This window comes from uncultured Devosia sp. (assembly GCF_964244875.1).
Taxonomy (GTDB): domain Bacteria; phylum Pseudomonadota; class Alphaproteobacteria; order Rhizobiales; family Devosiaceae; genus Devosia.
This window is the reverse complement of sequence record NZ_CAXTKA010000009.1, coordinates 55,668-112,007: the sequence shown is the minus strand read 5'-3', so window position 1 is coordinate 112,007 and position 56,340 is coordinate 55,668. Positions and strand designations below refer to the sequence as shown.

Here is a 56,340-nt window from a genome sequence, read left to right as displayed (position 1 = left end):
TCGCTACATAAGCTTCGTCGAAATATGCAGGACGGACAACGCCATTCTCATCGGTTTCGCCGTCGTCGTCATTGTAGACTTCGTTGCGGTAGCGAGGAATGGTCTTGTACTTGAGGGTGATGGTGGCCTTGGCAGGACCAAAGTCGCTATCGGAAGTCGCAACAGCGGTGATCCAGGCCTCGACCTTGCTCTGCCAATCCAGATCGCCGTCGCCGAAGTCGCCAGCGACGCCCGGGGTGCCGGTGCCGGATTCGATGAAGTCAGGGGTTTCGCCGAAAGGAACGCGGGTGATGACCTGCAGGCCGCCGGCGTTGTTGCGGTAGTCGCCCCAAGCAAATTCGTAGTTCACGCCGCCAGAGATCTGCAGGCAGTTGGTGTCGGACGAGATCGTCAGGCCGGAAAGGCCAAGCGCGTCGCAAACGTCGAGCGACGTCAGCACGCCCAGATCAGCAGCGAAGCCAGCGGTCGAAAGACCGGCAGCAGCAATAGAACCGAGGATAAGGCTCTTGAGTTTCATTATTTGACCTCCAAAGTCAGGCATTCTTGGTGCCGGTTGCCCGGCGGTTTGTCGTAACGCGACCACACTATCGTGGTGCAGTGTGTTGCCGTCGCGTTGCGACCGACAAACGATCCCATGCATGGATTCGCAAGACCTACTCTACGCATGCCCGCTAAGGACGCAATCATGCAAAAGCCCTTTTGGCGCCGCCACAATATGGTTGCAGGATGGTTGTTGCAGATTCAGCACAGGTTTGGAAACGCCTTGTTAACGAGCCTCAATGAAGCGTTAAATTTCGTGTCCACGGAAGGCTTTAGGGGCTAAATGCAGCGGATAGACGCGGGTTTTCGACACGCTGCGCGGGAATTATCCAGTTACCAAATGTGCCTTTCGTCGCCACAATTGCGTCCGGAACGTGGACAGATCGCGGCGGACGAGACATGGCAAGGCGATGAAAAGGAATGGCAATGACGAAGGTTGCAGTGGTTACCGGGGGCAGTTCGGGCATTGGAAAAGCGGCGGCGCTGGGACTGGCTGCCGCGGGATACAGGGTCGCGATCTGCGGACGGCGGAGCGAGGCGCTGGAGGCCGTCGCGGGCGAGATCGATGGTTATTGGGCCAAGTGCGATGTGAGCGATCCGGCTGATGTGGCGCGGTTTTTTGCCGGCGTGAAAGGCAAATTCGACCGGTTGGACGTGGTGTTCAACAATGCCGGACGCTCGACACCGGCGGTTTCCTTCGGCGACCTTGATGTCCAGGCCTGGCGGGAGATGATCGACACCAATCTCAATGGCGCGTTCTATGTGGCGCGCGAAGCATTCCGGGCGATGCGGGACCAGACGCCGCAAGGCGGGCGCATCATCAACAATGGCTCGATCTCGGCGGATGTGCCGCGGCCGGGAGCGGCGGCCTATACCGCTTCCAAGCACGCGATCACCGGCCTGACGCGGTCGATTTCGCTGGATGGACGGGCGTTCAATATCGCCTGCGGGCAGATCGATATCGGCAATGCCGCCACGGACATGACCGACCGGATGACCGGTGGCGTGCTGCAAGCCAATGGCACCATGATGCCCGAGCCGCGGATGGACGTGGCGCATGTGGTGGAGGGACTGGTGTATATGGCGGGGCTGCCGCTGGAAGCCAATGTGCAGTTCATGACGGTGATGGCGACGAAGATGCCGTATATCGGGCGGGGGTAAGGGGCGGTTCGACACGGTGGAACCGTGTCGGTTGGCTCGATGAGTGGACGGTTCCCGCATATGTGAGAATGTCGCCAGGTTTTTAGCTAGCGGCAAAGACCTGGGTGCCGGCGATCCAGGTCGACAGGACGGCGTGATCCGGTGAGAGATGGACGAAGTCGGCAACGGCGCCGGCTCGCAGATGGCCGTGGGTGGCGTCGATGCGCATGGCCTGGGCGGGGTACAGGCTAGCCATGCGAATGGCTTCGTCGAAATCCAAGCCGATAGCACGGTGCATATAGCCAATGGCGTCGATCATGGTGAGATCGGCGCCGGCAAGGGTGCCGTCGGCAAGACGCAGGGCACCGTCGGCGCGGATGATCTGGCGGCCGTTCAGGGTCAGGCTCGTTGCGTCGGTGCCGGTCAGCGACATGGCGTCAGTCACGAGGAAGATGCGGCCGGGGCCGGTTTTGGCGCGAAGCGCAATGGCGATGGCGGCGGGATCGACATGGATGCCGTCGGCGATCAGGCCGGCAAACAGGGCGCCATTGTCCAGCACAGCGCCGACGACGCCGGGCTCGCGATTGCCGAGTTGGCTCATGGCATTGAACAGATGCGTGGCCATGGTGGCGCCGGCAGCGACGGCGGCAGCAAAGGTTTTCATCGTGGCGTCGGAATGGCCGATGCTGACAATCGTCCCGGTGCGCACGATTTCGGCAATCTGGGCGGGCGGCACGGTTTCGGCGGCGACGGTCAGCACAAGATTGGGCAACGCGGCGCGGGCGGCCGCGAGGCGGGCGATATCGGATGGCTCGACGGGGCGGATCAGCGCAGGATCGTGGGCGCCCTTGCGGGCCAGCGACAGGTGCGGGCCTTCCAGATGCAGGCCCAGAAAGCCTGGAACGCGGGCGTCAACGGCGGCTATGCCGGCCGCGATCGCCCGGCCGGTGACGGCGGGGGTATCGGTAATCAGCGTGGGCAGCAGCGCCGTCGTGCCGAAGCGGGCATGGGCGGCGCAGATGGTGCGGATGCCATCAAGGGTGGGACGCTCGTTGAGCAAGGCGCCGCCGCCGCCGTTGACCTGCAGATCGATGAAGCCGGGCACGAGAAAACCGCCGTCGAAATGGACGGTTTGTGCCTCCGGGGGAATGTCGGGCGCGCGGGTGATGGCGGTGACCTGGCCGAATTCGAACAGCAGCGCCGCATCTTCAAACCAATCCTGACCGTCGAAGATGCGGGCGCCGGTGATGGCCGTCAGCGCGCTCATAGGGTTTCGGTGATCTTGTTGAGCATGGGTGGCGCATCGGGATTGAGCCCGCGATGGCGCGCCAGGGCCTCGACGAACCCGTAAAAAGAGACGATCAGCGAGAGCGGATCGGTGAGCGGGTGGCCGGTGGCGGCGAATGGCAGGCGGTGGGCTGGCCCCGGACGGTCCGAGGTGAGGAAAGCCAAGGCGCCCAGCCCGGCCAGCCTGTGGGCCATGTCAGCCACCGAAGGTTCGGCGGCGTCACGGGCGGCAAGGCCAAGGACCGGATAGCCCGGCGTGACGATGGAGACCGGTCCATGCATGACTTCGGCGGCGCTAAAGGATTCTCCCTGAATGCCGCAGGTTTCCTTGAACTTGAGTGCCGCCTCGTTGGCAATGGCCCAGCCGGGGCCGCGCCCGAGCACGTAAAGCGCATTGTGCCCATCGAGGGCGGTGAGCAGTTCGGACCAGTCGCAGGCGACGGCGCGGGCCAGCGAGTCAGGCAGCGCCGCGACCGCGTTGCCGAGCGCCACATCGTCGCTCCATTGGGCGAGCAGCGCCAGGCCGGCGACGATGGAGGTGGCGAATGTCTTGGTGGCGGCAACGCTTTTTTCGAGCCCCGCATGCAGGTCGATGGTGAAATCGGACGCCTCGGCCAGGGGTGAGGCGGCGGTGTTGGTGATGCCGATCAGGGTGGCGCCACTGCGCCGGGCGGATTGCGCCATGCCGACAATGTCGGGGCTCTTGCCCGATTGAGAGATGGCGATAGCGGCGCAGCGATCGAGCTTGAGGTCACGGCCATAGATCGAGGCAATCGAGGGGCCGATGGAAGCGACCGGCAGGCCAAGGGTAAGCTCGATGGCGTATTTGAGATAGGCGCAGGCATGATCGGAGGAGCCGCGGGCGATGGTGAGCACCATTGCAGGATCGCCCTGGCGCAGGCGTGCGGCCGTAGCGGCGATGGTTTCGGCGCTCGCGGTGAGGAAATTGGCGACGACTCCGGGGATCTGCTCGATTTCGTCGCGCATATAAGTTTGGTTGGTCATGGCTGTGGTCATGGCCTGGGGCCTCCGGACATCGAGGGATCGCCGAGGCGCAGTTCGGCGACGAAATCGTAAGTATCGCCGCGATAGATCGAGCGCGTGAACTCGATGGCGCGGCCGGAGGCCAGATAGGACGTGCGCTCGATGTTGAGGCCGGCGGAGCCTTCGGGCACTTCGAGCAGGCGGGCATCATCCTCACCCAGATTGGCGGCGCGAATGCGCTGGATGGCGCGGACGGGCCGGTTGCCGCTTTTGTCGAGATGGCGATAGAGCGAGTCGCGAATGGACAGGGGATCGGGCAGGATTTCGCTGGACAGGCTGGCGCGCTCGATGGCGAGCGGGGTATCGCCGGTAAGGCGCAGGCGGGCGATGCGCGCCACCTGCCCAGACGAGGGGAGCCCCAGAATAAGCATTTCGTCAGGCGACGGCATGTAGAGCCCGCGATCGAGCCAATGGGCGCGCACTTCCATGCCGCGCCGCGCCATGTCCTCGGTAAACGAGGTCAGTTGCGACAGCGATTGCTCGACGCGCTGGGTGCGCGGGGCAACGAAAGTGCCCGAGCCGTGGCGCTGCACCAGAACGCCATCCCGCACCAGTTGCAGCACGGCCTTGCGCACGGTGACGCGCGAGACATCGACCTTGAGGGCCAGGTCGCGCTCGGAGGGCAGCGCATCGCCCGGATTGATCGATCCGGAATGAATGGCATCCTCGATCCAGCGCTTGAGCTGCAGATAAAGCGGGCCGCCCGAGGGCAGGACAACCGCCGAGTCGGCAAGGAAAAGCTCGGACAGATCAGCCAAAATTACCTCCGGCCACGCACCCGCCGTTTGCTGGATTGTTCACGATGGACAACCAAATCTCGTTGAAACCGGTTCGACGGTTAATACCAATAAAATACCATTCGGCAAGGGTAAAGCCGAATTTTGAAGCTTGTGCCATAAGGCAAAGGGTTGGCGCGACGAGCACAGGTTAATTGGCGAAATTGGCGCTACTGGCTCGTCAGATAGGGGCAGAAACGGCCCACTGCTGGACAAGTGGTATTTTTTTGGCATTATCCCGGCAAGGAGACTGCAATGGCCACGACGCAGACTGAAATGACGCATGGCAGCGCCATGGGGTTGGATGAAAAACCCCCGCACGACGCCCTGCGCATTCTGGCCAGGGCGCAGGCCGAAGCGGCCCAAGCAGTGGAAATCGCGGTGCCGGAGATCGCCGCAGCGGCGCAACTGGCGGCGGACAGTATCGCGGGTGGCGGGCGGCTGATTTACGTGGCGGCCGGCAGTTCGGGACTGATGGCGCTGGCGGACGCGCTGGAATTGCCGGGTACCTATGGCATCGGCAAGGAGTGCATCGTGGTGCTGTTCGCGGGAGGCTTGGCGGCGCTGACCGCTATGGAGGGTGCACCGGAAGATGACGAGGACGAGGCGCGCAAGGCTATTGCCGGCGCGGGCGTGGCGCGCGGGGATTGCGTGATCGCGCTGAGCGCAAGCGGGCATACCCCGTTCGCGCTGGCGGCGGTTCAGGCTGCGCATCTGGCTGGGGCCAAGACGATCGGGTTGGCGAACAATCGCGGCGCCGCGCTGCTCGGCATGGTCGACGTGGCGATCTGCTTGCCGACGCCGCCCGAGGTCGTTGCCGGATCGACGCGGATGGGGGCAGGAACGGCACAGAAGATCGCGCTCAATATGCTTTCGACCATGATGGCGATCCATCTGGGCCATGTGCACGATGGCTATATGGTCAATGTGCTGGCGGACAATATCAAGCTGAGGGGACGCGCCCTGCGGATCGTCATGGCGGTCGGCGGCGTGGGCGACGAAGCGGCGGCGCGGGCGCTGGAGGTCGCGGGCGGGCGGGTGAAGGTGGCGATTTTGCTGGCGGCGGGGGCAGAGGATGTCGCGGGCGCAGAGCGGCTGTTGGCTGGGAGCGGCGGGAAGGTGCGGGGGGCGCTGGCGGCACTTGGCAGGCGGTGAGAATCCCCCTCATCCGGCCCGGTGGGCCACCTTCTCGCCGATGGGGAGCAGAACGGAGGCACCGCGTTTTCAGGATTGCTCCCCCGATCGGGGAGAGGGTAGCCGAGCGAAGCGGAGGCCGGGTGAGGGAAATCCTTGTCAGTCCACCCTGCCCCGGGCGGCTACCGACACGCGTTCGACCAGTTGATCGCCGGAAATCAAATTTACTGTGTCGAACAGATTGCTGACCACGCAGGCATGGTTGGGGATGATGCGAAGCTTGTCGCCGATGGCGGGTTTGGTGGAGCAATTGGTGAGATCGATGGTGCCGTGCTCTTCGCTGAGGCTGGTGATGACGGCCTCGGGATAGGTTGGGATGAAGCCGAAACCGACAAGGCCGAGGGTGTCGCTGGTGAGCGATTTGGACCCAGCATCAATGATGGCGCGATTTTCGGTGGGGCGGCTGACCACGGTGGCAAGTACCGTCAGGGCGCAATCGGCGACGCTGCCGACATTTTTGGAGACCTGGAAGCGGTCCAGGTAGATGTAGGTGCCCGGGCGGTGTTCGGTAGCAGCGGTGACCTCGTGGGCGCGCCACAGATCGGGCGTTCCGCCGTTGGAAATGATGCGTGGTGGCAGGCCGGCAGCAATCAGGGCGTCCCGGACGGCGGTGAGCCAGGCGGCGTTGGCCTCGACCCCGCCGGCGGCTGGATAGGTCATGACGCCGTCAAAGACGAGGCCGGGAGCAGTGGCGATCTGTTCGGCAAGGGTAACGGCTTGGGCGGGGGACTGGACACCGCAGCGGCCCATGCCGGTATCGCATTCCACGAGGACCCGCAGCGGCTTTTCGGCCGTAGCGAAGGTGGCCGAAAGGCCAGCCACTATGGTGGCGCTGTCGGCGGTGACGGCAAGGGTCGCGGTGTCATTGAGCACGCGCAGGCGGGCGAGCTTTTCGTCCCCGACGATATTGTAGGGCAAAAAGATATCGGTGATGCCCGCTTGCACCATGATTTCGGCTTCGCCCAGCTTTTGCACGGTGATGCCGACGGCGCCCAGGGCAATGGCGCGATGGGCGAAAATCGGCAGCTTGTGGGTCTTGATATGGGGCCGCAGCGCCAGGCCGTGCTGATCGGCATAGGCCTGGACGCGGGCTAAATTGGTTTCGACGCGATCGATATCGATCAGCACGGCGGGGGTATCGATGGCAGCAAGATCAGTCATTGAGGAGCCCTGAGGACGTCGTTGATAAAGCGAAGATTGCCGGCGGACAGGCCGGCATCGACGGGAAGCACTATGCCGGTAATGCCGGAAGCGGCAGGAGACGACAAGAATACGGCGGCATTAGCAACTTCCAGCGGCAGGACCATGCGTCCGAGAGGATAATGGGGCAAGACATTGTCGAGCAGGTGCGGATTGTCCGCCAGGCGGTGGTCCCAGGCCGGGGTACGGACCGAGCCGGGCGCGATGACGTTGGCCCGCACCCCCTGCCCGCCCCGCTCCACCGCGATAGCCTTGGCATAGGCGATGAGGCCGGCCTTGGCGGCGGAATAAGCTGGATTGCCATAGTGGCTCAGTCCGTTGATCGAGGAAATGAACACGAAATTGCCCGAACCGCGCGCGGCCATGGCGGCCAGGATCGGCGCGGTCATGGCGTAGGCGCCGTTCAGATTGATGGCGACTTCGGAGGCCCAGATGTCGGTATCGAGGTGATCGAGGGTCTCGGCGCGCGTGTAGCCGGCGTTGGCAACGACGATGTCGGGCGCGCCTGTTTGCGCAAGATATGCGGTGATGGCGGCCTGGGTCGCTGTGGCGTCCGCCAGATTGAACAGGAGGCGATGATCGAGATCGAGATCGGCGAGCAATGCCGGGTCGCGGTCGGCGCCGCAAATGGTGGCGCCGGCAGCGCGAAAGGCGGCGACCAGGGCGTGGCCGATGCCCCCGCCGGCACCGCTGATCAGCACGGATTGACCATCGAGGCGAAAGGGCGATGGGCTCATTGCGAGGCCTTGTAGGCGGTGCATTCGATCTCGACCTTGCAGTCGACCATCATGTGGGACTGGATGGCAGCGCGGGCGGGCGGATTGGCGCCGAAATAGGATTTGTAGACGGCGTTGAAGCTCCAGAAATCGCGCGGGTCGTCGAGCCAGACGCCGCAGCGGACGACGTGTTCCAGCCCATAACCGGCCTCTTCGAGAATGGCGACGAGATTGGCGATGGTCTTGTGCGTCTGCTCGACGATGCCGCCGTTGATGATCTCGCCGTTTTCCATCGCGACCTGGCCGGAGACGAACAGAAAACCGCCGGCCTCGACGGCACGGGCGAACGGCAGGTTCTGGCCGCCGGCACCAGATTTTTCAGCGCCGTAACGTTTGATCGACATCGGGCCTCCAGGGCATTCATGAAAGGAAATTTCGTGCCATCGGGTTATATCGCGGTCGGCGCCGCGTTTCTTGTCCAAAATCAAGCTATTTATGTAAATTCCTTACGTGATCGGCCTGGTTTGCCTGTGCTAGCGTGCGATCGCCGAGCCTTCCCTTCCTTTGATTTGCGAGTTGTCCGTTGCGCATTTTTACCGCCGCCCTGGCCACGGAAACCAATACGTTTTCTCCTATCAGTATCGACAAGCGGGCGTTCGAAGCCTCGCTTTATGCGCGGCCGGGGGAGCATCCGGCGACGCCGACCTTGTGCACGGCGCCGATCACGGTGGGGCGGGAGGTTTGCGCGGCGCAGGGGTGGGAGCTGATCGAGGGGACGGCGTGCTGGGCCGATCCGGCCGGGCTGATCAATCGGCAGACCTATGAGGACTTGCGGGACGAAATCCTGGGGCAATTGCGGGCGGCCATGCCGGTGAATGGCGTCGTGCTGGGGCTGCACGGGGCGATGGTGGCGCAGGGCTATGACGATCCGGAGGGTGATTTTCTTACTCTTATCAGGGGGATAGTGGGCCCGGATGTGTTGGTGTGCGCCGAGCTTGACCCGCATTCTCATCTGACGGAGAAGCGGGTAGCGGCGGCGGATTTCTTTGTGGTGTTCAAGGAATTTCCGCATACCGATTTCGTTGACCGGGCGCGCGATTTGTGGGCAATCGCGGTGCGCGCGCTGCGGGGCGAGATCAAACCGGTGATGAGCGTCTTCGACTGCCGGATGATCGACGTGTTTCCCACAAGCAAGCAGCCGATGCGCGGATTCGTTGACAGATTGCTAACGTTGGAAGCCGCAAATCCGCAGATATTGTCCCTTTCGGTCATTCACGGGTTCATGGCGGCAGATGTGCCGGAACTGGGCACGCGGATGCTGGTGGTGACCAATGATCGCGCCGATCTTGGCGACGCGCTGGCCGAACAGCTCGGGCGCGAATTGTTCGCGATGCGCGGCACGTTCATGGTCAAGCAGATCGACGAGGTCGCGGCGGTGGAGCAGGCGATGGTGGCACCGGCCGGACCGGTGGTGATCGCCGATGTGTGGGACAATCCAGGCGGGGGCACGGCGGGGGACGCGACGGTGATCCTGGCGGCGTTGATCGCGCGGGGCGCGCGTGATGTGGCGGTGGGGACCATCTGGGACCCGATCGCGGTGCAGATCTGTTTTGCAGCCGGGGAAGGCGCGGAAATTGCGCTGCGGTTCGGGGCAAAATCGGCGCCGGAGACGGGTGATCCGATCGACAGGCGGGTGGCGGTGCGCAAGCTGGTGGCTGATGCGCAGATGCGGTTTGGGGAAAGCCTTGCCCCGTTCGGGGACGCGGCGTGGGTGAGTTTTGACGGGATCGATGTGATCCTCAATTCAACGCGGGCGCAGAGTTTTGATCCCAGCCTGTTTTCGGCGATGGGGATCGATCCAGAGTCGCGGAAAATCCTGCTGATCAAGTCGACGAACCATTTTTATGACTCGTTCTCAAAGATCGCGAGCGAGATCGTGTATTGCTCGGCGGGGCGGCCGTATCCCAATACGCCGGCGACGACGGATTATCGCAAGGCGCGGCGAACGATCTGGCCGATGGTGGAGGATCCGTGGGGGTAACTTGTGCCACGCCCTCGTGGTTCGAGGCTCGCGAAGGGCTCGCACCTCACCATGAGGGCTACTGAAAAGGCGGGGCGCTCCTACCCATTGTCAAGAACAGGAGCGCCGCGCATTTTATGAGACCTCATGGTGAGGTGCGAGCCTTGAACCACGAGGTCGGTGAGCGCTGGCCCCCTACTCCGCTGCCCAATGGCCATACATGATCGGCATCATGCCCGCAAAAGCCGAGAACCGCGTCCAGGATTTGCGCTCGGGTGCCGTCCAGCCGGCTTCGGCGATGGCGGAGATGCGGGGGAAGACGAGGCGGTCGAAGATGGCGCGGTCGGTCATGGGTTCGGACCAGATGCAGGACTGGACGCCAAGCAGGTGCTTGAGGGCGTCGGGCGTCATGCCGTCGCGGGCTTCGAAAGTGTAGGTTTCCTCGGGGCCCGACCAGCCGGCCCAGCCGGCGCCGGGCTCGGACCAGGATAGACCGTTGGCCATGTCGAGATAGTAGCGCTGGCCGGGGGAGACGACGATGTCATAGCCCTGGGCGGCGAGGGCGGCGTTGATTTCGACGTTGCGCCAGCCGACGAGGTAGCTGTTCGATTTGTCCACGGCCTCGCCATGGGCGGCTTCTTCCCAGCCGCCGGTGATGGCGCCCCTGGATGCGATGATGGCGTGGACGCGCCTGATGAAGTGGGCCTGCAGGATCGCGGTGGGGGAATCCTCGATTTCGTCGGCGCCGCCGTGATTGCCGAGCTGGTTGAGCTGGGCCTCGTGCTTGCTGCGCATTTCGGGGCCGGCGAGCTGTTCCAGGAGGTCGAGCGCCAGGGGCGAGCCTGACCAGGCCGCGAGCGGCACCTCATCGGCGCCGAGGTGGAAGATGTTGCCGGGGAACAGCTCGAGAACCTCGTCGATGACGGTTTCGAGGAAGGTATAGGTCTCCTCCATCGCGGGGTTGAGGCAGTTGTTGGGGAAGCCCTGGACGGACTGGTATTCGCCGACCTCCTTGGGATCGCGCAGGTGCGGCAGCGATTGCAGCAGGGCGTAGCAGTGGCCGGGGATGTCGATTTCGGGGACGACCTGGATGCCGAGGGTTTCGGCCAAAGCGACGATTTCGCGGATCACCGGCTTGGAATAATAGCCGCCGGTTGGGTGGGGGCCGCTGCCGAGCATGGGCGGCAGGGCCTTGCCGTGGCCGCGCCAGGCGCCGATTTCGGTGAGCTGCGGATAGGCGTCGATCTCGAGGCGCCAGCCCTCGTCCTCGCTGAGATGCCAGTGGAAGCGGTTCATCTTGTTCCAGGCGATCAGCTTGAGCAGGCGACTGACTTCGGCGCCGGTATAGAACTGGCGGGCGACATCGAGATGGGTGCCGCGCCAGACCAGGCCCGGCTCGTCGGTGATGGTGCCGCCGGAGGGGAAGACCAGCGTGTGAGGATGTTGCCTGGCGCCGCGCAGGATCTGGCCGGTGGTGATGAGGCCGTAGAGGAAGCCGACGCGGGTGGTGGCGGAGATGGTGACGGCGTCCTCGGCGAAGGCGATGTCGTAGGCCTCGGCGCCGAGACCGGGTTTGGGTTGCAGGACAACCGGCATGCCGCCTTCGGACGCGGGACGAACCAGGGCTTCGACAGGAAACAGGTCATCGACCAGCTTGGCAAATGCGGCGGCGGCCTTGGTGGCGTCATCGCCTTGCGGACGCAGCTCGAGGCCCTGGGGCACGGCGCGGGCACCGGTGACGGAGACGTTTTTCGGCCAGGGAATGATCGAGACCGAGACCGGCGTCTGGGCCGGGACCGGGAAGCGCGCGGCACCCTTGAGCAGGGGGGCGTTGCCGGCGGTGGACCGGGTGGGCGCGGTGATGACGGGCAGGATCGTGCCATCGGCCAGGGTGACATAGGACGCATTGGCGCCGTCGCTCCAGTGGCGCAGGCCATAGGACAGGCCGCGGGCGGTGACGCTCCAGGTTTGGCCGGGCGCCAGGACGTAGCCGGCGGGCGGGGCGAACAGGGCGTGATTGGAGAGGCGTTTTTCGAGCGTGCCGCCCTCGACCTGCGCATGCGGATCGATGCGCGCGGGGCCGCTCAGGCCGAGCTTGAAATTGGCGATCGGGGCGGCGCCGTTATTGGTCAGCTCGATGACATAGGAAAGCGGCTGGGTGTCCGTGGCCGGGGTCCAGATGGTGGCGAGAGAGAGGGTGGGGGTGGTCATGAATGATACTCTTTGTGAACCTGTTGGCACGCCCTCGTGGTTCGAGGCTCGTGAAGAACTCGCACCTCACCATGAGGGCTACTGTACAGGCGGTGCTCCAGTAGGCCTCATGGTGAGGCGGGAGCGTAGCGAGCCTCGAACCACGAGGGCGTGACTGGGTTTCGCATCAGTCCCCCAGCGGCTGGCTGTCGTCGCCATCGCGGTTGACGACGAGTTGGTGCTTGATGCGGCGCATGCTGGCGACGGCGGTGGGGCCGAGGCGGGTGGCAATGGTTTGGGACAGGATGTCGAGCATGGACAAGAAGGCATAGCGGCCGGTGGTGGGCTGGAAGATGTCGGCATTTTCGGCGCGATCGATGGGGAGCAGGATATCGGCCTGGGCGGAGAGGGGAGAACTGGAGCGGGTCATGACGATGCGCGGCAGGCCGTATTCGCCGGCGACGGCCAGGGCCTTGACCAAGGGCAGATTGTTGCCGCTGAGGGAAAAGGCGATGATGGCGGTGCCGGAAGGGGCGCTGGCGGCGCGCATCATCTGGGCCTGATGATCGATGCACGACGCGATCTTGAGCCCGAGGCGGAACAGCCGCGTTTCCATTTCGGTGGCGACCATCGAGGACGAGCCGCCCGAGCCGAAGGAGACGACGAAGCTGGACTTGATGATGGTTTCGGCGGCGCGTTCGATGGCATCGAAATCGAGGTGATCGAAGGTGTCATAGAGCGTGGACTGGATGGTGTTGACGACGCCCTGGGCGATTTCACGCACGCTTTGCGGGCCGCTGGCGGGCACGACATAACGCTGCCCGACAAAGCGGCTTTGGGCCAGGCGGACCTTGAAATCGGCATAGCTGTCGCAGCCGAGCCGGCGGCAGAAGCGGGTCACCGTGGGCGGGGACACCTCGGCCTGGGCAGCGAGATCGACAATGGACATTTTGAGCACGGATTCAATATCTAGCAGGATGATGTCGGTCAGGACGCGCTCGGAGCGCGTGAACTCGCTTTTTTCGGACTGGAGGACACCGACGATGTCGAGCATTTTTGTGATCTCCGCTGGTACATCGTGTTCGGGAGCGGTTGGCGGAGTGGTCACCCGGATCACCTCGCCCCTCAGAGGACGATAGAGCCACAGCACCGTGCCGATACGCACGGACGCTGTGTTCCACTTGGGGCAATCCAATCAGTAGACCGCCAGGCCTTGGCCATCGAACAGGTGTGCGGAGGAGAGCTTGAAGCCGATGTCGACGGGTTTGCCTTCCTCGATCTTGGGATCGCCCTCGAACAGGGCGACGAAGATTTCGCCGCTCGGCAGGTCGGCATAGAGCACAGTATGAATGCCGAGATGCTCGACGATCTTGGGGGTGATGGTGAGGGTGAAGTCGCTCTGGCCCAGCACGAGATGTTCGGGACGAATGCCCAGAGTCAGGGTTTCGCCGGCAATGCGCTTGGTGGCGCGTGGCAGGGTGACGGTGCCCAGCGGGCCAAGGTCGATGGTGGCGTTGGTGCCATCGGAGGCGGTGCAGGTGCCGGCGATGAAGTTCATCTTGGGGCTGCCGATGAAGCCGGCGACGAACTTGTTGTCGGGCTTGTGGTAGAGCTCGAGCGGGGAGCCGATCTGCTCGATCAGGCCGGCATTCATCACCACGATCTTGTCGGCCATGGTCATGGCCTCGACCTGGTCGTGGGTGACGTAGATCATGGTGGAGCCGAGCTTTTTGTGCAGCTCCATCAGCTCGATGCGCATTTCGGAGCGGAGCGCGGCGTCGAGGTTGGACAGGGGTTCGTCGAACAGGAATATCTCGGGCTGGCGGACGATGGCGCGGCCGATAGCGACGCGCTGGCGCTGACCGCCGCTGAGGGTGCCGGGGCGCTGTTCGAGGCGGGCATCGAGCTGCAGCACCTTGGCGGCGCGGGCGACGCGCTCCTTGACCTGGTCGTTGGGCAGCTTTTCGACACGCAGCGGGAAGGCGATGTTCTCGAATACGGTCATATGCGGATAGAGGGCGTAACTCTGGAACACCATGGCGATGCCGCGCTTGACGGGGGGCAGGTCGTTGACGGTCTTGCCGGCGATGACGATCTCGCCGCTGGAAACGTCCTCGAGCCCGGCAATCATGCGCAGCAAAGTCGACTTGCCGCAGCCGGAAGGGCCGACAAAGACCACGAATTCGCCGTGGAGCACTTCAAGATCGATGCCCTTGATGATCTGGGTATCGCCGAAGGATTTTTCGAGGTGCCTGAGGCTGAGTTCGGACATGGTGTCTCCGTAAACTTGAGAATTCTGCTCCGCCCTTTCCAGGCGGGGCGGTCGTCCCCTCGCCCTGAGGGGACAGGTTTAGGGTGAGGGGTTTGCTCTCGCGGCAAGGACCGCAGCGCTGGACCCCTCACCCGACCCTACGGGTCGACCTCTCCCCTCAGGGGCGAGGTGAACAGGAGGCTTACTTGTACTGCTCGAGATCGGCGGCGGCCTTGGTGAGGGCGGCCTGAGGCTCGGCGGCGCCGGTGACGACGGACTGCACCATTTCGATCATGACGTTCTGCAGGCCGAGATAGTCGGTCAGCAGCGGCTCGGGGCCACCATAGGCGATACCGTCGAAGAACGGCTTCCAGTTGGGATCGGCGGCGACGATGGCATCGGCGGCGGCACCCGGACGTAGCGGGGTCAGGCCCTGCTCGGCTTCATAGGCGGTCTGGTTATCGGCGTTGGTCAGGAAAATGGCCAAATCCTTGGCCTGATCCTCGACGCCGGTGCCCTTGAACACGGCCATGGAGTCAGTGATCAGCAGCGTGCCGGGACCCTTGGCAGACGGGCCCTGGGGCAGCGTGGTGACGCCCCACTTGAAGGGCGAGTCCTTGAGCAGGTTCAGGGCGCCCGAGGCCGCCTGGATCATGCCCAGCTTGCCATCGAGGAAGATGGCGCGCACTTCGTTTTGTTCGTAGGCGGTCGGCCCTTCTTCGGAAAAGGGAACAATGTCCTTGATCGCGGTGAGGGCTTCCAGGTTCTGCGGGCTGTCGAGCACGATGTTGTCGTCGGCATCGATGACCAGGCCGTCATTGGAATAAACCCAGTGGAGGAACTGGTGCATGGTGTTGTCGAAGGTCTTGGCGACAAGGCCGTAGCCGGCGGCATCGGTCTTTTCGGAGATGGTCTTGGCGTATTCGATCTCTTCGGCAAAGGTGGTCGGCGGCTTTTCGGGATCGAGGCCCGCGGCGGTGAACAGGTCCTTGTTCCAATAGAGCGCCTTGGTCGAGAACGCGACTGGACGACCCCATTGGGTGCCATCGAACGTCACGGTATCGGCGACGTAGGGGTAATAGGACGCCTTTTCTTCCTCGGTCATCGGCATTTCGACGATGAGGTCGTTGGACGCGAGCTGCTTGAGCGCGCGCGAACCGATATAGGCGAGACCCACGGGCGTGCCGGCGACGGCGAGCGTGGTCACCTTATCCTGGCACTGACCCCAGCCGACCACTTCGGGCTGAACGTCGAAACCGGGATTGGCGGCTTCCCACGCTTCGATGGTGGACACATGGATGGGGCTGAGCGTGTCGCCGCATTCCACGAAGGCAATCGTCTTGTCCTGCGCGGCGGCATAGGCCGTCGATGCCAGCAGTGCGAGTATCGCGCCGCCAAGAATCCTAGTGTTTTTCATGTTTGTACCTTCCCTTGCTTACTGGCCCCCGAAGGGCGAGTCCCTGTGCAGAGCGGCCTTGACCGCCCGTCATGTCTTGACGGCACCGGCGGTGAGGCCGGCGACGAGATAACGCTGTAAAAAGACGATCAGAATGAGCACCGGGCTGATGCCAACGAAGCTGGCGGCCATGAGCTCGTTCCACACTACTTCCTGGCGGCCGAAATAGGCAAACAGGCCAATGGGAAGCGGCATGAACTCGGTCTTGGAGTTGAAGGTCAGCGCGAAGATGAACTGCTGCGCATAGGCTCCAATAAAAGTGGTGATGGCGACCACCGAAATGCCGGGCATGGCGATCGGCAGGATGACGCGGCGCAGGGTATAGAGGCGGCTGGCGCCATCGACCCAGGCGGCTTCGTCCAGTTCGCGCGGAATGCGCATCATATAGGTGCGCAAAAGCCAGATGGCCGAGGGGATGAGGAATGCCACCCCCGGCACGATCATGGCGAAGTAGGTGTTGAGCACGCCCAGCGAGCGCATCAGGCGATAGAGCGGGATGAGCAGCACGGCGCCCGAGAACATGTTGACCGCGAGGAACCCGGCCAGCATGACGCCGCGGCCTCTGAACGGGAAACGGGCGAAGGCATAGGCGGCGGGCACGACCATCAGCAGCACGACGATGGTGATGACGGTGGACAGGAACAGCGAATTGACGATGTAGCGCCAGAAACCGGGCACGCTCTCCCACATGGTGAAATAGGCGGTGAGCGAGCCGTCCTGCGGCCAGAAACTGTAGGGCGAGGAAAACAGGCGCGACAGAGGCTTGAGGGAAACCATGAAGCCTTCGATGAAGGGCGCCAGCACGAAGAACAGGAAGAGCGCGATGCCGGCGTAAATCGCCAGGTATTCGTACCAATGGTAGCGATCGATCATGGCCCGGACGGCCTTGGCGGGCCTGGCTTTGACGAGCACGGGGACGACGGGCAGATCATCGGCGGGATGAGCGATTTTTTGCGCGGCGATGTTGAGGGGCTGGTCAGTCATGCCTTTTCTCCCGTGTTGATCTTTCCGACGACGCGGAAGTAAGCCAGGCAGAACAGGGACAGGAAGATGCAGATCATCACCGCGCGGGCGGCGCCTTCGCCATATTTGTAGGAGCCGATGGCGGTCTTGTAGGTGTCGATGATCATAGTGGTGGTGGAGCCAGAGGGGCCGCCGCGCGTCAGGATCCAGATGATGTCGAAGGAGTTGAAGGTCGCGATCAGCGACAGCAGCGACATGGTCACCAGCGCGGGAATGATCATGGGCAGCGTGATGCGGCGGAAGCGGTAGAAGCGCCCTGCCCCGTCGGTCCAGGCGGCTTCGTAGAGGTCGCGCGGAATGGATTGCATCGAGGCCAGCAGGTAGATGGTGACCAGCGGTACGCCGATCCAGACGTCGGTCACAATCGTGGCCCAGAAGGCGGTATTGCCATAGGCGAGCCAGGCGATGGGGCCATCGGTGATGCCGAAATTCTGCAACAGGCCGGAGATCATGCCGAACTGGCCGTTGTACATCCACCCCCACATGAAGATGCCGATGGCCATGGGCACGACCCAGGGCGGCATGGTGAGAATGCGGAACAGGGCGCGGCCGGGCACGGCGGCATTGAGCAACACGGCGCCGAAGGTGCCGATGATCATCTTGATGGAGACAGAAAAGAAGGTCCAGACGAAGGTGCGGATGATGACTTCGCTGAAATTGTTCTTGAAGATCTTTTCGTAATTGGCCCAGCCGACGAAGTTGTAGGTGGGGCGCAAAGCCGCATTGGTGAAGCTGAGATTGACCGTATCGACGAGCGGATAGGCGACGATGCCGATAATGTAGAGGAGGGCCGGAGCCAGCAGAGCGAGGGCGAAAAGGGAGGCGTTGCGGGTGCTGGTCAAATGCGGGTCCTCCTCTAGCTGGCTCGGCCCAGGGCAGCGTCGAACTGCTGCCAGAGCGGGGCCATGTCGATCACCGATCGGGTGCGCATGGCCTGGTCCATGGTGAGGGCCAGAAGGCCCGCCTCGAGCGCGTCGACCACCGAAACCGGCAGCGGCGCGCCTTCGAGCAGGTGCTTGAGGATATCCTCGGCCATTTGTTCGTCCGCGCCGTAGTGCTGGCTGAGGCCGGTGCTGCGATAGGTCTTGTCGACCAGGCGATCGGACGTCCGGCTATCGGTGACGCGCAGGAAATTGCGGATGAAATCGCCTTCGGCCATGCCCTTGGCGCCCATAACCGCGAAGCGGCGGAAATCGTCGGGGACGTTGAGATTGGTGTGGAAGGTCAGCGCGGCGCCGTTTTCGTATTGCACCATGGCGGTCTGGAAATCGATGATGTCGCCGTCATTATCGAAGACCTTGTCGCTGCCCATCCAGCCGCTTGGCTTACGGTGGTAGACTTCCATGTCATTGATGCCGGTGGCGGCGGGCGCGTTCTTGGGAATGAAGGTGCGGCGGCCGCCAAAGCTGGACACGTAGCGGGGGCGGCAGCCCATGACGCCGTTGTAAAGATCGAGATCGTGGCAGCACTTCTCGAGCATGAAGCTGCCCGAATATTTTTCATAGCGCCGCCAGTCACGCATGAAGAAGGCGCCGTGATAGGGCGGAATGTGCTCGGACGCCTCGATGGAGGTAATATCGCCCAGATGGCCTTCGGCCTGGGCCTGGCGCAAATCGACATAGAGCGGCGCATAGCGCAAAACCAGGCCGACCATCAGATTATCGGAGCCGTGGCGAGCGATCAATTCGGCCAGCGCCATGGTGTCGTCGGCGGTGGTGACCACCGGCTTTTCGGTGAAAATCCTGAGGCCGCGTTCGAGGCCGAGGCGGATATGCTCCAGATGCAGGTGATTGGGCGAGCCGACCATCAGCAGGTCGAGCTGCTCGGCATCGAGCATAGCCTCCAGCGTGTCGTAGCGCTGGCCTACCGCAACGCCATGTTCCCTGGCGTAGTCGAGGCCGGCGGGCGCGTCATCGACATAGGCAACGACGGCGAAGTCTTGCCGGGCGACGGAAAAGACCCGCGCCAGATAACCCAGACGATAGCCGAGGCCGATAATGCCAACCCGCATGAATGCCCGAACCCTGTTGACCCGCCATTTTCTTAACCGAAATGGTCAGGAATTTTGTAAACAATTTTCAAGATTAGGATCGTCGAGACAGTCATGTCAACACGAAAACACGGCGACTTCAATACCAATTTAAGCCACCCCGGAAAACGCCGCGATTTTGCGCAAAGCGCCGAAAAACTGGGCGGTTTTTGGCGGTCATCTGCACATTTGGATGTGGACAACCGGCGGGTAGCCGTGGATCATGCTCGAATTGGTATCCATGTGGATTGTCGACTGGTGTTCAACGATAGCGTCAATGATGAAAATTTTGAACATGAAACGCGACGGGTATACGATAGCTAACATCAGGTGTGCGTTGGTTGTGCCTTGGCGGCATTGAACGCCAGGCGGCGGTCAATGGCGAGATAGTCAGGTGTTGAGGTCCGGCGACCACCCCGTTACGAGACGAGTTTGAAGGCCTGAACGATGTCGTTTTTTTCGGTGCAACGCCTGACGATGCTGGTGTTCTTCCTGCAGCCGATCGCCTTTGGCAGCTGGCTGCCGCGGATACCGGACGTGCAGGAGGGGCTGGGATTGGGACCGGCGGGGCTGGCCTGGGCCTTGCTCGGATTGCCCTGCGGCACCTTGCTGACGCTGCCGTTCGCCGGGCCGATCGCCGGCAGGATCGGGCCGCGGCGGACGATTTTCATCGGCTTTCTGCTGTACACGCTGGCGGTCAGCCTGCCCGCATTGGCGACGGTGCCATGGGTGCTGTTCGTTGGCCTGATGCTGGCGGGCGGATCGATCTCCTTTGTGGAACTGGGGTTGAACGTGCAGGCCGATGCGGTGGAAAAATCCACCGGCACGCTGATCATGAGCACATCGCATGGGTGCTGGTCGCTGGGGATCATGACCGGCAGCCTGATCGGCTCGGCACTGGCGGCGCTTGGGCTGGAGGCCCATTGGGCCATTGCGCTGGTGGCGTTCATCGTGCTGCCGATCGCGCTGGTGGCGGCGGGACTGCTGCCTGCTGTGGCGACGGAGATGCCCCATCGCGCAGCGGGCAAGCGCTCGGCTTGGAGCCTGCCGAGCTGGGCGCTGCTGGGGATCTGCTTTTTCGTGTTCGGCATTACCATGACCGAAGGGGCGATGGCGGACTGGTCGGCTGTGTTCCTGCGCGACGTGTTCGGCGCCGATGGCGGGGCCGCGGGGCTGGGCTATTCGGTGTTTGCGATGATGGTGGCGGCGGGACGATTCGGGGGCGACCGGCTCAAGGCCAGGTTCGGCGCCGTAGCGCTGGCGCGGGGCGCGGGGCTATTGGGATTGGCTGGGGTGACGATGCTGTTGTTTGCCGCCAATAGCCGGATCGCCCTTTTAGGGTTTGCCACGATCGGGCTGGGCGTCTCGGTGGGATTTCCCCTGGCGGTGACGGCGGCGGCAAGCCTAACCGACCGGTCGAGTTCGGCCAATGTGGCCATCCTGTCGTTCATGGCGCTGCTGGGTTTTCTGGTCGGGCCGCCGATCATCGGTTTTATCGCCGAGCATGTGCAGATGCGGGTCGGGCTGGCGGCGCTGCTGCCGGTGCTGGCGATCAGCCTCGTGCTGACCGGGCAATTGCGGACACGCAACGCCGCCCGGAGCGTGGGCGACGGCGAAGCGGATATTGCGGGAGTGTATTGAATGCGTATTGCGGTGGCGGGCCTGCATACCGAATGCAGCACCTATAATCCGGTGCTGGCACGGGAAGCCGATTTTCGCGTGTTGCGCGGGCCGGGCCTGCTGAAGGACGGGTATTTCGACTTCCTGACGCATTTTCCGGCCGAGTTCATCGGCGTGCTGCATGCCAAGGCGATAGCCGGAGGGCCGGTGGAGCGTGCGATCTATGAGCGCTGGAAGAGCGAAATCCTCGATGGCCTGCTGGCGGCGGGGCCGCTGGACGGGGTGTACCTCGCCATGCATGGGGCGATGTTTGTCGAGGGGTTGTTCGATGCCGAGGGCGACTTCATTGCGGCGGTGCGCGGCGCGGTCGGGCCGGATGTGGTGATTGCGGCGAGCTATGATTTGCATGGCAATATCAGCCAGAGCATCGTGGACAGCATCGACATCTTCTCCACCTATCGGACGGCGCCGCATATAGATGTGGCCGACACGATGCGCCGGGCGGTGAGCATGCTGGTGCGGGCGCTGCGGACCGGCGAGCGGCCGGTGCTGATGTGGGCGCCGGTGCCGGTGCTGCTGCCGGGGGAGCGGACCAGTACGCAAGACGAACCGGCGCGCACCTTTTATAGCGGCATGCACCAGATCGAAGAGCCAAGCGGCATCTGGGATGTGTCATTCCAGGTGGGCTATGTGTGGGCCGACGAGCCGCGCGCCACCGCCTGCGCGGTGGTGACGGGCACGGATCGCGTGGCGATGGAGGCGGCGGCCACAGCGCTGGCGCAGGGATATTGGGACATTCGAAGACAATTTGTGTTCGGGGCCAAGACCGGCAGCATCGCTGAATGCGTGGATTGGGCCATGGCTGCCGAGACGGGCCCTGCGGTGATCGCGGAATCGGGAGACAATCCCACCGGCGGCGGCGTGGGCGACCGGGCCGAGGTATTGGGCGTGCTGCTCGCCAAGGGCGCGCAAGGCGTGGTGTTTGCGGGGATTGCCGATGCGGCGGCGACCGAAGCGGCTTACGCGGCCGGCGTGGGCGGCACGATTACGACCGGTATCGGGGGCAGCCTCGATCCATCGAGCGCGCCGGTGCTGGTGACAGCCGAGGTCATGGTGCTGCTCGATGTGCCGGAGCCCAGATGGCGCGAGGCGGTGCTGCGCATCGGGGGCGTGGACCTGGTGGTGACGGCAAGACGGCGGCCCTTTCACAACATTGCGGATTTTACCCGGCTCGGGCTTGATCCGAAGGGGGCGAAGATCCTCGTGGTCAAATCGGGTTATCTGTCGCCGGAGCTGGGGCCGCTGGCCAATCCGAGCCTCATGGCGCTGTCGGAGGGCGTGGTGGACCAGTTCGTCGAGCGGCTGGAACGCAAGCACAAAACCGGGCCCACCTACCCGTTCGACAAGGATTTCAGTTGGTCGCCGAGGGTGATCGCATCGGCGAAGGCGCGGGACTGAAGGGCTTGCCCAAAGCGGCTGGGGGCTGGAGGCCTCGCCCTGGACTTGAACCAAGGGTATGAGGAGTTGCAATCCCCCGCGTAACACTCCGCCACGAGGCCATGGCGCGCACACTGGCAGGCAAACGTTAAAGGTGGACTACTGCGCAAACTGCAATGGGACCATTCGGGGCAGGTTATCACTGTGTTGTATGCAATTCGTTGTTGAATGGCTGTTATTTAATCACATAAACGCGTCATGTCTTTAATTTAGGCGACTGTGATAACCCGAGCCTCCGGGCACTTTTGTTTAACCTTTTGTAAACACCACAGATTTCGCACCAGTCGAAACTGGCATGCTGCTTGCACCACTCTGTACATCCGCGGGACGGCGGACGTGCAGGGAGCAAATGAATGGGGCAGATCAATCTAACGCGTCGCTCGATACTCAAGGCGGGCAGCGTTGCGCTGGCAAGTGCTGCATTACCGATGGGGCTGGTTCGGGCGCAGACGCCCATCGTGCTCGGCGCGGTCTATGTGGGACCCCGCGATGATTTCGGCTGGAACCAGGCGCATGCCACGGCCATGGAAATTCTCAAGACCGTGCCGGGCGTGACTGTCATCGAGGAAGAAAACGTTCCCGAAACCGATGCCGTCAGCCAATCGATGGAGTCGATGATCAACCTGGACGGCGCCAATCTGATCCTGGCGACCTCGTTCGGCTATTACAGCCCGTTCGTGGTGGAATTGGCCAAGAAGTATCCCGACGTTCAATTTCGCCACGCCGCGCCGCTATGGAAGGAAGGCGATCCGGTCAATGCCGGCTCGTATTTCTGCTATCTCAACCAGGGCCACTATGTGGATGGTGTCGCGGCGGGCGCATCGAGCCCGACCGGCAAGCTCGGCTTCGTGGCCGCCAAGCCGATCCCATCGGTGCTGTCCAACATCAATTCGTTTTTGCTGGGCGCGCGCAAAACCAATCCCAATGCCAGCGTCCAGGTGATCTTTACAGGCGAATGGTCGATGCCGGTGCGCGAGGCCGAAGCCGCCAATGCGCTGATCGATGCCGGTTGCGACGTCATCACCTGCCATGTCGATGGTCCCAAGGTGGTGGTGGAAACGGCCGAAGGGCGCGGCATCAAGACCTGCGGGCACAATGCCAGCCAGGCGCCGCTGGCGCCCAAGGGCTTCATCACCGGGGCCGAATACAAGTGGTCCACGATCTATGCGATGTATGCGGACCTGCTTGCCAAGGGCGAGACGCTGCCCAACTTCGTCGCCGGCGGCTACCACAACGACATGCTGCAAAATTCGCCCTATGGCGCGGGCGCCACGCCCGAGGCCATTACCGCAGCCGATGCGGCCATTGCCGGGCTCAAGGCAGGCGAGCCAATCTATGTCGGCCCGCTCAAGGACAATACCGGCAAGGTGGTGATCGAGGGCAGCATGGATAATTACGATCCGGTGCTGGACGGCATGAACTACCTGCTCGAGGGCGTGGTGGGCTCGATTACCTGACGCTTTCTGCCTTCTCCCCTTGAGGGGGAAGGTGCCCGAGGGGCGGATGAGGGGTCCTGCGTCATCCCATGATCGACGCATAGGCACGCAGCACCCCTCACCCAGCTTTTCCGCTGAACGCGGAAAAGCTCCCCTCTCCCTCAAGGGGCGAGGGGTGACGACTGCCAGTTCAGCGAGGAATCAATGACCGTTGCCAGTCCTGCTATCAGCGCTGTGTCCCGCATCCCCAACGTGCGCACCCTCAAGCTGGCCGAGTCCATCTTCGTGCCGGTCTTTGCCTTGGTCTGCTCGTTTCTGGCGTTTTCGTTGTTCCTGCTGGTCATCGGCAAATCGCCGGTCGACTTCTTTTCGCTGGTGTGGACCGGGGGCTTCGGGTCCAGTTTCTCCATCCAGCAATCGCTGCAGCGATCGGCTCCGCTGATCCTGACGGCACTGGCATTTGCGGTGCCGGCCCGGATCGGGCTCACCATGATCGGGGCCGAGGGCGCCCTGGTGCTGGGTGGATTTTCGGCCGCCGCGATCGCCGTCCCGCTGGTGACCGGGGGCGCGGCCGTGCCGATCACATGGCTGATCATGGCCGTAACCGCCATGATTGCGGGTGGCTTTTGGATCGGCCTGGCCGGTTGGCTGCGCCATTATCGCGGCGTCAACGAAACCATATCGTCGCTGCTGCTCTCCTATATCGCCATCGCCATCATGAACTTCTTTGTCGAGGGCGTGCTGCGCGATCCAGCTTCGGCCAACAAGCCGTCCACCATGCCAATCGGGGACGCCTATCGCGTCGGAGCGATGCCGGGCACCGATGTGCATTGGGGCTTCGCGGCGGGCGTCGTGCTCGCCATCATCCTGTTTATCCTGATGTCGCGCACCACGTTCGGGTTTGCGGCGCGCATGACCGGCGGCAATGTTCGCGCGGCCAAGGCGCAGGGATTGCCGGTGGGGCCGCTGATCGTAGCGTGCTGCGTCATCGCCGGTTGCTGCGCTGGGCTGGCCGGGTTTTTCGAGGTCGCCGCCATTCATGGGCAGGCCAATGCATCGCTGGTGGCGGGGTATGGCTTTACCGGCATCCTGGTGGCGTTCCTGGCCAGACATAACCCGCTGATGGTGGTGCCGGTCGCCATCCTGTTCGGCGCGCTGGCGGCCGCCGGAGGGCTGGTGCAGCGGCGCATGGGCATGCCCGACGCCACGGTGCTGGTGCTGCAGGGCATCATCTTCGTGGTGCTTTTGGCCAGCGACACGCTGTACGGGCGGATCAAGCTGTTCCAGCCGCAAGCCAGGGGAGAGCGCACATGATGGACACCGGCTTGGTCACGGTGCTGATCGCCATGCTGGGCGGAGCGATCCGGGTTTCGACACCCTTCATGTTCGTGGCGCTGGGCGAATGCCTGACGGAGAAATCGGGGCGCATCAATCTGGGGCTCGAAGGCAATCTGGTGCTGGGCGCCATGGTCGCCTATGCCATCAGCTTCCATACCGGCAATCCGTGGATAGGCGTGCTCGCGGCGGGCGGCTCGGGGCTCGTCCTGGGCGGGTTGCACGGCTATATCTGCAAGCTGCCAAGGGTCAACGACATCGCCGTCGGCATCGCCATCATGAGCCTTGGTACCGGCCTCGCCTTCTTTTTCGGCAAGCCCTATGTGCAGCCCTCGGCGCCGCGCCTCGACGCCATTCACCTCGGCGACTGGACCGGCAATGCGGCGCTGGCGCAGGCATTGCAGGTCAATCCGCTGTGGTTCGTCGGCATCATCGTCGCCTTTGCCATGAGCTGGGCGTTCGCCAATACGCGCTGGGGCCTGATCGTGCGGATGACGGGCGACAGCGCGGCGTCCGCCAGGGCGATGGGCGTTTCGGTGGACTGGGTCCGGTTCCTTGCCACCGCCGCCGGCGGGTTCCTGGCCGGGGTCGGCGGCGCGTTCCTGTCACTGTATTATCCAGGATCGTGGAACCAGGGGCTATCGTCCGGGCAAGGCCTGATGGCGGTGGCGCTGGTCATCTTCGCGCGCTGGGACCCGGTGCGCTGCATCTGGGCGGCGCTGCTGTTCGGGGCGGCGGGGGCCATCGGTCCGTCGCTGCAATCGGTGGGCATTTCGCAGGGCTATTATTTCTTCAACGCCGCTCCCTACATCCTCACGCTCTTCATCATGATCGCGTCGGCCCGCTCCAAGGGCGCGGCGCGCGAGGTGCCGGGCGAGCTGTCGATAACCAAATGAGGCTTGCCATGTCGCTCGTGGATGAACGCATAGAGGACGCCCTGGTCGCGGGCGGTACGACGCTGGCCAGTTCAGACCCATATCCCTGGCCATTCGATGGCGATTGGGGGCCGCACAACACGGCCCTGATCGTCATCGACATGCAGGTCGATTTCTGCGCCCCGGGCGGCTATGTGGACACTATGGGGTACGACATCTCGCTGACGCGGGCACCCATCGTGCCGATCCAAGGCGTGCTGGCCGCCATGCGCGCCAAGGGTTATCCGATCATCCATACACGCGAGGGTCACAAGCCCGACCTGTCCGACCTGCCGGCCAACAAACGCTGGCGCTCGCAGCGGATCGGGGCGGGCATCGGGGACCAGGGGCCGTGCGGGCGTATCCTGGTGCGGGGGGAGCCGGGGTGGGACATCATCCCCGAACTGCAGCCCCTGCCCGGCGAAGCCATTGTCGACAAGCCCGGCAAGGGCAGTTTCATCGCCACCGATTTCGAACTGGTCCTGCGCATGAAAAACATCCGCAACCTGGTGTTTACGGGCGTCACCACCGATGTGTGCGTCCACACCACCATGCGCGATGCCAATGACCGCGGCTACGAGTGCCTGCTGCTCGAAGATTGCTGCGCTGCCACCAAGGTGGAAAACCACCTCGCGGCTATCGACATGATCAAGATGCAAGGCGGCGTGTTCGGCGCGGTTGCCGCGTCGGCGGCCTTTATCGAGGCGCTGCCATGAACGCCGTGGCTTCGATCCTGGCGGCCGGCCGCGCACCGTCGCTGCAGGCCATCGGCATCACCAAGATTTTCGGGCCGCTGGTGGCGCTCGACGATGTGTCGATCACCATTCCGGCGGGTTCGTTCCATGCGCTTTTGGGCGAGAATGGCGCCGGCAAGTCGACGCTGGTCAAATCCATCATGGGATTTTACGCGGCCGACAAGGGCCAGGTCCTGCTCGACGGCAAGGAAGTGTCGATCAAATCGCCCAGGGATGCGCGGGCCAACGGCATCGGCATGGTGTATCAGCAGTTCACGTTGGTGCCCTGCCTCACCGCCGCGGAAAACCTCGTCATTTCGCGCGCCGATGCGCCTTCGGTGATCGACTGGCGCAAGGAGAAGGCGGCGCTTGCCGGCTTCATGGAGGAGATGCCGTTCAAGGTGCCGCTCGATGCGCAGGTGTCCTCGCTGTCGGCGGGGGAAAAGCAGAAGCTGGAAATCCTCAAGCTGCTCTACCTCGACCAGCGCTTCATGATCCTGGACGAGCCCACATCGGTGCTGACGCCGGGCGAGGCGGACGAAATGCTCGGGCTGCTCGGCGACATGGCGGCGCGCAAGCAGATCACGGTGTTGATGATCTCGCACAAATTCCGCGAGGTGAAATCGTTCTGCGATGGCTTCACCGTCTTGCGGCGTGGCCGCTACACCGGGTCGGGCGATGCGCAATCGGCCAGCATCGCCGAAATGAGCCAGATGATGATCGGGGATACCCCAGTGCGCGAGCGCGCGACGCGCCGGGTGCACAATGAAACCCGCGAGGTGCTGGAACTGGCGGGCCTGTTTGCCGAGGATGCCGACGGCGGCAATGCCATCGAGCGGGTCAGCCTCAAGGTGCAGGCCGGCGAAATCGTTGGCATTGCCGGCGTGTCGGGCAATGGGCAGGCGGCGCTGGTGGAAACCCTGGCCGGGCAGCGCCCGCTCAGCGACGGGGCGATCCGCATCCATGGGCAGAATTTTCTGCCGCGGCGCGCAGCCTTCGACAAATTCAAGGTGTTCGGCCTGCCCGAGGAGCCGCTGAAGAACGCCACCGCACCCAAGATGAGCGTGGCGGAAAACATCGCCTTTCGCGGCTTCGACAAACCGCCGGTGGCCAGGTTCGGCTGGTGGATGTCGCCGGGGCCGATGCGCCGGAAGGCCGAAGAGCTGATCGCGCGCTACCGGATCAAGACCACCTCCCCCGATGCGCCGATCGAAACTCTGTCCGGCGGCAATGTGCAGCGCGCGGTCCTGGCGCGCGAACTCTCGGGCGATGTCGACGTGCTGATCGTCGCCAATCCGTGTTTCGGGCTCGATTTCGCCTCGGTGTCGGAAATTCGCAGCCAGATCATGGAACAGCGCAATCGCGGCGCGGCGGTGCTGCTGGTCAGCGAGGACCTGGACGAAATCCTGGAACTGGCCGACCGGGTCGCGGTGATGAGCGGCGGCACCATCAACTATGTCGCCCGGATCGAAGACACCGACCGCAACACAATCGGCCAGCACATGGCGGGCCATTGATGATCCCGGTCCCTGCCCGCCCCTATGCCTATTGGCTCGATCCAGCCCACACGGCTCTTGTCGTCATCGACATGCAGCGCGATTTCATCGAGCCGGGTGGGTTCGGCGACAGCCTGGGCAACGAGGTTGCCCGGCTGCAGGCGATCGTTCCGACGGTCGCGGAACTGATCGGCCTGTTCAGGAGCCATGGCTGGCCGGTGATCCATACGCGCGAAGCCCATAGGCCCGATCTATCCGATTGCCCGCCCTCCAAGATTGCGCGGGGCAATCCAAGCGTGCATATCGGGGAAACCGGCGCGATGGGCCGCATCCTGATCGCGGGCGAGCCGGGCAACCAGATCGTCGATGCCCTGGCGCCGATGCCGGGCGAAATCGTCATCGACAAGCCGGGCAAGGGCATGTTCTGGGCCACCGGCATGCATGAGCGCCTGCAACAGCGGGGGATCAGCCATCTGGTGTTTGCCGGCGTTACCACCGAGGTGTGCGTGCAGACATCCATGCGCGAGGCCAATGACCGGGGCTATGAGTGCCTGTTGATCGAGGATGCGAGTGAAAGCTATTTCCCCGCGTTCAAGGCCGCAGCCATCGACATGATCGTGGCGCAAGGCGGCATCGTGGGCTGGGTAACCCCACTCGCCGCCTTGCGCGGTGCCCTTGCGGACGGGAGCGTTGCCGCATGATCTTCAACGACCCAAGCACGCTGGCCGAAGTTCGCGCGGCCTTTTATCGCTATGAGCGCGCGCTGCTCGACAATGATGCGGCCGTGCTGGACGCCATGTTCGTGCACCGCGACGACACCATTCGCTTCGGCGTGGGCGAGTGGCAGTATGGTATCGACGCGATCCGGGCGTTCCGCGCGGTCCAGCAGCCGTTCGAGCGCGTGCTGGACGGGCTGGAAATCGTCGCCTATGGCCACGATGTCGCCACGGCCTCGACGCTGTTTCATCGAACCGATTTACCCGGATTGGTGGGGCGGCAGCAGCAGACCTGGGTTCGCACGGCCACCGGCTGGTGTGTCGCCGCCGCCCATGTCAGCATGATCAAGGGATCCTAACGGCGTGAGCAACGGTCGCCAGGAAAGTTGCCGAGCGTGTTGAAACGTATGGCCCGCACGTCGGCGGAAGATATCCGCCAGCAATTGGCGGCCCGTATCATCAGCGGGACGTTGCGGCCGGGTATGCAGCTGGACGAGACGATGCTGGCCAGCGATTTTGCCGTGTCGCGCACGCCGGTGCGTGAAGCCCTGCGCCTGTTGAGGGCAAGCGGGCTGGTGCAGCAGCGGCCTCATGCCAAGGCGCAGGTGGCCAAGCCGGACGAGGCAACGCTGGCCGGCATGTTCGAGGTGATGGGTTATCTCGAAGCGCTTTGCGCCGGCCTTTGCGCCATTGCCATGATCGCCGCCGAACGGCAGGCCTTGGCCCGGCTGCACGAGATCATGGCCGGCATGGTGCGCGACGGCGATCACCAGGCTTATGCCGATGCCAACGAGACCTTTCATTCGGCGATATATGACGGTGCCCAGAACAGCTATCTAGGCGAAATTACCCGGTCGACGCGCCAGCGATTGCAGCCATTCCGGCGCGCGCAATTCCAACTGCTCGGCCGCCTCGGCCGGTCCCATGCCGAGCACGGCACGGTGCTGGATGCCATTTTGCAGGGTGACCGGACCGGCGCGGAGCAGGCGATGGGCAAACACATCAGCATTGTCGAACACGCCTACCAGACGCTCGACCTGTTGTAATCGGCCACCTAGACGGGCTGGTTAGAGGCAGAAGCGCCTCGGGTCATAGGGCAATCAAAGAGGCGCCCGGACCGAGGTTCGACTGGTATCGCCCAGCCATTTGACAAAGGTGCGCGCCGATTTGGCGCGAGCCGAGCCAGAATCGTAGATTGCAACATAGCTGGGGCCGGGCACGCGGATGTGGGGCCACGGCTCGATCAATTCTCCCTTGGCCAGCAGGTCGCCCAAGGTCTCGAGCGGGCAGACCAGGGGCCCCGCCCCTGCCAATGCGGCTTCCAGCGCCAGATAGAAATGCGGAAAGGCGCTCGTCCGCGGGGCTTCGGAATTGACGCCAGCCGCGGCAAGCCAGGTTTCCAGTTCACCCTGTCGGGTCAGGGCGCGCAAGATCTGCACTCCTGGCAGATCGGCGGGCGATTGAAGCCTGGCCATGGCTGGCGCATGCGGCGCTACCGCCAGAATGAGCTCATCCTGGAGAAACTGCGTGCCCGTGAGATGCGAGGGCACCAGCGGGTCGGAGCGGATGGCGACGTCGAACGCAATATCGAGCCAGGTTTCCAGGCTATCGGTCTGGCGGACCTGAATGGCGATATCCTCGTGTCGCTCCGAAAAACTCCACGCCCGTGGAATGAGCCAGCGCATGGCAAAGGTCGATGGCGCGAGGACCCGCAGCACGGTGGCGCCCTGGTCGCCGCGCACGCCATGCACGGCTTCGTCGATCAGGCCCCAGGACTGACTAGTCGCCTTCGCCAGCACAAGTGCCTGCGGCGTCGGCTGCATGGACTTGCGGTTGTGCTGAAACAGCGGCTGACCAATCCAAGTTTCCAGAGCGGCAATCTGTTTGCTGATTGCGCCATGCGTAACAAATAGTTCTTCAGCCGCCTTCGTGACACTACCAAGACGAACAACACTCTCAAAGGCAATCAATGACTTCATTGGTGGCAGTTTTATGGACATGCTTTCCAACAGCTCACATATGTCGTCGTAAAATTCCATTTACGTATTTCGCTACACAGCCATAATGGCGCTTGTGTACTTGAAAATACTGTAGCGGATCATCGCAAAGGCGGCACTATGGCCTTTGCGAGTGACAATCATGTGACCGGAGTTTGGTTTGGACGATCGTGGAGTTTCGGCACCGCTGCACATCAACGGGCGCGATTATCGCTGGCCCGTGGCGCCCGTGGTCGTCATCTGCTTTGACGGATGCGATCCGGCCTATCTGGTCGCCGCCGAGCGGGCGCGGGCTATTCCCTACCTGTCGCGGATGATGGCGGAGGGGTTCCATGGCCTAGCGCTGGCGGCGATGCCGACGTTCACCAATCCCAATAACATCGCCATCGCCTGCGGTGCGCCGCCCGCCGTGACCGGGGTGGCAGGCAACTACTATCTGGACCGGGCGACGGGCCGCGAAGTCATGGTGCTCGACGGCCACCAGATGCAGGCCGAAACCATTTTCGCGCGGTTTTCGGCCAGCGGCGCGCAGGTCGCGGTGGTCACGGCCAAGGACAAGCTGCTGCGGGCGCTGGCGCGCCATCATAGCGGCATCGCGCTGTCGGCAGAATCGCCGGACGAGGCCATCGCGGCGATCGGCCCCATCGGGGCATGGGAGCGGCCGGACAAGTATTCGGCCGATCTGTCGCTGTTCGTGCTCGATGCGGGCGTGGCGCTGCTGGAACGTCGGCATTGCGACATCGTCTACCTGTCGCTGTCCGACTACGTGCAGCACAAGCATGCGCCCGATGAGCCTGAAGCCATTGCCTTCATGGGCGCAGTGGATGCACGGATCGGACGGATGTTGGCACTGGGCGCGGTCGTCGGCGTCGTCGCAGATCATGGCATGAACGACATGGCCGGGCCCGATGGTGCCCCGCGCGTGCTCTATGTCCAGGACGAACTGGAGCGGGCGTTCGGGCCGGGCGCGGCGCGCGTGATCTGCCCGATCACCGATCCCTTCGTGCGCCACCACGCGTCGCTGGGTGGTTTCGTGCGGGTCTATCGGCGCAATGACGCAATCGGGCTGGCCTCGATGCGGGACCATCTGGCGGGACTGGACGGGGTGGAACAGGCGCTGCTGGGAGCGGCGGCTTGCGCGCTGTACCAACTGCCTGAGGACGGTGAAGGCGACATCGTCGTCATCGCTGCACCCGGCGTGGCGCTGGGGGCGACGGCGGCGGAGCACGACCTGTCGGCGCTGGCGGGGCATCGGCTGCGCTCGCATGGCGGCACGGCCGAGCAGCAGGTGCCCTTCATCCTGTCCCATCCGCTGGACCCCGCCTTTGCGACCCGCGCCGAGGCCGGGCTACGGAATTTCGACATCTTCGACTATGCCATCAATGGAGTGACGCCGTGACCACACCTCTTTCGCCGGCGCCCGAGGCCAACAAGCGGGTCGTCTTGATGATCTGCGACGGCCATCGCAACGATTTCGTGCGCGACGACACCTGCCCGCGCATCGCCGATTTCGCCAGGCGGTCGCGCCGTTTTGCCCAGCATACGGCCATTTTCCCTTCGGCCACCCGCGCCAGCGCCGCGTCCATCGCGACCGGGTGCTGGCCGGCCAATCATGGGTTGCACGGCAATTCCATGGGCCTGCCCGATGGTGACGGGTTCCGGGTACACGATGTCGGCGATCCCGCCTTTGTCGGCAAGCTGCGCGATGCGTTCGGCCGTACGCTCAAGGTGCCGACCATGGCGGAGCGGCTGGCGCCTTATGGGGGCGCAGTGATTGCCTCCAACGTGTCGCCCGGCGCGGCCTATTTCCACGACCCGGACTATTTCGGCACCGTGGTGCATCGTGCGGGCTCGTTCGGGCCGGGTGGTCGCGTGCTGGGGCTCGATGAGGCGCCGGTCGTCAGCCATGATTATGCGGGCGACGAGGCCCTGGCCGACTGGTTCTGCGACGACGTGCTGAGCGTGCGCAAGCCGCGGCTTTCGGTGTTGTGGCTGGCCAATCCCGACTCGGCGATGCATGCGGACCAATTGGGTTCGCAAACGCACCTGGATGGCATTGCCTGCGCCGACCGAGCCTTTGGCCGTGTCGAGGAGACGGTGGAGCGGCTGCGCGCCGGGGGCGAGGACATTCTGTTCCTCGCCGGTTCCGACCATGGCCAGGAGACGGTCGTCGAGCGTGTTGCCGTGGCGGCGCGATTGATCGAAGCCGGGCTCAAGGACAGCGAAGACAGCACCGAGGTGGTGGTGGCGCCGCAGGGCGGCAGCGGGCTGATCTATGTCGCCGATGCGGCCAGGGACCGGATACCCGCGATCCTCGATTTCCTGCGGGCCCAGCCCTGGGCTGCCGAGATTTTCTACGGCGACGAGATGATCCAGATCGGCCAGCGCCCGGGCAACGGCTTGGCCATCGCGCTGGCTATGGCCCGCAACAATGAGCCGAATGCGCTGGGCGTACCCGGCCAGATCACGCTGTGCGTCAGCGACGACAAGCCGGGCAAGCCCGAGGGTTATGGCAGCCATGGCGGGCTCGGCGGCTATGAGCGCCATCCCTTCCTTATCGCCAATGGGGGCGGTTTCGCCCCCGGCACGATCGAGCACGGTGTCACACGCCTGATCGATATTTCACCTACGGTCATGCGCTTCCTGGGCCTGCCCCGGGACGGCATGGACGGTCTGGCCCTTCCTCAGAACTGATCCCTCAGGAGTTCTCAATGAAAAAGTTTCTGCTCGCGCTCGCAGCGACGCTGCTGATCGGACAGGCGGCTTTGCCGGCCTCCCCGGTCGCCGCCCAGGAATATGGCGGCACCTTGCACCTCAATTGGGGCACGCTGGATACGACGGATTTCCACCGTCACACCGGCACCATTTCCCTGCCGCATCCCTTTGCCGAAACGCTGACCTCGATCTCCAAGGACGGCAGCCCCAAGCCACTGCTGGCCGAAAGCTGGACGGTTTCGGATGACGGGTTGACCTATACGTTCAAGATCCGCCAGGGGGTGAAGTTCCACAACGGCCGCCTGATGACCGCCAAGGATATCCAGGCCAATTTCGAGCGCATCCGCGACAAGGTCGAAGCGGGCTGGCTGACCACGGCGATGACCCATGTCGCCAGCTTCGAAACGCCGGACGACTCCACCTTTGTCGTCAAGATGTCATCGCCGTTCTCGCCCTTCCTGAACCTGATCGCCGAAGCCTGGATCCTGGCGCCGGAATCGCCGGGTTGGGACGACATCATCACCCAGCCGATCGGCACCGGTCCCTTCACCTTCGACAGCTGGACGCCGCAATTGGTGCTCAAGGGCTCCAAGTTCGCCGACTATTGGATGACGGGAAAGCCCTATCTGGACGCCGTCGAGTTCGACGTGCGCGAGACCGCCGATCCCACGCTGGGCCTGCGCGCCGGCGACTATGATGTTGCCGACGTGCCGCTCGACAAGATCGAACAGCTCAAGGGCGCCGGCTTCGATATCCAGTTCCTGGGCGGCACGAGCTGGAACTTCGTGTCCTTCAACAATCGAAATCCGCGCGCGCCCTTCGACAATGTGCGCATCCGCGAAGCGTTGGAATGGGCGATCGACCGCAACCAGTTCTCGACCATCCTCTCCGGCAAATACGGCGAAGTGGGCAACCAGCCGGTGGGCAAGGACAATTTCTTCTTCGACGCCGACCTCGCCGCCAGCGATCCGCACAACGCGGCCGATCTGGAAAAAGCCAAGCAGATCATTGCCGAGGAAGGTATCAACCCGGCCAATTACAACCTCTACGTGATCACCACCGCCGGCAGCAAATTCGGGCCGCTGGTGTCGCAAGTGCTGCGGCAGCTCGGCTTTGGCGTCGACATGAAGGCGTTCGACGACCTCGGCTATCAACGTGCCCTCAGCGAATTCGATTGGGATATCTATCCCGGCGGTTCGGGCGCTCGGAACGACATCTTCCTGCGCTATGTCCGCATGATGAGCGATGGCCCCAATCCGGGCCTGTGGGGTGGCATCCAGGATCCGGCACTCGATGCCCTGATCAACGAGGCCGCCTCCAATCCCGATCCCGATGCCAGCCGCAAGCTCTATCTCGATGCCTGGAAGCTGGTGATGGACCACCGCTACACCTTCGGCATCAACCAGGCGCCGTCGGCCTTCGGCATCAGCCCCAAGGTGCATGACTTCACGGTTGGCTTCAACAACTCCGCCCACCGGGCCGATGGCGGCCTCGCCTTCACCTGGATCGAGAACTGATCCCGGTCCACGCTCAGCAAAGGCCCGAACATGTCGGTCGAAGCCGCTTCCAGAACCTTTCGTCCCTCATGGTCGGGCCTGAGCCCGCTGACTGCGCTGGCCTATCTCATCGTGGCGGTCGCCCTTGTGGTGGCCGTCGTCGGACCCTGGCTCGTCACCCACGATCCGCTGATGTTCAGCGCCGATGTCAACATGGCGCCCGGCAACGGCCATATCCTGGGCACCGACGATGCTGGGCAGGATGTTTATTCCCGCCTCGTTGTCGGCACCGGCCTTAGTCTCTTCTACGGCGCCAGCGCTGCGCTCGTCTCGCTGCTCATCGGCTCCATCATCGCCCTGCTCGCCATGGCGCTGGGGCGGCCGACCGAGTTTGCCCTCTTTACGCTGATCGACCTGATCCGCGCCCTGCCCGGCATTCTGTTCGCGCTCGCCTGCATCGTGGCGTTCGAGCCGGGCGTTGCCTCGGTCGTGCTGGCGCTCGGCGTTTCCTTTTCGCCCAATTTCGCGCTGATCACGCGCGCCACCTACCTGCAGCAAATGGCGCAGCCCTATACGGCGGCGGCCAAGGTGCTTGGTGCGGGACGCCTGCGGATTGCCTTGGTGCATGTGCTGCCCAACATTGCGGGCGCGCTCATCACCCAGTTTGCCATGATCCTGCCGCGCTGCATCGTTTCGGAATCCGTATTGAGCTTCCTGGGGCTGGGCGTTTCGCCCGAGACGCCGACCTGGGGCCGCATGATCGCCAGCGCCACCTCCTATATCGAAGAGGCCCCGCACGCGGCGCTCGCGCCCATCATCGCGCTGTCGCTGGCCACCTTCGCGCTGGCCGTGGTCGGCAATTCCATTCGCCAGCGCTTCAATGTCTCGCGCAAGAGTGTCACGCTATGAACCCGCATCTGCTGCGTCTGCTGGGCGCCATCGGCCTCGATATCCTGCGCTCGGCCTGCATCGCGCTGGGCATCATCACCTTCACTTTTTTCGTCATCCGCATGATTCCCGGCGATGTCGTCGATGTGCGTGGCATCGAAGGTTCGCTGACCTATTCGCAACAGACCTCGATGCGCGAGGACCTGGGGCTCAACCAGCCCTGGCTGACCCAGTTCGGCCAATGGAGCGGCATGATCCTGTCGGGCGATCTCGGGGAGTCGGCGCGCTACAACCGGCCCATCGTCGACCTGCTCGCTATCGTGCTGCCCTCGACCCTGCTGCTGGGCGCGACGGCCCTGGCGATCGGGCTCATTTTCGGCATCTCGCTGCCGACGCTGGCCTGTCTTTATCCACGCTCGATCTTTGTGGGGATCGTCGAGTTCATCACCATCTGGTCCATCACCATGCCGACCTTTTCGATCGGGATCATGTCGGTGATCGTCTTTGCCGTGTGGCTCGACTGGATCCCCGCGATCGGCAATTTCCTGGTCCCCGCCATCATCCTGGGCGTCGATACGACGGGGAGCCTGGCCAAGATGCTCTACGAGGACATGAAGGACGTCGAGGCGAGCGAATATGTGCGGGCCGCCCGCGCCAGGGGCCTCAGCCGCAGCCGCATTATCCTCCATCACGTCTTGCCCAATGCCCTGTCGGTCACCATCGCGCTCATCGGCATGATGCTGGCCGGCATCTTCACCGGCGCGCTGACCATGGAAGTCGTCTTCGGCCTGCCGGGGCTCGGCACCATGACCTTGCAAGCGATCCAGGGGCGCGACTATCCGGTGGTGCAGGCCATCATCATCTGGCTCGGGCTGGCGGTGATCTTCGCCAACCTCGTGACCGAGATCATCCGCAAGCTCGTCGATCCCCGCCTGAGGACAGCATGACCCAAACGCCCTTGCTCACTGTTGCGGACCTCTGCGTGACCATCACGGCCAATGCCGGTACCGCCCGGGTGGTGGATGGCGTATCATTCAGCATTACCGAAGGCCGCACCCTGGCTTTGGTGGGCGAGTCGGGGTCGGGTAAATCGATGACGGCGATGTCGCTGCTGGGCCTGACCCCGGCCGGCGTGGATGTCGAAACAACGGGCACGGCGATGTTCGGTGGCCGCGACCTGTTGAGCCTTCCGGAAGCCGAGTTGCGGCAAGTGCGGGGCGGGCAGATCGCCGTGGTGTTCCAGGATCCCGCCGCAGCGCTCGATCCGCTAATGACCGTTGCCAATCAAATCGGTGAGTCATTGCCGCGCGGATTGCGAGGCGAGGCGGCCCGGCAGCGCGTGCGCGACCTGCTTGCCGAAGTGGGGCTCGACAGCGTGCCCCATATCGAGCGCCGCTATCCCCATGAGCTATCGGGCGGCCAGCAGCAGCGCGTGGCGATCGCTTCGGCGCTTGCCGGCAATCCGAGCCTGCTGATCGCCGACGAACCCACTACCGCGCTCGACATGAGCGTGCAGGCGCAAATCCTGGAACTGCTCAGCACGCTGCGCAAGGCACGCAGCATGGCCATGCTGCTGATCACCCACGATCTCGGGGTGGTCGCCGCGCATGCCGATGACGTCGTCGTTTTGCGCAAGGGCGCCATGGTGGAGGCCGGGCCCACCGCCGACGTGATTGCACGGCCCCGCGACGCTTATACAAAAATGCTGCTGGATAGCCGGCCGCGCCTCGATGCCGCTGCCAATTGCCGCGGTGAGCCGGACCAGGCCGAGCCGGTCCTGTCGGTGGACGCGCTTACCGTCTCCTATCCCGGCCACAATGCCTTTGCGCGGCGCGTTACGGCGGTGGACGGGGTCAGCCTGTCGCTGCCGCGCGGTGGTGCCCTGGGAATCGTCGGGGAAAGCGGCAGTGGAAAAAGCACCATCGCCAAGGCGATAGTCGGTCTCACCGCAATCGAAGGCGGCTCGGTATTTTTCGATGGCAAGCGCCTGCTCAATCCCGGGTCGATGCCTGCCGCGATGCGCGCCCGGTTGCAGTATATTTTCCAGGATTCGTATGGTGCGCTCAATCCGCGCCTGAGCGTCGAAAGAGCGATCGGGGAGCCCTTCGCCATTGCCGGCATGCCGCCTCGCCAGCGGCGCGATGCCATCGTCGCCTTGTTGAACGAGGTGGGCCTGTCCGATGCGCTTCTCGGACGCCTGCCGCGCGAATTGTCGGGCGGACAGCGGCAAAGGGTCAACATCGCGCGGGCGCTGGCGCTATCACCAGAAGTGCTCATCTGTGACGAGATCGTCTCGGCGCTGGACGTATCCATCCAGGCCCAGGTGATAAAACTGCTCAAGCAGTTGCAGCGCACCCGTTCGCTGAGCCTGTTGTTCATCAGCCACGATCTCGGCGTCATTGCCGAAATCTGCGATCGCGTGATGGTCATGCGAGCGGGCAAGGTGATCGAGGAGGGGTCGGTGCGCAGTGTATTCGACACGCCGAGCCAGGCTTACACGCGAGGGCTCCTCGACGCGGCCGAAGCCCTCGAAGGTGTATCGTCGCATTCGCGTCATTTGCCCATTGAGGGTGCCCAAAGTACGCAGCAGACCGAGGCGGTTCTCGCGGTCTAGCAAGAAATCGCTCAAGTCGGATGCGAGGAAGTCGGCGACGCGTCCCCGGCCAAAGATGGCCGTTAGATTGCAATGTTTTACGGCTGGCGACGACGCCAGGCGGTGAAGCGGCGGAGGGCGAAAAGTAAAAAGCCGTAGACGCTGGCGTTGTCGGGCCATTGGGTCACGACACGGCCGGAGGCGGTCTTGAAGTAGTTCTGCCCTTCGATGAAGGCGGTGCCCGTCATCTGGCCTTGCAGCCAGTCGTTGTAGCGCGTGTTGGCGGCATCCGTGACTTCGGTTTCGGGCTTTCCGGCGCGCACCAGACGCTTGATTTCGAGCAGGGCGAAGCGCGCCTGGCGTTCCAGGTTGGTGACGATGAAGCCGCCATTGGTGTTGGGGCCATAGAGCATGAAGAAGTTGGGGAAACCGGGGACCATGATGCCGAGGAACGCGTGCGGCTCGCCCTTCCAGCGCGCCGACAGGGTATCTCCTTGCCGCCCCACCACCTTAAGGGTCGAGAGATATTCGGTGACCTCGAAGCCGGTGGCCAGTACCAGCGCGTCGGCCGGATGCACACCGCCATCGGCATCGACCAGCGCGTCCGGACGGCAGGAGACGACGGCCTTGGGCACCAAGGCGACATTGGGCCGCTTGAGCGCGGGGAAGAAATCGCTGCTCATCACGGCGCGCTTGCCGGCGAAGGGATAGTTGGGCGTCACCGCCGCCTTGAGGTCGGGCCGATCGGCGAAGACCTCGTCGATATAGGCGAGCGCGGCCAGCCGCGCCTGCGTATTGGGCCGCGCCCCGGGTCGGAAGAACGCCCCGCGCAACTCACGCATTTCCTGCACCGCATAGAGCTTGAACCGATAGTATTTGCGCCAGAGGCCGTGCCGCAGATAGCCGCGCTCGCGGTCGGTGAAACCACGATCGCGCTTGGGCAGCAGCCAGCCGGGCTGGCGCTGAAACAGGGTCAGGTGCGCGACCTGGTCGACCAGGGCCGGCACGACCTGGGCGGCGCTCGAGCCGGTGCCCACCACAGCGACGCGCTTGCCCTTGAGATCGATCGATGGGTCCCATTTGGCGGTGTGGAGGACCGGGCCGGCAAAATCCTCCAGTCCGGGCCAGTTGGGATAACGCGGCTTGCTGAACATGCCGACCGCCGAGATGACGCTTTGGTAAAAGTCGGTTTCGCCGTCGGCCAGGGTCAGCACGTAGCCGTGGCGGGCCGGCTCCCATATGGCGGAGACGATACTGGTTTGCAGCCGGATACGGGAGCGCAGCGCAAAGCGGTCGACCACGTCCTCGAGGTAGCGTTGCAGTTCGGCCTGCCCAACATGGGTGCGCTCCCAATCGTGCGGGGCGAAGGAGAAGCTGTAGATGTGGGACGCCGCGTCGGTGGCGGCGCCGGGATAGCGATTGTCCCACCAGGTGCCGCCGATGCCGGCGGATTTTTCGAAGATGGTGAAATCGTTCAGCCCCGCCTGCTGCAGCTTGACGGCAGCGGCGATCCCGCCAAAGCCTGCGCCGATGATGGCAATACGCATGGTGCCTCGCACTGGTGAATTGAGTGGTCCGGAATTGCCGATCAGGCGTGCTCGAGCAGATGACCGAGGAATTTGCGGGTGCGCTCCTCGCGCGGCCGCTCCAGCACCTGTTCGGGTGTGCCCTGCTCGACCACGCGGCCATCGGCCATGAACACGACGCGGTCGGCCACGGCCCGGGCAAAGCGCACCTCGTGGGTGACCACGATCATGGTCATGCCGGCCTCGGCGAGCCGGCGCATCACGCCCAGCACCTCACCCACCAGTTCAGGATCGAGCGCCGACGTGGGCTCGTCGAACAGCATGAGCTGGGGCGCGATCGCCAGCGCCCGGGCGATGGCCACGCGCTGCTGCTGGCCGCCGGACAGATTATGAGGCAAATGATCGAGATGCTGGCCCAGTCCGACATCGCGGAGCAAGGCTATCGCCGTCTGGTCGGCCAAGGCCCGATCCTGCTTGTAGACATGGACCGGGGCGATGGCGACGTTTTCCTTGACCGGCAGGTGCTCGAACAGGTTGAAATGCTGGAACACCATGCCGATCCGCGCCTTGGCGCGCGCCGCCGCCAGATCGCGAACCGGCTTGAGCATGCCGTTGACCCAGCGATAGCCAACATGCTCGCCCGCCACGAGGATTTCGCCGCCATTGAGAGCCTCGAGATGGTTAATCAGGCGCAACAGCGTGCTCTTGCCCGAGCCGCTGGGGCCCATGAGGACGACGACTTCGCCGCGGCCGACCTTGAGATCGACCCCGCTCAGCACCTCGCGGTCGCCGTAGCTCTTGGTGACATTGCTGCAGGTGACAAAGGCACTGTCATCGGTGCCGGCTGCTGTGCGGGGGCGGGCGAGAAATGTCGCGACGCCGGCAGATGGTTCGGCGACGGCGACGGGATCCGGCGTCGTGGGTTCGGGGGTTGCGGCGGGACGAATGCGGCCGCCAAAGCCGAGCAAGCGCGCCAGCATGCCGGATTGCCGGTTGTCGTCAGCGGCGCTATTGAGCCGGGATTCGAGGGCACCCTGCCCCAGGCTCATGATGGTGGTGGCGGCCAGGTACATGATGCCGGCGGCGCAAAAGACTTCGAAGAACAGGAAATTCTGCGCAACGATGGTCTGGCTGCGCAGCATCAGCTCGTCCACGGCGATGACGGAGGCCAGCGAAGTGAACTTGAGCATGGAGATGGCGTCATTGCCCAGCGCCGGCATAATGGCGCGCAACGCCTGGGGCAAGACGATGCGGCGCAGCGTCAATACGCTGGACATGCCCAGGGATTGCGCCGCCACCGTCTGGGTGCGGTTGACCGAGCGGATGCCGCCGCGGATGATTTCCCCGGCGAAGGCCGCTTCGTTGAGCATGAAGCCCAGGATCGCGGTCTCCACCGAGCCGATGAAGATGCCCAGCGAGGGCAGCGCGGTGTAGAGGAACACCAGTTGCAGCAGCAGCGGGGTGCCCCGGATGAACCAGATGTAGATGATGGCTGGGATGCGCAGCAGGGGCGCTTTGGACTCGCGCATCAGCGCGAGCCCCAAGCCGAGAATCAAGGCGAAAAACATGGCGACAACGGTGATCTGGATGGCGACGAGCATGCCCTGCCAGAGGTAGGGCAAGGTCAGGTATTCAAAGAACTTGGTCATGCCTGGTCCATCTCCCGTTGCTGGCGCCGCCGATCCGATCGGCTATTGCGTCTTGATCGACGGCTCGAAGAGCTGCGCTTCGGAAAAGCCCCAATCGCCCATGGCCGCCTGCAGCGAGCCATCGTCGTATTGCGCCTTGAAGCTGGCCTGCAGCGCTTCCATCAGCTTGGGATTGTCCTTGCTGACCCCGAGGCCGAAGACGAAATCTGAGGCGATGGCAAAGCCGACCTCGACCTGGTCGGGTGCGGTATCGGCGAGATAGGTGGCAACGCCCGCGTCGGTCAGCAGGATATCGGCGCGGCCCTGGCCGAGGGCGGAAAAGGCGCGATCGGTGCTGGGGAACTGCAAAGGCGTGATCGGGCCCTGGCCGGCCGCGACGCAGGCCTTGCTCTGGGTATCGAGGATTTCGTTTTCCACCGTGCCCACGATCTGCGCGGCGGTGACGTCGCAGACCTTGGCCATGTCGGTCAGGCCCTTGGGATTGCCGGTGCGCACCAGCGAGGCTTCGCCGGCCAGCATGTACTGGACGAAGTTGACCTGCTTGGCGCGCTCGTCGGAGGCATACATGCCCGCGGCGACCAGATCGATGCGGCCCGATTGCAGGGCCGGGATCAACCCGGCGAAATCGAGCTTGGAATAGGTGAAGGTGAAGCCCAGGCAATCGGCGGCCGATTGCAGCAGGTCGGGCTCGATGCCGATGATGTTGCTGGGATCGTTCGGGTCGGTGGCCGAATAATTGGCCGGCGCCGGCGAGATGCCCACCACCAAGGACTGCCCGGCGAGGTCGGGATAGGCCGCCTTGATGGGCGCGCAGGTCTCGGGATTGGCCTGGGCGTAGGCAGGAGGGATCGCCGCCCCGGTGGCGATAAGCGTCGCGATGGCAAGCACGGTACTCAAGGATGTCGTCGAGGTGTTCATCTTGGTCTCCATCAGGTTGCAGTTGGTCGTCGTCGAAAGCATCGCCGGCCTCAGGCGATGCCGCTCCAGCCGTGGCGGCGCCAGTCGGCTACGGCAAAGGGCATGTCTTGCAGAAAGCCGGCGCTCATCACCGAGCCGGCGCGCATGTCGCCGAAGGCCATCGCCTGGATTTTGTGACCGCGCTTGGCCAGCGCGTCGGCGAGCGCATGGCCGGTTTCGATGAGAAGGAGGCCGTTCTCGCTGCGCCAGCGCGGGCGGTGGATGGCGGCGGCAAGATCGAGCTCGTCGGCGACGCAGGCGCACAGCACCTGCAGCAGGGTTTGCACCTGGCCATCGGCGCCGGGCGTGGCCAGGCCAAGACAGAGCCGGTCGTCGCTCACCATGATCGGCGCCAGTGTGTGGATGGGCGCCTTGTCGGGCGCGAGATCGTTGGGGGTGGCGGTAAAGCCATCGGCGCGATTGTTGAGTACGAAGCCGCCCTCGGGCACGAACACGGCGGAGCCGAAATCGTCGAACACGCTCATCAGGGACGAAACCACCATGCCGTCGGCATCGGCGCAGCAGACCCCGGCGGTGTGCAGATAGGCCCGGGGGCCGGCACGATTGGAGGCCTGGGCGAAGTTGATCTGGTGTTCGAGCTCCAGCAGGGCGGCGCCCTCGCCGACGCGGTGGCGATGCTCGAAGATCGAGCCGATCAGTTCGATGGCGGCGTGGTCACGCAAGGCGGGGTCGAGCGGCCCCAGGCGCTCCAGTCCCTGCAGCGCCATCAGCAGGAGGATCCCTTGCGACGCCGGAGGCTGGACGTGAACGGTCAGGCCGCCCCAGTCGAGGGCCAGCGGACGCTCGCGGACGCTCGCGTGGTTGGCAAAGTCCTGCGCATCGAGCGAGCCGCCATGACGCTGAATGGTGGCGGCAATCCGGTTGGCGAAAGCGCCGCGATAAAAATACTGGCTGCCGGCCTTGGCCAGCTGGTCAAGCGTCGCGGCCAGTTCGGGCTGCTCCCAATGGGCGCCCTCCCCCAGATGCAGCAGCGGCCAGCGCTCGGCGCCGCCGGTCAGCAGCCGCCGGCGCTGCGCGGTCACGGAATCAGCCAGCCCGCGATCGATGCGAATGCCCATGCGGGCCAGGCGAATGGCGGGCGCGAGCACCTGCGCGAGGCTCAGACGGCCCCAGCTGCGTGACAAGTCGCCCCAAGCCGCGACCAGTCCCGACACCGTGACGGCGGCGGCCGGACCGGTGGGTCCTTCGGCCAAGGCGCGGCCGGTGCGGCCGGCGCCGTTGACGGCGTGGACCGCCCGGTCGGGGGTGCGCACCAGATAGAAGCCGTCACCACCCAGTCCTGCCGCGTCGGGCGCGACGACGGCAATCACCGCCTGGGCTGCGATGGCGGCGTCCACGGCGCTGCCGCCGGCCTGCAGCATGTCCTGCGCTGCCGTGACCGCCAGGGGATGGGCCGCCGATACCGCGCCGACGCCGCCGGCAAGGGCGGGCCGGACGACTGAGGAAAAGGGATTGATCCTGACATCGATCATACTGCCGAATAGCCTCCGTCGACGACGATGGAGGTGCCGGTGACATAGCGCGAGGCGGCGGATGCCAGGAATTGCACGACGCCGGCCACGTCCCCGGCCTGGCCTTGCCGGCCCATGGGGATGCTTGCCACCAGCTTTTGCGTCGCCGCGGCCCGGTCGGCCTGGAAATCCCAATAGGGATCGTTGAACGGGGTCTCGATCCAGCCGGGCAGGACGCAGTTGACGCGAATGCCCTGGGGAGCGAGTTCGTCCGCCAGGGAGCGGCAAAGCCCCAACAGGCCGGCCTTGGTGGCATGGTAAGCCGGCATGCCGGCATGGCCGCGCAAGGCGCCGGTGGATGCAGTAAAGATGATGCTGGCATTGTCCGACCGGGCCAGATGCGGCGCTGCGGCCTGGGCCAGCAAGAATGGCGCGGTCAGGTTCACCGCCAGGGATTTGGCCCACAGCGCCGGCGTCCAGTCGGCGAGAGGCGCGGACGCCAGGATCGCGGCGTTGACGAACAGGGTGTCGATGCCGCCGAAGCGGGCGATGGCGGCGTCGATGACTGTTGCGGCGGCGCCTTCATCGGCAAGGTCGCATAGATGCCGCTCGGCGGCACCAGGGAGGGGTTCGGCGATGGCCAGGGCGCTGGCTTCGGCGTTGTTGTCGGCCAGCAGGACCTGGTCGCCGGCGCGGCGGAACGCGTCCATGGTGGCTCGGCCGATGCCGGTGGCGCCGCCTGCAATCACGATGGTGCTCATGGCTTGGTCCCTTCCGTGTCGGGCTGCAGGAAATCGAGCGCGGCCAGGGCATAAATGGCGACGCAATCGAGCAGGTCGACACGCTCGACATAATCGTCGACGCCCGCGACCAGCAGCGGCTGCGGTCCGAAGCAGACCGCCGGAACGCCCAGGCCCCGCCAGCGCGCGGCATCGCTGGCGGGCAGACGCACGACCGGGCGCGGCGCGGTGCCCCGCACCTGGGCGCAGGCCCGCGAGACCGCCAGGCAGACCGGCGCATCAGGCGCGGTCCAGTTGGCGTCCCAGCCCTTGATGCGGCTCCAGCTGGTGCCGGGTACAGCGCTGGTCAGGCGGTCCAGCTCGGCTTCGACGGCGCCGATCGAGAGACCGGGCGGCAAGCGAAAATCGACTTCGGCAAAGGCGGTTTCGGCGCGTTGACTGACGAAGCGCCCGCCGCTGACGGTGCCGGCATTGGCGGACAGGCGCAGTTCGTGATGGCCGGCGCCGGCCAGTACGCCGGCGAGGTCATCAGGGGGAGAGGCTTGCCGCGCATTGAGTGCATCGACAGACAGCAGCAGGCGGGCGAGCCGGGCAATGGCGTTCTCACCGGCCTGGTTGATCATGCCCTGGGCCGGCGCTGCTTCGGCCACGAGACGCACCCAGAACACGCCCTTTTCCGCCAGCGCCAGGCCCATGCCGCCTGGCCCTTCGGCGCAGATCAGGGCGTCGCCGGCGAGATCAGGCCGCGCCGCAAGCAGGGCCTGGGCACCGTCGGGGCCGAAAACGGTTTCGTCGGCTACGGCGGTGAAGCTCAGACGGCCGCGCCACTGGTCGCGGTGTTGCGCCAGCCAGAGCGTGGCAAAGGCCAGTGCCGCGACGCCGGCCTTCATGTTGCCGATGCCCAGCCCGTAGAGGCGTCCGTCGCGTTCGGTCAGTGCCAGCGGCGGCACGCTCCAATTGGCGAGATCGCCGGGGGAAATCGTGTCCAGATGCCCGTTGAACACCAGATGTGGACCGGGCCGGCCGCCGTAGACGGTAACGATCAGGTTGGGCTTGCCATCAACTGCCGTGAAGACTTCGACGGGCAGACCGTGCGTTGCGAACCAATCTTGCAGGACGCCGGCCGGGCCGGTGACGTCGCCGGGCGGGTTGATGCTGCCGGCAGCAACCAGGTTTGCGCACAGGGCGATGAGGTGCGGGCTCTGGTCGGCGACGAACCGGGCAACATCTTTATGCATGGCTAGCCAACCTGCCAGCCGCCGTCGACGGCGATGGCTTGGCCGGTGACGTAGCGGGAGAGCGGGGAGGCGAGATAGACATAGGTGCCGGCCAGATCGTCGAGCGTGCCGAGCTTGCGTGTCGGAATGCGGCTTTCGAGCGCGTGCCGCACAGCTTCGGCGGTCTTGCCCTGGAGCACGGCCCGGTCGGCGAACAGCTTGCGGATCATGGCGGTATCCATCTGCCCGGGGCAGACGCAGTTGACCAGGATGTCATCGGCCGCGAGTTCGGCGGCGAGGCATTCGGACAGCCCGATCATGCCGAACTTGGAGGCGGAATAGGCCGCGTTCTCGGCCCCGCCCCGCAGGCCGAACAAGGACGCGGTCAGGATGATGCGACCGCCCCTGCCCTGGCGGGTCAATTGGCGCCCAAACACGGTGGCGGCGATGAAGGCGCCGGTCAGATTGATGTCGAGCACGCGGCGGAATTCATCGGCGTTCATCTCCAGCGCCGGCTTGAGGAGCAGGATGCCGGCATTGGGCACGACGATGTCGACCTGGCCAAAACGGGCGAGCGTCTGTTGCAGCGCCGCCTCCGTCGCCGCGGCATCGGTCACGTCCAGCCTGATGGCCAAGGCGCGGGCGGGGTCAAGCTCCCCTGCCGCCTGGGCCAGTTCGGCGTCCAGCACATCGGCGATCACTACATTGGCGCCGTGGGCCTGGAAGGCCTTGGCGACGGCAAGGCCGATGCCACGGGCGGCCCCGGTGATGACGGCGGTCCTGCCGTCGAGCAGCGGTGCAGTTGGCTCAGGCATGGCTCAATCCTTTCGCGATGACCGCTTCGGGGGTGCGTCCGACGGTGGCGCGGTAGGCATCGGCGTCGGTCGCCCCTTCGCTGCCGACGACGGCCACGCGCGATTGGGAGCCAAGGCCCAAGGCCGAAGCGACCTCGGCGTCGTACATTGCCGCCACGAGGCCGGCAGTGGCGGCGCAGCCGGATTCGCCGGAGACGAGCGGACGGTCGCCGCCGACGCCGTCGGCCAGGAGCCGCATGGCGTCGCGGGCCGCATCGTCGGGAATGGTGATGGTGTGGTCCAATCCCTCCTCGAGTATGTCCCAGGCGGCGGGGGACACTTCGGCGGCGGCAAGGCACGCCATGAAGGTATTGACGTCGCCCGGCACCAGCGTCGGCTTGCCGGCCGCAAGCGAGCGCGAGATGCAATCGGCATTGTCGGGTTGCACCACGACGATGCGCGGCCGGTCCGACCCCATGGTTTCCCACAAATGACCCACCGTCGCCGCCGCGAGGCCACCCACAGCGCCCGGCACGAAGATGTGGGTGGGAATGACCGGCGCCCATTGCGCCAGCATTTCGGCGACCAGCAACGTATAGCCCTGCATCACCAGGGCGGGCGCCTTGGCGTCGCCATTGGCGGAGGTGTCGGCCACGAGCTGCCAGCCATGGGTGCGGGCGTCGCTGGCGCATTGATGCACCGAATTGTCATAACCGCCGCGGATGCGCCGGATTTCGGCACCGTAGCGGGCGATCTCGGCTTCCCGGCTCTGGCTGACATGTTCGTGCAGGTAGATGATGCAGCGGCATCCGAACATCTGCGCGCCCCAGGCGACCGAGCGGCCGTGATTGCCGTCGGTGGCGGCGGCGAGCGTCACGGTCCTGGCCTGGTCGGCATAGAGCCCGGCCATGATATCGGCGGAACGTGGCTGGGCAATGCCTTGAGCCTGCAGGTGCTCCGCCAGCAACACCAGCGCCGCGTAAGCGCCGCCAAGGGCCTTGAAACTCTTGAGGCCGAAACGCAGCCCCTCGTCCTTGTAGCGCAGTTCGCCCACGCCGATCGCGGCCGCAAGGCCCGGCAGGGACACGACGGGCGTCGGCGCATAGCCCGGCCAGGTGGTGATTTCCGCACGGGCATGGGTAAAGCGTTCGCCGTTGAGCACCGCCTGCTGCCGCGCGCCATAGGGCGCTTGCCGGTGCAGCCGGGGGTTGGATTGGTGTCGGACGGGGAAAGCCTGCATAGCAAAACCGCATGGTCGATAGGGACAGTCTTTGCGGCGGGTTTGGATTGCCCTATTTTTGAGCAGCCTTGGTCCGTGCCGTTGAAATCACACTATCAAAATTTGATGCGGATTTTTGGCGAATTTGACGTATCTACGCAAAATTCCTGCAAATATGGGGTGAGTTCGCTTGTTTCGGGAGAATGTCATGACCGAGATCGATAGTTTTGATGCGCGCCTGTTGCGGGCCGTGCAGGCCAATAATCTGCTGACTGCCGACGAGTTGGCGGCGGTGGCGGGGTTGTCGCCCTCGGCCTGTCTGCGTCGGCTCAAGCGGTTGCGGGCAGCCGGCATCATCGAGGCGGATGTCGCGGTGATTGCGCCGGAGGCGGTCGGGCGCGGGCTGACCATGGTGGTCGAGGTGACGCTGGAGCGAGAGCGGCCCGAGATCATGGAGGAGTTCAAGCGCCTGATGCGCAACACGCCCGAGGTGATGCAGTGCTACTATGTGACCGGGGAGGTCGACTTCGTGCTGGTGATCACGGCGCGCGACATGCGGCGCTACGAGGAATTCACCAAGCGGTTCTTCTTCGCCAACATCAATGTGCGGCGCTTTCACACCATGGTGGTGATGGATCGCGTCAAGGTCGGCTATTCGTTGCCGATCAACGATTGAAGCGGGGCGTTGGCCGAAACGGCCATCTGGCTCATGATCAAAGCGCCGGAGAAGGCGATGTGGCGAGCCATCAGCGCTTGTGCGCCCGGCCCGTCCTTGGCGAGGATGAGATTCAGGATGGCCTCGTGCTCCGCCTGGGATTGCGCCAGCCGGCCGGTGGCGGTCAATGCGCTGAACTGGGCGGACCGATAGGGCTCGGAGCGCAGCAGCAGGACGCGCGCCGTTTCAGCCAGGAGGGCATTGTGCGCGCCGCGATAGATGGCTTCGTGGAAGGCGCCGTTGGTGACGCGAAAGCGCGTTGCGGCGCCGGCGGTGACGGCTTGGGCGCCGTCGGCCACCAGCATCTCAAGGGCATTGCGTTCGATGGCCGTCATCCGCTCGGCTGCCAGGCGGGCGCATAGCGCGTCCATTTCCGCTGCCGCCTCGAAGAGGTCGGCCGCTTCGGCAGAGGCCAATTCCCGCACGATGGCGCCGCGATTGGGCCGCAGTTCCACGAGGCCGGACACCGCCAGGTGTCGCAGAGCCTCCCGCACCGGGGTGCGCGACACGCCATACTGGGTCGCCAGCGCCTGCTCGTCGAGGCGGTCGCCCGGCCGAAACTGGCCCAGGATCAGGGCGTCGGCAAGGGCCTGCTTGACATGTTCGGCCGCCGTGCCGCGCGGCATGGATGGTTTTTGCGCCATGCTGGTCACTCCCTCTTGCATGCAACCACTTTGATCTGTACCAACTTGTATACACGATTTCCGCTGTGTTGGTATGGTTTCGATGCCCGATCTATCGCCTCTCTTGCTGCCCGGCCTGCTGCTCGCTGCAGCCTCGGTCGTCGCCGGGCTCCTGGCGGGCCTGTTGGGGGTGGGTGGGGGCATCGTCATCGTGCCCATGCTGTTCTGGTTGCTGACGTCGCTGGACCTGCCGCCCGACCTGGTCATGCACATTGCGGTGGCCACATCATTGGTCACCATCATCCCCACTTCGCTCTCGTCTTCCGCGTCGCACCGACGCCGCGGCAATGTGGATTCGGCGCTTCTGGGGCTATGGGGACCGGGAGTCCTGGTCGGCGCCGCGTTGGGCGGATTCTCCGCCAAGATCATCGATGGCGTGGTGCTCAGCGGCATTTTCGGGGTGATCGCGTTGCTGATATCGCTCAACATGGTCACCAGCCGGTCCATTCGCGTCGCCGATACGCCGCCGGCGAGTGCGCTGGTCAACCGGTTCATCGCCGCCGTGGTCGGGTTCTTCTCGGCGCTGATGGGCATTGGCGGCGGGACGCTGTCGGTGCCGATCCTGACAGCCTATGGCTTTCCCATTCTCAAGGCGGTCGGCACGGCCTCGGCATTTGGCCTGTTGATCGCGGTGCCGGCCGTGGCGGGCTTCATCTGGGCCGGCTGGGGCATTGCGGACCTGCCGTTCGGCAGCCTGGGCTATGTCAATTTGCCGGCGGCGTTGCTGATATCGCCGATCACCGTCGTTATGGCGCCGATCGGGGCGCGCATCGCCAGTTCCATCAACCAGCGGGCGCTGCGCTTGTGCTTTGCGGTTTTTCTCGCCATCACCGCGGTCCGCATGCTGATGCAGATCATCGGCTGAACCAAGGAGTTATCATGACACTCTCGCCGATCCGACTACATGCCGAACGCGCCTTCGACATCGTGCGGCCGGCGATCGTCGCCACGATGGCGAGCGGCGTGACCGGGCGCCAGGATTTGGCCGTGGTCATCACAGCGATCCCCGCGATCAACCCGGTGCCCGATGGCATGTCGTTCGAGGACGGGTGCCTGCTGGTCGCCGAGATCGGCAATCTCGCCAATTCGAGCTATCCCAACCGGCAGATCGCGCTCAAGAAGGCGGAGCGTTCGATGCGGACCGGCCAGCCGACAGCACATCTGTCGCCCAGTTCGCTGCTGCCGGGCGACAGCGTGTTCTGGGGTAGTGCGGTACTCGACGGCATCGTCGTGGCCTGTGCGGGGCTCGACGAGTACCACGATGAAATGTTCTCGTACTGGATCGCGGCGACGGTCAATGCTGTCGCCAAGCAATGGTTTGAGGAACAGCGCCACAGCCGCCCGGACGATAGCTTCGTTTAGGTGTTTTAGGTTGGTCTTGAGTTTGAGGGCGGCAGGTTCAGTTATTGGCTCAAGGCTATGACTTGCTTTTAGCGCCCTATCCAGTTGGCAGCCCCAGGCGCGCGAACAGCTCCGCCGGCGCGCCGTGGGCCGCCAGAGTGTCGCGCATCAGGTGCAGCATGCGGTCTCGCTGCGCCGGTTCGGTGGCCCAGAGGTTGTCGCGCTGCCCGGGATCCTTGGCGCGGTTGTAGAGCAGCGGCTCGCTGTCGAGCGGGCGTCGATCGGTCGGTCGGTCGGCGGTGAACGGAATCTTCCACTGCGGCATGGCGACATTGGGGATGAAGTGCCCCTGCCCTTCCGCCTGGTCCGGCGCCATGATGGTTGTCGGCACCATGCTGGAATAGGCATAGACGGGCAAGGAGCGGTCGGGCGGCTGGATCAGTGTCCATGCGCCATCGGTGCAGCATAGACCCTGCCCGAACGTGCCGTAGAGGACGACATCCCGGCCCCGATCGGCGTCCGAAAGCATGGGCAATACCGAGCGGGAATGCGTGTGGGGCGGCAGTTGTACGCCCGCAGCATCGAGGACCGAGGCAAAGATGTCGACCGTGCCGGTGAGGCCGCTCACCGCGCGGCCGTTGCCGGGGAAAGTGGGATGCCACACCAACAGCGGAATATTGGCATGGCTGTCGAAATGGGGGAATTGCTTGCCGAAGCCGAAACGGTCCGCCAGGTCGTGACCGTGGTCGGTGGTGACGATCACCATGGTGTCGTCCCACAGGTTCTGTTCGTCCAGCGTCTCGAGCAATGTGCCGAACCAATGATCGGCCATGGTCAGCTTGGCGCCGTATTGGGCGCGCACGAAGGCGATCTCCTCGGGCGGGGCCTGCGCCAGGAACTCCGCCTGCTGCGCCGCGTCCTGATAGGGCGGCCATAGGGTGAACCGGTCGCGCGCCGCGCCGTCGCCATACATGGACGCATAGGGTTCGGGCACCTCGAAAGGCTCGTGTACGTCGAAGGATTCCACCTGCAGAAAAAACGGATTGCCCTGCTTGTGGCGCTTGAGCCAGTCGCTGGCCGCAGTCATGACTTTTGCCGGGAAGAAGTCGCGCTCGTCGCGGAACTCGGCGATGTTGGAATAATAGCGATGCCCGTAGCCGGGGCGCCATTTTTCGATGTTTTGCGCCCATTGCGGTAGTTCTTCCGCCGGTACCAAGGGTCGCCAGAAGTCGAGCTCGTGGCCGCGGATGAACTCGGCGCCCTGGAAGCTCTGGATGTAGCCGTTCGCCGATTCCTCCCAGTAGTGATAGTGGTCGGTGACAATGGCGGTGGTGTAGCCCGCCGCCTCCAGCAGCTTGGGCAGCCGGTAGTCGAACGGCTCCAGCGGGCCCCATTGACGCCATTGCATGTTCATGACGCCGGCGAAAATTTCCCGCCGCGCCGGCATGCAGGGCAGGCTGCCGACGAAATGGTTGTCGAATCGCCAGGCGCGATCGGCGAAAGCCTGCAGGTTCGGGGTCGCGAACTCGGTGCCACCATACGCCGAAAGGGCATTGCGGTTAACGCTGTCGATCAAGACCAGAATGATGTTCATGAGGATGGTTCTGCTTCAATGGGCGGCGTGGAGGAACTGAGGGGGCAGCCGGTCATTGCTTGACGGAGCCGGCCGCCAAATCCGAGACTAGTTTGCGCTGCAGGAACAGGAAAAGGACCAGCGTCGGCAGTGTCGACACCACCGACGCGGCCATCACCAGGTTCCATTGCGTGGTGTATTCGCCGAAGAAGCTGGCCAGCCCGACGGGCACAGTCTTGTTCGCGTCCGAGGTCATCAGCGTCATGGCGAAGAGGAACTCGTCCCACGCCGAAACGAAGGCGTAGATGGCGACGGTCACCACGCCGGGCCAGGCCACCGGCAGGATGACGCGAAAGATGATCTGGAGCGTGTTGGCGCCGTCGATCCGCGCGGCTTCGTCCAGCTCGCGGGGAATGGTGTCGAGGTAGCCCAGCAGCATGTAGATGGCAAAGGGTAGGTTGACCGCCGTGTAGGAGATGACGAGGCTCAGCGGATTATCGATCAATCCAAGCTGGAAGAAGGTGGCATAAAGCGGGGTGATCAGGATCACAAAGGGAAAGAGCTGCGTGGTGATCACCGCGATCAGCAGCACCTGCCGACCCTTGAAAAATCGATGGCGCGAAAAGCCATAGGCGGTGATGAGCGCGATGGTCGTGGCCAGAAACGTGGCGATCGAGCACACCAGGATGCTGTTGCGCAGATAGGTCGGGAACGCCGAGCCGTCGAGCAGGCGCTCGTAGTTTTCGAGCGTGAAGCTGGTCAGCAATTGAAAGGTGCGCGTGAAGATTTCCGCGTCCGGGCGAAAAGAGATGAGCACGACCCAGAAAAACGGGAAGGCCAGCACCAGCAGGAGCCCGACTCCAAAGATCACGGTGGCCAGATCGGCAGCGAGCCGACGTGGCGAAAGGGGCTGTGCAGCCATCACCGTTTCTCCCGGAACAGCACGAGGAAATAGACCAGGGCAAAGGCGAACATGATGATGCTCATTACCACGCCAATGGCCGCACCGGCGCCGACGCGGTAGTCGACGAAGGATGTCGTATACATCTGCGTCGCCAGCACCTGGGTGTAATCACCCGGGCCGCCGCGGGTCGCAAGCCAGACGTAGACAAAATTGTTGAAGGTCCAGATGGTGGTGAGCAACGTCACCACGGCGATGACCGGCTTGAGCAGCGGCAGCACGACCCGAGTCTGGAACTGAAACCAAGTGGCGCCATCGATGCGCGCCGCGTCGCGCAGATCGCCCGGAGTGGATTGCAGCGCGGCCAGGAACGTGATGACGACGAAAGGCAGTTCGCGCCAGATGAGCATGGTTTCCACCGCACCCCATACGGTGGAGGTGCGCGCGAGGAAGGGAATGCCCTGCTCGATGATGCCGCTGGCGACCAGCAGCTGGTTGACGGCGCCATAGCGGGCGTCCAGCAGCCACTTCCAGGCGGCAACCGCAACGACAGGCGGCGTCACCCACGGGATGAGGATCAGCGAGCGAACGAGCCAGCCCAAGCGCCAGCGCACGAACACGCCGGCATTGAGCAGCAAGGCCAGTCCGAGACCGAGCAGCAGGCGCAAGACCACGGTGACGAGCGTCAGCGGAACAGCGGTGTTGAAGAGCGCCTGTCCAGTGGCCTTATCCGACAGGACCTCGGCAAAATTATCCAACCCGACCCAGCGCCCCTCCTTGCCCAGATCGAACAGGCTCAACTCCTGGAAGGACAGGGCAATGTTGTAGATGGCCGGGCCGGCAAAGAAGAAGGCCAGCACGAGCATGGCCGGCAAGACCAGCCAGTAGGGCTCGAGTCGGGTCGCTAGCGGACGCGCCAGCCTTGCGGCCGGCACGTTGGCGATCGCCTCAGATTGGGGTGCCTGCACTGCCTCAGCTCTTGCCGCGGGCTAGCAGGTTCTGCAGTTCCGCAATCACGGCCTGGCTGGCTTCCTCGGGCGTACGCTGGCCCGAATAGACGGCGCCGAACTCCTGGTTGATCAGCGCCGTCATGCTGGATACGGGGATCGGCGAGGAAATGTAGCGCTCGAAGGTCTGCGCGAGTGGCAACATTTGGACATAACCCTGTTCGGCCTCCGGAAAGTCGAGGCTTTCGAGCAGGGAGTTCTGGGCCGGGTATTGGTTATAAGTCGCGAACGTTTCCGGTCCGACGAGGTAGCGGACGAATTCCCAGGCTTGCTCGGGGTGCTCGCTATTGGGATTGATGCCCAAGGCACGGCCGCCGAGGTGGGAGATGCGCTTGACGCTGCCCCGCGGGATCGGGCCGGTCTGCAGCGCCGTCTCGGACTGGGCTTCGGCCGCGCGGAAGGTTTGTGGCGGGAAGACGGTGATGGCGCAGTCGCCGCGGCCAAGCCCGCCCACGATCTCCGGGTCGCCCCAGGTGTTGACGGTGATAAGGCTTTCGGGAGCCGTGCCGTTGGCGAAGAAATTGCTGAAGTAGGTCATGGCGCCGACCAATTGCTCTTGCGTCACGACCACTTCCCACTTGCCCGGCGTGGTTTCGTCGACCAGAGTCGAGCCGTTGCTCCAAAGATAATAGTTCACCAGCGTCCACATGCCGCTGTCGGGCGCGCTGCCCGCCGGGAAGCAGAAGCCATATTGGCCATCGCCAGAGGTCAGCGCCTGCGCGGCACTCGTCAGCTCTTCCCAGGTATCGGGGAGCGTCACGCCGGCGGCTTGCAGGAGATCCGGGCGATAGGCGAGCGCGAACGTGTCCGCGGTCCAGGGCACGCCATAGACCTTGCCATCCAGCGTCGCCAGTTCGATTGCCAGGAAGTCCTCGATGCCGGCACCAGGCGGATTGGCCGCGATGGACGGGCCGAGATCGGCGATCAGGCCGGACCTGGCGAGGTCGCGCGTCCAGACGAAGGCCATCTGCTGGATGTCGGGACCGGCGCCGGCCGGCACTTCGCGCGCCAGCTGCGCCAGGGTATCGCCGCCACCCAAGGTTTCCAGCCGCACGTGGATATCGGGATGCGCAGTGTTCCAAGCGTCGACCGCCGCAACCAGCCCGTCGATTTCAGTGGGCGGATCGAATTGGCGGAACACCAGTTCAACGCTGTCCTGCGCCTGTGCGGCCATGAGGCCGGCAAGGCTAGTCGATAGCAAAACGGCCGACCGCCAGAAAACAGTTTTCGACATTGAGTTCCCTCCCAGGACGCTATGACATCGATGCCGACCCGGCCTTTTCTGCCGGCGGCGTTATGCGCGATATGATTGAGCTCGGCATTCTTACCGCTCGCTTTGGTGTCATTGGCAAGCGTCCAGCAGGAAAAATGCCCGCGCTATATCGTGATTGGCGCACTGGTGCTGCTTGAGGTCAAATGCAAAGCTCTCATATGCTATGTGAAATCTGCATATCGGGAGATCAGCGATGCGAGAGTTGCGCCAGTTTGTCGAGGTCGCGAGCAGACATTCCATTTCGGCCGCTGCAAAGCACCTCAATATTTCCCAACCCGCCTTATCGCGCGCCATTCAAAAACTTGAGCAGAGTTATGGGGCGCCGCTCTTTGTCAGAAACGGAGCCGGCATGGAGCTGAGCCCCTATGGCTCGGCGCTCTATAGCCGGGCCGTGCAGATCATTCCGGCGCTGGACGAAGTGCGCGAAGAGATCGAACAGCTTCAGGGACGGGCCAAGGCGGCTATCCGCATCGCCGCCGGCGATTACTGGGGACACATCGTGCTCCCCGACGTCACGAGACGATTCTGCGAGGCACGTCGCAATGTTCTCGTCCACCTCGACATCGCCGACGAAGGCAAACGACTCGAGGGCTTGCGCAACGGGGTCTATGATATCGTCTTCGGCACGATGTCGTCGCGCTATGGCCTCGTGATGGACGTTCAATTCGAGCCAATGTCCCGGCAAAGCACTTACGTCTATTGCGACAAGACCCATCCGCTCGCCGGTCGCAAGGCATCCAACGAAGAGTTCATGGCGCTACGCTGGATCAATCCCGGCTATGACGACGATTCTGGTTCCGGCAGGCTTGCCCGGCAGGCGCGCGACTTCGCCATTCGTGCCGATACCACGATGAATGCCCTCCTGCTCCTGCGCGGCTCCGGGCTGGTCCTGTCGGCATCGAGCGGTTTCATGCAGCTCTTCGCCGCGTTCGGCATCACCAGGATCGACATCGAAGACCCGGGCGAAGCA

General features: G+C 64.2%; 52 protein-coding genes and 1 tRNA gene (2 of these 53 running past the window's edge). 24 read left to right on the top strand and 29 right to left on the bottom strand.

The genetic code is table 11. The features are described from left to right. Nucleotides 1-517 carry the start of a hypothetical protein gene (locus tag ACFE8X_RS12070; protein WP_375451724.1) on the bottom strand. Its footprint begins 983 nt before the window's first position, so the window shows 517 of its 1,500 coding nt (coding positions 1-517); its start codon is at nt 515-517; its stop codon lies beyond the left edge, outside the window. Nucleotides 518-966: 449 nt separating this feature from the next. On the opposite strand from ACFE8X_RS12070, the gene ACFE8X_RS12065 reads away from it, so the two are divergent. Further along, complete coding sequence (locus ACFE8X_RS12065; protein ID WP_375451723.1) at nt 967-1,701, top strand: SDR family oxidoreductase; 735 nt, start codon at nt 967-969, stop codon at nt 1,699-1,701. A gap of 82 nt (nt 1,702-1,783) precedes the next feature. Here ACFE8X_RS12065 and nagA read toward each other — a convergent pair whose 3' ends face one another. The 3 genes from nagA to ACFE8X_RS12050 are packed head-to-tail and all read right to left on the bottom strand — an operon-like array spanning nt 1,784 to nt 4,769. Next, nucleotides 1,784-2,947, bottom strand: a complete 1,164-nt coding sequence (gene nagA, locus ACFE8X_RS12060; RefSeq protein WP_375451722.1) for an N-acetylglucosamine-6-phosphate deacetylase — start codon at nt 2,945-2,947, stop codon at nt 1,784-1,786. After that, a complete protein-coding gene (locus ACFE8X_RS12055; protein WP_375451721.1) occupies nt 2,944-3,972 on the bottom strand; it encodes an SIS domain-containing protein in 1,029 nt (342 codons plus the stop codon). Before ACFE8X_RS12055 ends, nagA begins: the two co-directional genes overlap by 4 nt. An 8-nt stretch (nt 3,973-3,980) precedes the next feature. After that, nucleotides 3,981-4,769 (bottom strand): GntR family transcriptional regulator, encoded by a 789-nt coding sequence (locus tag ACFE8X_RS12050; RefSeq protein WP_375451720.1) that lies wholly within the window; start codon nt 4,767-4,769, stop codon nt 3,981-3,983. Between the two features lie 273 nt (nt 4,770-5,042). On the opposite strand from ACFE8X_RS12050, the gene ACFE8X_RS12045 reads away from it, so the two are divergent. After that, nucleotides 5,043-5,942 (top strand): N-acetylmuramic acid 6-phosphate etherase, encoded by a 900-nt coding sequence (locus ACFE8X_RS12045; RefSeq protein WP_375451719.1) that lies wholly within the window; start codon nt 5,043-5,045, stop codon nt 5,940-5,942. Nucleotides 5,943-6,080: 138 nt separating this feature from the next. On the opposite strand, the gene ACFE8X_RS12040 is transcribed toward ACFE8X_RS12045, so the two are convergent. Genes ACFE8X_RS12040 through ACFE8X_RS12030 form a run of 3 tightly spaced genes read right to left on the bottom strand, consistent with a single transcriptional unit; the run spans nt 6,081 to nt 8,301 of the window. Continuing rightward, nucleotides 6,081-7,142 (bottom strand): D-TA family PLP-dependent enzyme, encoded by a 1,062-nt coding sequence (locus ACFE8X_RS12040; protein WP_375451718.1) that lies wholly within the window; start codon nt 7,140-7,142, stop codon nt 6,081-6,083. Continuing rightward, on the bottom strand, nt 7,139-7,918 hold the full coding sequence (locus ACFE8X_RS12035; protein WP_375451717.1) for an SDR family oxidoreductase: 780 nt from the start codon (nt 7,916-7,918) through the stop codon (nt 7,139-7,141). Before ACFE8X_RS12035 ends, ACFE8X_RS12040 begins: the two co-directional genes overlap by 4 nt. Beyond that, complete coding sequence (locus ACFE8X_RS12030) at nt 7,915-8,301, bottom strand: RidA family protein (RefSeq protein WP_375451716.1); 387 nt, start codon at nt 8,299-8,301, stop codon at nt 7,915-7,917. The genes ACFE8X_RS12035 and ACFE8X_RS12030 overlap by 4 nt, the downstream gene beginning before the upstream one ends. A gap of 179 nt (nt 8,302-8,480) precedes the next feature. On the opposite strand from ACFE8X_RS12030, the gene ACFE8X_RS12025 reads away from it, so the two are divergent. Then, entirely contained in the window at nt 8,481-9,938 is a 1,458-nt protein-coding gene (locus ACFE8X_RS12025) for a M81 family metallopeptidase (RefSeq protein WP_375451715.1), read from the top strand. Nucleotides 9,939-10,112: 174 nt separating this feature from the next. On the opposite strand, the gene ACFE8X_RS12020 is transcribed toward ACFE8X_RS12025, so the two are convergent. The 7 genes from ACFE8X_RS12020 to ACFE8X_RS11990 form a co-directional block, all read right to left on the bottom strand. Next, entirely contained in the window at nt 10,113-12,128 is a 2,016-nt protein-coding gene (locus ACFE8X_RS12020) for a beta-N-acetylhexosaminidase (RefSeq protein ID WP_375451714.1), read from the bottom strand. A gap of 166 nt (nt 12,129-12,294) precedes the next feature. Then, a complete protein-coding gene (locus ACFE8X_RS12015; RefSeq protein ID WP_375451713.1) occupies nt 12,295-13,161 on the bottom strand; it encodes a MurR/RpiR family transcriptional regulator in 867 nt (288 codons plus the stop codon). A gap of 141 nt (nt 13,162-13,302) precedes the next feature. Further along, a complete protein-coding gene (locus ACFE8X_RS12010) occupies nt 13,303-14,379 on the bottom strand; it encodes an ABC transporter ATP-binding protein (protein ID WP_375451712.1) in 1,077 nt (358 codons plus the stop codon). A 181-nt stretch (nt 14,380-14,560) separates the two neighbouring features. Beyond that, the gene (locus ACFE8X_RS12005; protein WP_375451711.1) at nt 14,561-15,775 is read right to left on the bottom strand and encodes an extracellular solute-binding protein; all 1,215 of its coding nucleotides are present in this window, start codon (nt 15,773-15,775) and stop codon (nt 14,561-14,563) included. A gap of 69 nt (nt 15,776-15,844) precedes the next feature. Then, nucleotides 15,845-16,687, bottom strand: coding sequence for a carbohydrate ABC transporter permease (locus tag ACFE8X_RS12000; protein ID WP_375451773.1), 843 nt, complete (start codon nt 16,685-16,687; stop codon nt 15,845-15,847). 107 nt (nt 16,688-16,794) lie between these two features. Then, nucleotides 16,795-17,679: a carbohydrate ABC transporter permease gene (locus ACFE8X_RS11995; RefSeq protein WP_375451710.1), complete on the bottom strand. Its 885-nt coding sequence runs from the start codon at nt 17,677-17,679 to the stop codon at nt 16,795-16,797. Nucleotides 17,680-17,693: 14 nt separating this feature from the next. Beyond that, nucleotides 17,694-18,848, bottom strand: coding sequence for a Gfo/Idh/MocA family protein (locus tag ACFE8X_RS11990; protein WP_375451709.1), 1,155 nt, complete (start codon nt 18,846-18,848; stop codon nt 17,694-17,696). A gap of 93 nt (nt 18,849-18,941) precedes the next feature. On the opposite strand from ACFE8X_RS11990, the gene ACFE8X_RS11985 reads away from it, so the two are divergent. From ACFE8X_RS11985 to ACFE8X_RS11975, 3 genes are all read left to right on the top strand, one after another. Beyond that, nucleotides 18,942-19,190: a hypothetical protein gene (locus ACFE8X_RS11985; protein ID WP_375451708.1), complete on the top strand. Its 249-nt coding sequence runs from the start codon at nt 18,942-18,944 to the stop codon at nt 19,188-19,190. Nucleotides 19,191-19,313: 123 nt separating this feature from the next. Then, nucleotides 19,314-20,507, top strand: coding sequence for an MFS transporter (locus ACFE8X_RS11980; protein ID WP_375451707.1), 1,194 nt, complete (start codon nt 19,314-19,316; stop codon nt 20,505-20,507). Then, complete coding sequence (locus tag ACFE8X_RS11975) at nt 20,508-21,944, top strand: M81 family metallopeptidase (protein WP_375451706.1); 1,437 nt, start codon at nt 20,508-20,510, stop codon at nt 21,942-21,944. 26 nt (nt 21,945-21,970) lie between these two features. Here the strand turns inward: ACFE8X_RS11975 and ACFE8X_RS11970 are convergent. Further along, nucleotides 21,971-22,045: transfer RNA gene (locus tag ACFE8X_RS11970), tRNA-Cys, on the bottom strand. Between the two features lie 291 nt (nt 22,046-22,336). Here ACFE8X_RS11970 and ACFE8X_RS11965 point away from each other — a divergent pair. The 8 genes from ACFE8X_RS11965 (at nt 22,337) to ACFE8X_RS11930 (ending at nt 29,660) form a co-directional block, all read left to right on the top strand. Further along, nucleotides 22,337-23,440, top strand: coding sequence for a BMP family ABC transporter substrate-binding protein (locus ACFE8X_RS11965; protein WP_375451705.1), 1,104 nt, complete (start codon nt 22,337-22,339; stop codon nt 23,438-23,440). Nucleotides 23,441-23,623: 183 nt separating this feature from the next. After that, nucleotides 23,624-24,733 carry an ABC transporter permease gene (locus ACFE8X_RS11960; protein ID WP_375451704.1) on the top strand — a complete coding sequence of 370 codons (1,110 nt, stop codon included), beginning with the start codon at nt 23,624-23,626 and terminating at the stop codon, nt 24,731-24,733. Then, on the top strand, nt 24,730-25,650 hold the full coding sequence (locus ACFE8X_RS11955) for an ABC transporter permease (protein WP_375451703.1): 921 nt from the start codon (nt 24,730-24,732) through the stop codon (nt 25,648-25,650). The genes ACFE8X_RS11960 and ACFE8X_RS11955 overlap by 4 nt, the downstream gene beginning before the upstream one ends. An 8-nt stretch (nt 25,651-25,658) precedes the next feature. Further along, nucleotides 25,659-26,384, top strand: a complete 726-nt coding sequence (locus ACFE8X_RS11950) for a cysteine hydrolase family protein (RefSeq protein ID WP_375451702.1) — start codon at nt 25,659-25,661, stop codon at nt 26,382-26,384. Beyond that, entirely contained in the window at nt 26,381-27,919 is a 1,539-nt protein-coding gene (locus ACFE8X_RS11945; protein WP_375451701.1) for an ABC transporter ATP-binding protein, read from the top strand. Before ACFE8X_RS11950 ends, ACFE8X_RS11945 begins: the two co-directional genes overlap by 4 nt. Next, nucleotides 27,919-28,599 carry a cysteine hydrolase family protein gene (locus tag ACFE8X_RS11940; protein ID WP_375451700.1) on the top strand — a complete coding sequence of 227 codons (681 nt, stop codon included), beginning with the start codon at nt 27,919-27,921 and terminating at the stop codon, nt 28,597-28,599. The genes ACFE8X_RS11945 and ACFE8X_RS11940 overlap by 1 nt, the downstream gene beginning before the upstream one ends. Next, the gene (hpxZ, locus tag ACFE8X_RS11935; protein WP_375451699.1) at nt 28,596-28,973 is read left to right on the top strand and encodes an oxalurate catabolism protein HpxZ; all 378 of its coding nucleotides are present in this window, start codon (nt 28,596-28,598) and stop codon (nt 28,971-28,973) included. The genes ACFE8X_RS11940 and hpxZ overlap by 4 nt, the downstream gene beginning before the upstream one ends. Before the next feature lie 48 nt (nt 28,974-29,021). Then, nucleotides 29,022-29,660, top strand: a complete 639-nt coding sequence (locus ACFE8X_RS11930; RefSeq protein ID WP_375451772.1) for a GntR family transcriptional regulator — start codon at nt 29,022-29,024, stop codon at nt 29,658-29,660. 54 nt (nt 29,661-29,714) lie between these two features. On the opposite strand, the gene ACFE8X_RS11925 is transcribed toward ACFE8X_RS11930, so the two are convergent. Beyond that, nucleotides 29,715-30,653: a LysR substrate-binding domain-containing protein gene (locus tag ACFE8X_RS11925; protein WP_375451698.1), complete on the bottom strand. Its 939-nt coding sequence runs from the start codon at nt 30,651-30,653 to the stop codon at nt 29,715-29,717. A 118-nt stretch (nt 30,654-30,771) separates the two neighbouring features. On the opposite strand from ACFE8X_RS11925, the gene phnA reads away from it, so the two are divergent. The 6 genes from phnA to ACFE8X_RS11895 are packed head-to-tail and all read left to right on the top strand — an operon-like array spanning nt 30,772 to nt 38,324. After that, complete coding sequence (phnA, locus tag ACFE8X_RS11920) at nt 30,772-32,010, top strand: phosphonoacetate hydrolase (protein ID WP_375451697.1); 1,239 nt, start codon at nt 30,772-30,774, stop codon at nt 32,008-32,010. Then, nucleotides 32,007-33,305, top strand: a complete 1,299-nt coding sequence (locus ACFE8X_RS11915) for an alkaline phosphatase family protein (RefSeq protein WP_375451696.1) — start codon at nt 32,007-32,009, stop codon at nt 33,303-33,305. The genes phnA and ACFE8X_RS11915 overlap by 4 nt, the downstream gene beginning before the upstream one ends. Nucleotides 33,306-33,322: 17 nt before the next feature. Continuing rightward, nucleotides 33,323-34,843, top strand: a complete 1,521-nt coding sequence (locus tag ACFE8X_RS11910; RefSeq protein ID WP_375451695.1) for an ABC transporter substrate-binding protein — start codon at nt 33,323-33,325, stop codon at nt 34,841-34,843. A gap of 30 nt (nt 34,844-34,873) precedes the next feature. Continuing rightward, the gene (locus ACFE8X_RS11905; protein ID WP_375451694.1) at nt 34,874-35,731 is read left to right on the top strand and encodes an ABC transporter permease; all 858 of its coding nucleotides are present in this window, start codon (nt 34,874-34,876) and stop codon (nt 35,729-35,731) included. After that, a complete protein-coding gene (locus ACFE8X_RS11900; protein ID WP_375451693.1) occupies nt 35,728-36,657 on the top strand; it encodes an ABC transporter permease in 930 nt (309 codons plus the stop codon). Before ACFE8X_RS11905 ends, ACFE8X_RS11900 begins: the two co-directional genes overlap by 4 nt. Beyond that, complete coding sequence (locus ACFE8X_RS11895) at nt 36,654-38,324, top strand: dipeptide ABC transporter ATP-binding protein (RefSeq protein ID WP_375451692.1); 1,671 nt, start codon at nt 36,654-36,656, stop codon at nt 38,322-38,324. The genes ACFE8X_RS11900 and ACFE8X_RS11895 overlap by 4 nt, the downstream gene beginning before the upstream one ends. Nucleotides 38,325-38,401: 77 nt before the next feature. On the opposite strand, the gene ACFE8X_RS11890 is transcribed toward ACFE8X_RS11895, so the two are convergent. Genes ACFE8X_RS11890 through ACFE8X_RS11855 form a run of 8 tightly spaced genes read right to left on the bottom strand, consistent with a single transcriptional unit; the run spans nt 38,402 to nt 47,898 of the window. After that, the gene (locus ACFE8X_RS11890; protein WP_375451691.1) at nt 38,402-39,850 is read right to left on the bottom strand and encodes a flavin-containing monooxygenase; all 1,449 of its coding nucleotides are present in this window, start codon (nt 39,848-39,850) and stop codon (nt 38,402-38,404) included. A 41-nt stretch (nt 39,851-39,891) separates the two neighbouring features. Next, the gene (locus ACFE8X_RS11885; RefSeq protein ID WP_375451690.1) at nt 39,892-41,478 is read right to left on the bottom strand and encodes an amino acid ABC transporter permease/ATP-binding protein; all 1,587 of its coding nucleotides are present in this window, start codon (nt 41,476-41,478) and stop codon (nt 39,892-39,894) included. A gap of 42 nt (nt 41,479-41,520) precedes the next feature. Beyond that, complete coding sequence (locus tag ACFE8X_RS11880) at nt 41,521-42,396, bottom strand: transporter substrate-binding domain-containing protein (protein ID WP_375451689.1); 876 nt, start codon at nt 42,394-42,396, stop codon at nt 41,521-41,523. 50 nt (nt 42,397-42,446) lie between these two features. After that, the gene (locus tag ACFE8X_RS11875; protein WP_375451688.1) at nt 42,447-43,928 is read right to left on the bottom strand and encodes a gamma-glutamyltransferase; all 1,482 of its coding nucleotides are present in this window, start codon (nt 43,926-43,928) and stop codon (nt 42,447-42,449) included. Continuing rightward, nucleotides 43,925-44,668: an SDR family NAD(P)-dependent oxidoreductase gene (locus ACFE8X_RS11870; protein WP_375451687.1), complete on the bottom strand. Its 744-nt coding sequence runs from the start codon at nt 44,666-44,668 to the stop codon at nt 43,925-43,927. Before ACFE8X_RS11870 ends, ACFE8X_RS11875 begins: the two co-directional genes overlap by 4 nt. Then, nucleotides 44,665-45,885 (bottom strand): M20 family metallopeptidase, encoded by a 1,221-nt coding sequence (locus ACFE8X_RS11865; protein ID WP_375451686.1) that lies wholly within the window; start codon nt 45,883-45,885, stop codon nt 44,665-44,667. Before ACFE8X_RS11865 ends, ACFE8X_RS11870 begins: the two co-directional genes overlap by 4 nt. A 2-nt stretch (nt 45,886-45,887) precedes the next feature. Continuing rightward, complete coding sequence (locus tag ACFE8X_RS11860) at nt 45,888-46,679, bottom strand: SDR family NAD(P)-dependent oxidoreductase (RefSeq protein WP_375451685.1); 792 nt, start codon at nt 46,677-46,679, stop codon at nt 45,888-45,890. Next, nucleotides 46,672-47,898, bottom strand: a complete 1,227-nt coding sequence (locus ACFE8X_RS11855; protein WP_375451684.1) for a diaminopropionate ammonia-lyase — start codon at nt 47,896-47,898, stop codon at nt 46,672-46,674. The genes ACFE8X_RS11860 and ACFE8X_RS11855 overlap by 8 nt, the downstream gene beginning before the upstream one ends. 187 nt (nt 47,899-48,085) lie before the next feature. Between ACFE8X_RS11855 and ACFE8X_RS11850 the strand changes: the two genes are divergently transcribed. Then, a complete protein-coding gene (locus tag ACFE8X_RS11850) occupies nt 48,086-48,553 on the top strand; it encodes an Lrp/AsnC family transcriptional regulator (protein ID WP_375451683.1) in 468 nt (155 codons plus the stop codon). Here ACFE8X_RS11850 and ACFE8X_RS11845 read toward each other — a convergent pair. Next, nucleotides 48,529-49,236, bottom strand: a complete 708-nt coding sequence (locus ACFE8X_RS11845) for a GntR family transcriptional regulator (protein ID WP_375451682.1) — start codon at nt 49,234-49,236, stop codon at nt 48,529-48,531. The genes ACFE8X_RS11850 and ACFE8X_RS11845 overlap by 25 nt on opposite strands. An 82-nt stretch (nt 49,237-49,318) precedes the next feature. Between ACFE8X_RS11845 and ACFE8X_RS11840 the strand changes: the two genes are divergently transcribed. Next, nucleotides 49,319-50,140, top strand: coding sequence for a sulfite exporter TauE/SafE family protein (locus ACFE8X_RS11840; RefSeq protein ID WP_375451681.1), 822 nt, complete (start codon nt 49,319-49,321; stop codon nt 50,138-50,140). Between the two features lie 14 nt (nt 50,141-50,154). Further along, the gene (locus ACFE8X_RS11835; protein WP_375451680.1) at nt 50,155-50,637 is read left to right on the top strand and encodes a hypothetical protein; all 483 of its coding nucleotides are present in this window, start codon (nt 50,155-50,157) and stop codon (nt 50,635-50,637) included. Between the two features lie 76 nt (nt 50,638-50,713). Here the strand turns inward: ACFE8X_RS11835 and ACFE8X_RS11830 are convergent, their stop codons facing one another. The 4 genes from ACFE8X_RS11830 to ACFE8X_RS11815 are packed head-to-tail and all read right to left on the bottom strand — an operon-like array spanning nt 50,714 to nt 55,331. Beyond that, nucleotides 50,714-52,210, bottom strand: a complete 1,497-nt coding sequence (locus tag ACFE8X_RS11830; RefSeq protein WP_375451679.1) for a sulfatase — start codon at nt 52,208-52,210, stop codon at nt 50,714-50,716. 52 nt (nt 52,211-52,262) lie between these two features. Further along, on the bottom strand, nt 52,263-53,111 hold the full coding sequence (locus ACFE8X_RS11825; RefSeq protein WP_375451678.1) for a carbohydrate ABC transporter permease: 849 nt from the start codon (nt 53,109-53,111) through the stop codon (nt 52,263-52,265). Continuing rightward, on the bottom strand, nt 53,111-54,058 hold the full coding sequence (locus ACFE8X_RS11820) for a carbohydrate ABC transporter permease (RefSeq protein WP_375451677.1): 948 nt from the start codon (nt 54,056-54,058) through the stop codon (nt 53,111-53,113). Before ACFE8X_RS11820 ends, ACFE8X_RS11825 begins: the two co-directional genes overlap by 1 nt. A 4-nt stretch (nt 54,059-54,062) precedes the next feature. Then, the gene (locus tag ACFE8X_RS11815) at nt 54,063-55,331 is read right to left on the bottom strand and encodes an ABC transporter substrate-binding protein (RefSeq protein ID WP_375451676.1); all 1,269 of its coding nucleotides are present in this window, start codon (nt 55,329-55,331) and stop codon (nt 54,063-54,065) included. Nucleotides 55,332-55,563: 232 nt separating this feature from the next. Here ACFE8X_RS11815 and ACFE8X_RS11810 point away from each other — a divergent pair, with 232 nt between their 5' ends. Beyond that, on the top strand, nt 55,564-56,340 hold the 5' portion of the coding sequence (locus ACFE8X_RS11810; protein ID WP_375451675.1) for a LysR family transcriptional regulator. The gene runs 114 nt beyond the window's last position; only the first 777 of its 891 coding nucleotides appear in the window; its start codon is at nt 55,564-55,566; the stop codon falls past the right edge of the window.

Bases quoted from the DNA above. Each gene is read 5' to 3' on its own strand.
- ACFE8X_RS12065 (WP_375451723.1), top strand. From the start codon at position 967: ATGACGAAGGTTGCAGTGGTTACCGGGGGCAGTTCGGGCATTGGAAAA.
- nagA (WP_375451722.1), bottom strand. From the start codon at position 2,947: ATGAGCGCGCTGACGGCCATCACCGGCGCCCGCATCTTCGACGGTCAG.
- ACFE8X_RS12055 (WP_375451721.1), bottom strand. From the start codon at position 3,972: ATGACCAACCAAACTTATATGCGCGACGAAATCGAGCAGATCCCCGGA.
- ACFE8X_RS12045 (WP_375451719.1), top strand. From the start codon at position 5,043: ATGGCCACGACGCAGACTGAAATGACGCATGGCAGCGCCATGGGGTTG.
- ACFE8X_RS12040 (WP_375451718.1), bottom strand. From the start codon at position 7,142: ATGACTGATCTTGCTGCCATCGATACCCCCGCCGTGCTGATCGATATC.
- ACFE8X_RS12035 (WP_375451717.1), bottom strand. From the start codon at position 7,918: ATGAGCCCATCGCCCTTTCGCCTCGATGGTCAATCCGTGCTGATCAGC.
- ACFE8X_RS12030 (WP_375451716.1), bottom strand. From the start codon at position 8,301: ATGTCGATCAAACGTTACGGCGCTGAAAAATCTGGTGCCGGCGGCCAG.
- ACFE8X_RS12020 (WP_375451714.1), bottom strand. From the start codon at position 12,128: ATGACCACCCCCACCCTCTCTCTCGCCACCATCTGGACCCCGGCCACG.
- ACFE8X_RS12015 (WP_375451713.1), bottom strand. From the start codon at position 13,161: ATGCTCGACATCGTCGGTGTCCTCCAGTCCGAAAAAAGCGAGTTCACG.
- ACFE8X_RS12010 (WP_375451712.1), bottom strand. From the start codon at position 14,379: ATGTCCGAACTCAGCCTCAGGCACCTCGAAAAATCCTTCGGCGATACC.
- ACFE8X_RS12005 (WP_375451711.1), bottom strand. From the start codon at position 15,775: ATGAAAAACACTAGGATTCTTGGCGGCGCGATACTCGCACTGCTGGCA.
- ACFE8X_RS12000 (WP_375451773.1), bottom strand. From the start codon at position 16,687: ATGATCGATCGCTACCATTGGTACGAATACCTGGCGATTTACGCCGGC.
- ACFE8X_RS11990 (WP_375451709.1), bottom strand. From the start codon at position 18,848: ATGCGGGTTGGCATTATCGGCCTCGGCTATCGTCTGGGTTATCTGGCG.
- ACFE8X_RS11985 (WP_375451708.1), top strand. From the start codon at position 18,942: ATGTCAACACGAAAACACGGCGACTTCAATACCAATTTAAGCCACCCC.
- ACFE8X_RS11980 (WP_375451707.1), top strand. From the start codon at position 19,314: ATGTCGTTTTTTTCGGTGCAACGCCTGACGATGCTGGTGTTCTTCCTG.
- ACFE8X_RS11975 (WP_375451706.1), top strand. From the start codon at position 20,508: ATGCGTATTGCGGTGGCGGGCCTGCATACCGAATGCAGCACCTATAAT.
- ACFE8X_RS11965 (WP_375451705.1), top strand. From the start codon at position 22,337: ATGGGGCAGATCAATCTAACGCGTCGCTCGATACTCAAGGCGGGCAGC.
- ACFE8X_RS11960 (WP_375451704.1), top strand. From the start codon at position 23,624: ATGACCGTTGCCAGTCCTGCTATCAGCGCTGTGTCCCGCATCCCCAAC.
- ACFE8X_RS11955 (WP_375451703.1), top strand. From the start codon at position 24,730: ATGATGGACACCGGCTTGGTCACGGTGCTGATCGCCATGCTGGGCGGA.
- ACFE8X_RS11950 (WP_375451702.1), top strand. From the start codon at position 25,659: ATGTCGCTCGTGGATGAACGCATAGAGGACGCCCTGGTCGCGGGCGGT.
- ACFE8X_RS11945 (WP_375451701.1), top strand. From the start codon at position 26,381: ATGAACGCCGTGGCTTCGATCCTGGCGGCCGGCCGCGCACCGTCGCTG.
- ACFE8X_RS11940 (WP_375451700.1), top strand. From the start codon at position 27,919: ATGATCCCGGTCCCTGCCCGCCCCTATGCCTATTGGCTCGATCCAGCC.
- hpxZ (WP_375451699.1), top strand. From the start codon at position 28,596: ATGATCTTCAACGACCCAAGCACGCTGGCCGAAGTTCGCGCGGCCTTT.
- ACFE8X_RS11930 (WP_375451772.1), top strand. From the start codon at position 29,022: ATGGCCCGCACGTCGGCGGAAGATATCCGCCAGCAATTGGCGGCCCGT.
- ACFE8X_RS11925 (WP_375451698.1), bottom strand. From the start codon at position 30,653: ATGGAATTTTACGACGACATATGTGAGCTGTTGGAAAGCATGTCCATA.
- ACFE8X_RS11910 (WP_375451695.1), top strand. From the start codon at position 33,323: ATGAAAAAGTTTCTGCTCGCGCTCGCAGCGACGCTGCTGATCGGACAG.
- ACFE8X_RS11905 (WP_375451694.1), top strand. From the start codon at position 34,874: ATGTCGGTCGAAGCCGCTTCCAGAACCTTTCGTCCCTCATGGTCGGGC.
- ACFE8X_RS11900 (WP_375451693.1), top strand. From the start codon at position 35,728: ATGAACCCGCATCTGCTGCGTCTGCTGGGCGCCATCGGCCTCGATATC.
- ACFE8X_RS11895 (WP_375451692.1), top strand. From the start codon at position 36,654: ATGACCCAAACGCCCTTGCTCACTGTTGCGGACCTCTGCGTGACCATC.
- ACFE8X_RS11890 (WP_375451691.1), bottom strand. From the start codon at position 39,850: ATGCGTATTGCCATCATCGGCGCAGGCTTTGGCGGGATCGCCGCTGCC.
- ACFE8X_RS11885 (WP_375451690.1), bottom strand. From the start codon at position 41,478: ATGACCAAGTTCTTTGAATACCTGACCTTGCCCTACCTCTGGCAGGGC.
- ACFE8X_RS11880 (WP_375451689.1), bottom strand. From the start codon at position 42,396: ATGAACACCTCGACGACATCCTTGAGTACCGTGCTTGCCATCGCGACG.
- ACFE8X_RS11875 (WP_375451688.1), bottom strand. From the start codon at position 43,928: ATGATCGATGTCAGGATCAATCCCTTTTCCTCAGTCGTCCGGCCCGCC.
- ACFE8X_RS11870 (WP_375451687.1), bottom strand. From the start codon at position 44,668: ATGAGCACCATCGTGATTGCAGGCGGCGCCACCGGCATCGGCCGAGCC.
- ACFE8X_RS11865 (WP_375451686.1), bottom strand. From the start codon at position 45,885: ATGCATAAAGATGTTGCCCGGTTCGTCGCCGACCAGAGCCCGCACCTC.
- ACFE8X_RS11860 (WP_375451685.1), bottom strand. From the start codon at position 46,679: ATGCCTGAGCCAACTGCACCGCTGCTCGACGGCAGGACCGCCGTCATC.
- ACFE8X_RS11855 (WP_375451684.1), bottom strand. From the start codon at position 47,898: ATGCAGGCTTTCCCCGTCCGACACCAATCCAACCCCCGGCTGCACCGG.
- ACFE8X_RS11850 (WP_375451683.1), top strand. From the start codon at position 48,086: ATGACCGAGATCGATAGTTTTGATGCGCGCCTGTTGCGGGCCGTGCAG.
- ACFE8X_RS11845 (WP_375451682.1), bottom strand. From the start codon at position 49,236: ATGGCGCAAAAACCATCCATGCCGCGCGGCACGGCGGCCGAACATGTC.
- ACFE8X_RS11840 (WP_375451681.1), top strand. From the start codon at position 49,319: ATGCCCGATCTATCGCCTCTCTTGCTGCCCGGCCTGCTGCTCGCTGCA.
- ACFE8X_RS11835 (WP_375451680.1), top strand. From the start codon at position 50,155: ATGACACTCTCGCCGATCCGACTACATGCCGAACGCGCCTTCGACATC.
- ACFE8X_RS11830 (WP_375451679.1), bottom strand. From the start codon at position 52,210: ATGAACATCATTCTGGTCTTGATCGACAGCGTTAACCGCAATGCCCTT.
- ACFE8X_RS11825 (WP_375451678.1), bottom strand. From the start codon at position 53,111: ATGGCTGCACAGCCCCTTTCGCCACGTCGGCTCGCTGCCGATCTGGCC.
- ACFE8X_RS11815 (WP_375451676.1), bottom strand. From the start codon at position 55,331: ATGTCGAAAACTGTTTTCTGGCGGTCGGCCGTTTTGCTATCGACTAGC.